This window comes from Qipengyuania sp. S6317L1 (assembly GCF_023015615.1).
Classification (GTDB): Bacteria; Pseudomonadota; Alphaproteobacteria; order Sphingomonadales; family Sphingomonadaceae; genus Erythrobacter.
Genome location: NZ_JALKAJ010000001.1, coordinates 165374 through 223044, shown reverse-complemented (window position 1 = coordinate 223044; position 57671 = coordinate 165374). Strand labels below are relative to the sequence as shown.

Annotated in this window: 46 protein-coding genes and 2 tRNA genes (2 of these 48 running past the window's edge); 17 read left to right on the top strand and 31 right to left on the bottom strand. The window is 59.1% G+C overall.

Annotation, left to right across the window (positions count from 1 at the left end):
• Both MWU38_RS01120 and MWU38_RS01115 read right to left on the bottom strand, forming a co-directional pair.
• Positions 1-88, bottom strand: partial view of a hypothetical protein gene (locus MWU38_RS01120; protein ID WP_247269989.1) — the 5' end (the start) only. The gene continues 1115 nt to the left of window position 1, outside the view; only the first 88 of its 1203 coding nucleotides appear in the window; it begins with the start codon at positions 86-88; its stop codon lies off the left edge, out of view.
• A 121-nt stretch (positions 89-209) separates the two neighbouring features.
• Positions 210-2843 (bottom strand): M14 family metallopeptidase, encoded by a 2634-nt coding sequence (locus MWU38_RS01115; RefSeq protein WP_247269988.1) that lies wholly within the window; start codon positions 2841-2843, stop codon positions 210-212.
• Positions 2844-3121: 278 nt separating this feature from the next.
• On the opposite strand from MWU38_RS01115, the gene MWU38_RS01110 reads away from it, so the two are divergent.
• On the top strand, positions 3122-6382 hold the full coding sequence (locus MWU38_RS01110; RefSeq protein ID WP_247269987.1) for a TonB-dependent receptor: 3261 nt from the start codon (positions 3122-3124) through the stop codon (positions 6380-6382).
• A gap of 79 nt (positions 6383-6461) precedes the next feature.
• Here the strand turns inward: MWU38_RS01110 and MWU38_RS01105 are convergent, their stop codons facing one another.
• From MWU38_RS01105 to MWU38_RS01085, 5 genes are all read right to left on the bottom strand, one after another.
• Positions 6462-7022, bottom strand: coding sequence for a VOC family protein (locus MWU38_RS01105; protein WP_247269986.1), 561 nt, complete (start codon positions 7020-7022; stop codon positions 6462-6464).
• Positions 7019-8152: a 4-hydroxyphenylpyruvate dioxygenase gene (gene hppD, locus MWU38_RS01100; protein WP_247269985.1), complete on the bottom strand. Its 1134-nt coding sequence runs from the start codon at positions 8150-8152 to the stop codon at positions 7019-7021. The genes MWU38_RS01105 and hppD overlap by 4 nt, the downstream gene beginning before the upstream one ends.
• A 174-nt stretch (positions 8153-8326) precedes the next feature.
• Positions 8327-9850, bottom strand: coding sequence for an acetyl-CoA acetyltransferase (locus MWU38_RS01095; RefSeq protein WP_247269984.1), 1524 nt, complete (start codon positions 9848-9850; stop codon positions 8327-8329).
• 55 nt (positions 9851-9905) lie between these two features.
• Positions 9906-11096, bottom strand: coding sequence for a hypothetical protein (locus tag MWU38_RS01090; protein WP_247269983.1), 1191 nt, complete (start codon positions 11094-11096; stop codon positions 9906-9908).
• 99 nt (positions 11097-11195) lie between these two features.
• Positions 11196-12464 carry an acetyl-CoA C-acetyltransferase gene (locus MWU38_RS01085; protein ID WP_247269982.1) on the bottom strand — a complete coding sequence of 423 codons (1269 nt, stop codon included), beginning with the start codon at positions 12462-12464 and terminating at the stop codon, positions 11196-11198.
• Between the two features lie 151 nt (positions 12465-12615).
• On the opposite strand from MWU38_RS01085, the gene MWU38_RS01080 reads away from it, so the two are divergent.
• Positions 12616-13377 carry a crotonase/enoyl-CoA hydratase family protein gene (locus tag MWU38_RS01080; RefSeq protein WP_247269981.1) on the top strand — a complete coding sequence of 254 codons (762 nt, stop codon included), beginning with the start codon at positions 12616-12618 and terminating at the stop codon, positions 13375-13377.
• Positions 13378-13443: 66 nt separating this feature from the next.
• The gene (locus MWU38_RS01075) at positions 13444-14607 is read left to right on the top strand and encodes an acyl-CoA dehydrogenase family protein (protein ID WP_247269980.1); all 1164 of its coding nucleotides are present in this window, start codon (positions 13444-13446) and stop codon (positions 14605-14607) included.
• A 241-nt stretch (positions 14608-14848) separates the two neighbouring features.
• Here MWU38_RS01075 and MWU38_RS01070 read toward each other — a convergent pair whose 3' ends face one another.
• Together MWU38_RS01070 and MWU38_RS01065 are read right to left on the bottom strand one after the other, a co-directional pair.
• Positions 14849-17407 carry a TonB-dependent receptor gene (locus MWU38_RS01070; RefSeq protein WP_247269979.1) on the bottom strand — a complete coding sequence of 853 codons (2559 nt, stop codon included), beginning with the start codon at positions 17405-17407 and terminating at the stop codon, positions 14849-14851.
• 225 nt (positions 17408-17632) lie between these two features.
• Positions 17633-19660, bottom strand: coding sequence for a TonB-dependent receptor (locus tag MWU38_RS01065; protein WP_247269978.1), 2028 nt, complete (start codon positions 19658-19660; stop codon positions 17633-17635).
• Positions 19661-19772: 112 nt separating this feature from the next.
• Between MWU38_RS01065 and MWU38_RS01060 the strand changes: the two genes are divergently transcribed.
• Genes MWU38_RS01060 through MWU38_RS01050 form a run of 3 tightly spaced genes read left to right on the top strand, consistent with a single transcriptional unit; the run spans position 19773 to position 22546 of the window.
• Positions 19773-21284, top strand: coding sequence for an NAD(P)/FAD-dependent oxidoreductase (locus tag MWU38_RS01060; RefSeq protein ID WP_247269977.1), 1512 nt, complete (start codon positions 19773-19775; stop codon positions 21282-21284).
• A 45-nt stretch (positions 21285-21329) separates the two neighbouring features.
• The gene (locus MWU38_RS01055) at positions 21330-22091 is read left to right on the top strand and encodes a molybdopterin-binding protein (protein WP_247269976.1); all 762 of its coding nucleotides are present in this window, start codon (positions 21330-21332) and stop codon (positions 22089-22091) included.
• A 50-nt stretch (positions 22092-22141) separates the two neighbouring features.
• Positions 22142-22546, top strand: coding sequence for a hypothetical protein (locus MWU38_RS01050; protein WP_247269975.1), 405 nt, complete (start codon positions 22142-22144; stop codon positions 22544-22546).
• A gap of 84 nt (positions 22547-22630) precedes the next feature.
• Here the strand turns inward: MWU38_RS01050 and rplA are convergent, their stop codons facing one another.
• Positions 22631-23323, bottom strand: coding sequence for a 50S ribosomal protein L1 (gene rplA / locus MWU38_RS01045; RefSeq protein WP_247269974.1), 693 nt, complete (start codon positions 23321-23323; stop codon positions 22631-22633).
• A gap of 4 nt (positions 23324-23327) precedes the next feature.
• Entirely contained in the window at positions 23328-23759 is a 432-nt protein-coding gene (gene rplK, locus MWU38_RS01040) for a 50S ribosomal protein L11 (protein WP_247269973.1), read from the bottom strand.
• Between the two features lie 157 nt (positions 23760-23916).
• On the opposite strand from rplK, the gene MWU38_RS01035 reads away from it, so the two are divergent.
• Positions 23917-25041 carry an aspartyl protease family protein gene (locus tag MWU38_RS01035; RefSeq protein WP_247269972.1) on the top strand — a complete coding sequence of 375 codons (1125 nt, stop codon included), beginning with the start codon at positions 23917-23919 and terminating at the stop codon, positions 25039-25041.
• On the opposite strand, the gene MWU38_RS01030 is transcribed toward MWU38_RS01035, so the two are convergent.
• The 4 genes from MWU38_RS01030 to secE are packed head-to-tail and all read right to left on the bottom strand — an operon-like array spanning position 25007 to position 26648.
• Positions 25007-25231 (bottom strand): hypothetical protein, encoded by a 225-nt coding sequence (locus MWU38_RS01030; protein WP_247269971.1) that lies wholly within the window; start codon positions 25229-25231, stop codon positions 25007-25009. The two genes, MWU38_RS01035 and MWU38_RS01030, sit on opposite strands and share 35 nt — an antisense overlap.
• A 39-nt stretch (positions 25232-25270) precedes the next feature.
• Positions 25271-25789, bottom strand: a complete 519-nt coding sequence (locus MWU38_RS01025) for a hypothetical protein (RefSeq protein WP_247269970.1) — start codon at positions 25787-25789, stop codon at positions 25271-25273.
• Positions 25790-25837: 48 nt separating this feature from the next.
• Positions 25838-26374, bottom strand: coding sequence for a transcription termination/antitermination protein NusG (nusG, locus tag MWU38_RS01020; protein WP_247269969.1), 537 nt, complete (start codon positions 26372-26374; stop codon positions 25838-25840).
• 49 nt (positions 26375-26423) lie between these two features.
• Positions 26424-26648, bottom strand: a complete 225-nt coding sequence (gene secE / locus MWU38_RS01015; protein ID WP_247269968.1) for a preprotein translocase subunit SecE — start codon at positions 26646-26648, stop codon at positions 26424-26426.
• 319 nt (positions 26649-26967) lie between these two features.
• Between secE and MWU38_RS01010 the strand changes: the two genes are divergently transcribed.
• Positions 26968-28485: an amino acid carrier protein gene (locus tag MWU38_RS01010; protein WP_247269967.1), complete on the top strand. Its 1518-nt coding sequence runs from the start codon at positions 26968-26970 to the stop codon at positions 28483-28485.
• 413 nt (positions 28486-28898) lie between these two features.
• On the opposite strand, the gene MWU38_RS01005 is transcribed toward MWU38_RS01010, so the two are convergent.
• Positions 28899-29345 (bottom strand): hypothetical protein, encoded by a 447-nt coding sequence (locus MWU38_RS01005; protein WP_247269966.1) that lies wholly within the window; start codon positions 29343-29345, stop codon positions 28899-28901.
• 128 nt (positions 29346-29473) lie between these two features.
• On the opposite strand from MWU38_RS01005, the gene MWU38_RS01000 reads away from it, so the two are divergent.
• Positions 29474-30724, top strand: a complete 1251-nt coding sequence (locus MWU38_RS01000; RefSeq protein ID WP_247269965.1) for a PQQ-dependent sugar dehydrogenase — start codon at positions 29474-29476, stop codon at positions 30722-30724.
• A gap of 19 nt (positions 30725-30743) precedes the next feature.
• Here MWU38_RS01000 and MWU38_RS00995 read toward each other — a convergent pair.
• Positions 30744-30819, bottom strand: a tRNA-Trp gene (locus tag MWU38_RS00995).
• 113 nt (positions 30820-30932) lie between these two features.
• Between MWU38_RS00995 and aat the strand changes: the two genes are divergently transcribed.
• Positions 30933-31724, top strand: a complete 792-nt coding sequence (gene aat, locus MWU38_RS00990; protein ID WP_247270037.1) for a leucyl/phenylalanyl-tRNA--protein transferase — start codon at positions 30933-30935, stop codon at positions 31722-31724.
• On the opposite strand, the gene MWU38_RS00985 is transcribed toward aat, so the two are convergent.
• The 4 genes from MWU38_RS00985 to MWU38_RS00970 form a co-directional block, all read right to left on the bottom strand.
• On the bottom strand, positions 31613-32194 hold the full coding sequence (locus tag MWU38_RS00985) for a DUF2155 domain-containing protein (protein ID WP_247269964.1): 582 nt from the start codon (positions 32192-32194) through the stop codon (positions 31613-31615). The genes aat and MWU38_RS00985 overlap by 112 nt on opposite strands.
• 17 nt (positions 32195-32211) lie before the next feature.
• Positions 32212-32631 (bottom strand): NADH:ubiquinone oxidoreductase subunit NDUFA12, encoded by a 420-nt coding sequence (locus MWU38_RS00980; protein WP_247269963.1) that lies wholly within the window; start codon positions 32629-32631, stop codon positions 32212-32214.
• A 175-nt stretch (positions 32632-32806) separates the two neighbouring features.
• Positions 32807-33322: a DUF192 domain-containing protein gene (locus tag MWU38_RS00975; RefSeq protein WP_247269962.1), complete on the bottom strand. Its 516-nt coding sequence runs from the start codon at positions 33320-33322 to the stop codon at positions 32807-32809.
• The gene (locus tag MWU38_RS00970; protein WP_348646854.1) at positions 33316-34017 is read right to left on the bottom strand and encodes a regulatory protein RecX; all 702 of its coding nucleotides are present in this window, start codon (positions 34015-34017) and stop codon (positions 33316-33318) included. The genes MWU38_RS00975 and MWU38_RS00970 overlap by 7 nt, the downstream gene beginning before the upstream one ends.
• Before the next feature lie 137 nt (positions 34018-34154).
• Between MWU38_RS00970 and MWU38_RS00965 the strand changes: the two genes are divergently transcribed.
• On the top strand, positions 34155-35906 hold the full coding sequence (locus MWU38_RS00965) for a fatty acyl-AMP ligase (protein ID WP_247269961.1): 1752 nt from the start codon (positions 34155-34157) through the stop codon (positions 35904-35906).
• Here MWU38_RS00965 and MWU38_RS00960 read toward each other — a convergent pair.
• Positions 35903-37525 carry a TIGR00341 family protein gene (locus MWU38_RS00960; RefSeq protein ID WP_247269960.1) on the bottom strand — a complete coding sequence of 541 codons (1623 nt, stop codon included), beginning with the start codon at positions 37523-37525 and terminating at the stop codon, positions 35903-35905. The genes MWU38_RS00965 and MWU38_RS00960 overlap by 4 nt on opposite strands.
• Before the next feature lie 221 nt (positions 37526-37746).
• Between MWU38_RS00960 and MWU38_RS00955 the strand changes: the two genes are divergently transcribed.
• From MWU38_RS00955 to MWU38_RS00935, 5 genes are all read left to right on the top strand, one after another.
• Positions 37747-38979, top strand: coding sequence for a toxic anion resistance protein (locus MWU38_RS00955; RefSeq protein WP_247269959.1), 1233 nt, complete (start codon positions 37747-37749; stop codon positions 38977-38979).
• Positions 38979-39788 carry a hypothetical protein gene (locus tag MWU38_RS00950; RefSeq protein ID WP_247269958.1) on the top strand — a complete coding sequence of 270 codons (810 nt, stop codon included), beginning with the start codon at positions 38979-38981 and terminating at the stop codon, positions 39786-39788. Before MWU38_RS00955 ends, MWU38_RS00950 begins: the two co-directional genes overlap by 1 nt.
• A 2-nt stretch (positions 39789-39790) precedes the next feature.
• A complete protein-coding gene (locus MWU38_RS00945) occupies positions 39791-40093 on the top strand; it encodes a polyhydroxyalkanoic acid system family protein (protein ID WP_247269957.1) in 303 nt (100 codons plus the stop codon).
• Positions 40094-40270: 177 nt separating this feature from the next.
• Positions 40271-40876 (top strand): biliverdin-producing heme oxygenase, encoded by a 606-nt coding sequence (locus MWU38_RS00940; RefSeq protein WP_247269956.1) that lies wholly within the window; start codon positions 40271-40273, stop codon positions 40874-40876.
• A 4-nt stretch (positions 40877-40880) separates the two neighbouring features.
• Complete coding sequence (locus MWU38_RS00935) at positions 40881-43472, top strand: HWE histidine kinase domain-containing protein (RefSeq protein ID WP_247269955.1); 2592 nt, start codon at positions 40881-40883, stop codon at positions 43470-43472.
• 20 nt (positions 43473-43492) lie between these two features.
• Here MWU38_RS00935 and MWU38_RS00930 read toward each other — a convergent pair whose 3' ends face one another.
• The 3 genes from MWU38_RS00930 to MWU38_RS00920 all read right to left on the bottom strand — a co-directional run bounded on the left by MWU38_RS00930 (position 43493) and on the right by MWU38_RS00920 (position 46233).
• Positions 43493-44308: a class I mannose-6-phosphate isomerase gene (locus MWU38_RS00930; protein ID WP_247269954.1), complete on the bottom strand. Its 816-nt coding sequence runs from the start codon at positions 44306-44308 to the stop codon at positions 43493-43495.
• The gene (locus MWU38_RS00925; protein ID WP_348646853.1) at positions 44308-45357 is read right to left on the bottom strand and encodes a sugar phosphate nucleotidyltransferase; all 1050 of its coding nucleotides are present in this window, start codon (positions 45355-45357) and stop codon (positions 44308-44310) included. Before MWU38_RS00925 ends, MWU38_RS00930 begins: the two co-directional genes overlap by 1 nt.
• Before the next feature lie 144 nt (positions 45358-45501).
• On the bottom strand, positions 45502-46233 hold the full coding sequence (locus tag MWU38_RS00920) for an energy transducer TonB (protein WP_247269953.1): 732 nt from the start codon (positions 46231-46233) through the stop codon (positions 45502-45504).
• Between the two features lie 117 nt (positions 46234-46350).
• Here MWU38_RS00920 and MWU38_RS00915 point away from each other — a divergent pair, with 117 nt between their 5' ends.
• Positions 46351-49575 carry an ATP-binding protein gene (locus MWU38_RS00915; protein WP_247269952.1) on the top strand — a complete coding sequence of 1075 codons (3225 nt, stop codon included), beginning with the start codon at positions 46351-46353 and terminating at the stop codon, positions 49573-49575.
• 88 nt (positions 49576-49663) lie between these two features.
• Here the strand turns inward: MWU38_RS00915 and MWU38_RS00910 are convergent, their stop codons facing one another.
• The 6 genes from MWU38_RS00910 to MWU38_RS00885 all read right to left on the bottom strand — a co-directional run.
• Entirely contained in the window at positions 49664-53209 is a 3546-nt protein-coding gene (locus tag MWU38_RS00910; protein ID WP_247269951.1) for a TonB-dependent receptor, read from the bottom strand.
• A 299-nt stretch (positions 53210-53508) separates the two neighbouring features.
• The gene (locus MWU38_RS00905; protein ID WP_247269950.1) at positions 53509-54453 is read right to left on the bottom strand and encodes a 2-oxoglutarate and iron-dependent oxygenase domain-containing protein; all 945 of its coding nucleotides are present in this window, start codon (positions 54451-54453) and stop codon (positions 53509-53511) included.
• Between the two features lie 48 nt (positions 54454-54501).
• The gene (locus MWU38_RS00900) at positions 54502-55746 is read right to left on the bottom strand and encodes a nucleoside transporter C-terminal domain-containing protein (protein WP_247270034.1); all 1245 of its coding nucleotides are present in this window, start codon (positions 55744-55746) and stop codon (positions 54502-54504) included.
• A 147-nt stretch (positions 55747-55893) separates the two neighbouring features.
• On the bottom strand, positions 55894-57048 hold the full coding sequence (locus tag MWU38_RS00895; protein WP_247269949.1) for a YeeE/YedE family protein: 1155 nt from the start codon (positions 57046-57048) through the stop codon (positions 55894-55896).
• Positions 57049-57066: 18 nt separating this feature from the next.
• Complete coding sequence (locus MWU38_RS00890) at positions 57067-57504, bottom strand: rhodanese-like domain-containing protein (protein WP_247269948.1); 438 nt, start codon at positions 57502-57504, stop codon at positions 57067-57069.
• A gap of 92 nt (positions 57505-57596) precedes the next feature.
• Positions 57597-57671: transfer RNA gene (locus MWU38_RS00885), tRNA-Lys, on the bottom strand; it runs 1 nt beyond the window's last position.

Below are 57671 nucleotides of genomic sequence, written 5' to 3'. Positions count from 1 at the left end.
TTTCCAGCAGCGGGACAATGATGTTTTCAAACCACCACGGGGTGATCACCGGCAGATAGAACAGAACCCGCATCGTCGCCCCTCGCATGCTTTGTGGCAAGGCTGCTGGATTGCAGACCTTGGTGCGTCACAAGGGTGCTAGGTCACGATGATGAGGATTGATTAACCTTAATCCCTCGGGAAAAACGCTAAGGAAAAACCCGCAGGTTTCAGCGCACCCGCGAGGGTGCGACCAGAACCGCATTGGCGATTAGCAGATCGAGACCGTCGAGATACGCTCTTGTCGAAGGATCATGGGCAAAGGCAATGGTCATTCCACGGCCCGTTCCTTGCGCCATCATATAAGGCTTGAAGGCGATCTGACGCCGGTTTTCGTCCCAGACATAGCCGCTTTCAATCAGCGAATCCGCTGCGGCGAACCGCAGCACGTTGCTACCGTTGGAGCGATCAAGCGGCGTAAACACAAGCGAACCGCTGGCAAGCACCACTGCGCCATCGTCATACCCGGCCGAGAGGAAATGCTCGGTGTCGGCAACGGTGTTGAGCAGCGCGCCGGGCAGCGTATCAGGCAAGGCCTCCTGATTGGCGATAAGCTTGCGGTACTCTTCTTCGCTTTCGATCACTTCGGCTTCGGTAAGTGATCCGGCTTCCACGCTTTCGTCCTTCGCGGAACGCCCCAGTGCAGCCTCACGCTCGACCGCAAGAAGCGCATCATCACCCGACGCAAAGGCCCGCACCGAATTGCCAACCGCCACCAGAACGCCGCCACCAGATACGAAGCTGCGCAGATTACTGATACCGCTCGACCCCATAGCGCCGCTCGGAGAGCCGTCGGGCACGATCACCACATCGTATTCGGAAAGGTCAGCCCGGCCAAAACGGTTGGTGCGGATCGGCACGACCGGCAGGCCAAGACGCTGTTCGATGACAAAGCGAAATGCTCCGGCGCTCAGCTGCGATACGCCTTCATCCCACGCGATTGCGATCTTGGGCACGGTCAGCCGGCGGAACGCAGAGCTTCCCAGATTGGGGCCGTCTTCGACCCAGCTATCGTCAATAGCGACGGTTTCTGCGCCTATTTCGGCCGCGAGTTCGCGCAGCCGCGCCAGTTTTTCAGGCGTGTTTCGAGCAACAGGAAAAAGCACCGTTCCACGCGGGAATGTCCGCCCGTTCTTGGTGAACGCCTCGTCGGTGGAACTCGCCTCGATCCCCTCGCGCAAGGCATGGGCCACCAATGTCGCCTGTCCGCTATCGCTCCATGGAACAGCGACAGCGTAGGCACCCGTGGCATCACCAACAGGTGCAATCACCTCATCTCCGGTCAGAAGACCGCCCCCGACAGCGCGGTTGCAGACATCAATCTTCACACCCGACATCGCCCCCAGGGACCATGCGGTCACATCGTAAAGCTCGTGATCCAGATCGATCGAGCGGCGTTTTTCCTGTTCGGTGATAAACTCGCGAGGGAGTTGCGTATCCTTGTCCAGAAGACTTCGCACCAACTTACCGGCGGGCTGCGCCTGTGGAACCGCAATATAACCTTGCGGATAGGAGCGGCCACATACGGTTACAGGACCCGATTGACGCACGACCTCAATACCTTGTGCAGCCAGCCTGCGACCCAGACGCTCGGCATTCCAACGGCGGCTCGCCAGATCAATGACGTAAGACCCGCTGCCTGATGCGCCGTTCGCATTGGCGCGGCGGTATCTTGCATAATCGCCAAGAAATCTGTCGGCGTTGCGCGCCACGGCTTCCGCTGTCGAAAGACTTGCGATGAAGTGATTGCGAACCGTGGTTCCATAGGGAAGCACTGTTCCATCGCGCCGGTCCCAGACAAGGCCGCGTGCGGAGCCTTGCTCATAAGTCATCCCGATCGCACCCTGATGCGCGTTCCAGGTGTCGCCATAGCCGGGATAGAACAGGTCGAAAATTTCGCGGGTGAAATAGGGTTCACCCAACGCATCAAAATTGCGCGCATTGTTGCGCCCGATGAGCTCGTACAGGCCAAGCTGTTCAGGCGTAATATTGGGGTTCACCGGATCTGCTGCTGGCGCGAAGAAATAGGTCTGATCGCCGCCCATCTCGTGAATGTCGGCAACCACCACCGGGTTCCACTCAAGCATCGCACTGACCTTGCCGCGCGTCTCCGGCTGGCTCAGCGTGAACCAGTCGCGGTTGAGGTCAAACATGTAGTGATTGACGCGCCCGCTGGGCCAGGTTTCATCATGTTCTGCTGCTTGCCTGTCACCGATAGGCGTCATGCCCAAGGCATTGCGAAAATGGCTGACGAAACGCGCGCGGCCATCAGGGTTCTGGACCGGGTCGAGCACGACGATCGTTTCAGACATGATTTGCCGGGTTCGCGGATCATCGGTCGCAGCCAGCAAATGATAGGCCATCATGATCGCTGCATCGGTCGAGGCGATTTCGTTGCCATGCACCGAATAGGCAAGCCAGGTTACCGGCAGGGCATCGCCATTGCTTGGCCGCCCCGCTGCCACATTGGCCATATCGGTCCGGATTGTATCGAGGCGCGCCATATTTTCAGGCGCGGTCAAAACCACATAGTGGAGCGGCCTGCCCTGCCAGCTCGTTGCATATTCGATCATGCGCGCGCGGTCCGGCGCGGCAGCGACCAGTGCCTCAAGATAGCGCACCGTCTCTTCAGGGCTGGTGATCCGCTCTCCGGGCTGGTGGCCAATCACCTCGGTCAGCGTCGGGAGCGAAGGGTCAAATTCAGCCTGCACATAGGACTGCGCAAACGCGCCGTCTGAAAAAGAAACCAATGCGAAGGCTGAAGCGACAAAAGCGGCAAAGCGCCGAACCGGATGAATAATCATTCCGACGGTCTTACCCAGAACCGGGCCAAGCGCAAGAGAGCCGATGGAAGCAGCAGCGCCACGTCCACTTTCAGCGATTATGTGTTCAATATGAAGGCAAGGTGTGTTTTTAGCGCAACATTTTTGCAAAATGTGACGCAAATGAGCCATTATGACATGACGTATTCTTGACACAAGTGGCCTGCGCATTGTCCACCTTAACCAACAACAACAAGGGACCCGCTATGAAACCTCTCAAAATCTCATCCTAGGCGCTGTGGCTTGCAGCGGCAAGCGCGATGCCTTTCGCCGCTTCCGCTCAGGAAGTTGCAGGCAATGCTGACGACGAAAACACGGACAACCGGATCGTCGTGACCGGCTCGCGCATTGCGACCGATGCGACCACTGCTTTGGCAAGCCCTGTTCAGGTCGTCACGGCCGAAGAATTCCGCGACACTGGCGAAGTCGACATCACCGAAGCGCTGCGTGATATTCCAGCGCTCCAAGGCGCTCTGCCGGCAACTCTCGATAGTGCGGACGGCGGCGATGTGACCGGTGCAAGTACTTTGAACCTTCGCCAATTGGGCACGGCGCGGACACTCGTCCTTCAAGATGGCCGCCGCCACGTGCCTGGCTTCGCGGGCACAGCGACGGTCGATGTGAGTTCGATCCCGCAAGCTCTGATCGGCAGCGTTGAAGTGCTGACCGGCGGCGCTTCGGCAATCTATGGTGCAGACGCTGTTTCCGGCGTTGTGAACTTCAAAACCCGCACTGGTCGTGATTTCGACGGCATCGAATATCGCGCTCAAACCGGCATCAGCGATGAAGGCGATGCGGAAGATTACTTCGTATCCGTCGCAGGCGGCGGCGAATTCTCTGACGGTCGAGGAAGCGCGGTTTTCGCTCTCGAATACTCGCACTCGACTTCGATCACGAACGGTGACCGTCCCGATATTGCAGGGCCCGGCTTTTCGTCATTCAACGGTTCGAATGATGCAGCAAACGCGTTCCTTGGCCTTGCCCCCGGCACGCGCAATGCGTTCTTCCCGAACCGAACCCTTCCGGTTTCGAGCCCTGGTTCGACGATCGGCTTGGCGCCAGGTTCGTTTAACGTGCCATTCTTCGCTCTCTTAGACACGCTCGATGCAACCGCGACCCCCGGGACCTTCGATCCATCGGTGGATGCGGTGCCAAACATCCCGGGAACCAACATTCCCGTGCTCCAGATTATTGATCCAGTGACCGGCGAACTGCGTGCTTTCAATCCAGGATTTGCCACCGGTGCCTTTAACGCAATCGGCGGCGACGGGATTGCTATTGGCGAGACTGCCCTTGGTCAGACCCTCATTCCAGAGATCACGCGTGTCGTGGCTGCTGCTGGGGTGGACTATGAAATCACCGAGGGGATCACATTCTTCGCCGATGCAAAGTTTGCTTATGCAGAGTCTTCCAGCATTAACGGCATTCCATTCTCGGACGATATTCCAATCGCTCTCGACAACCCGTTCCTGCCACAAGCGTTGATCGATCAGATTCCAATCGTGGACGCTCTGAGTGATGAAACACCGACGATTTTCGTTGCTCGTGACAATCTTGGCTCTGAAACCAATTCAGGTTCTGCGGTTGAGCGTTCGACCATCCGCGCAACCGGTGGTTTCCGCGGCGACATCACCGATACCGTGAAATTCGAGGTGTCTTACGCTTGGGGCCGCACCGAAGTCGACAGCATCGATGTCGGCTCGCGTCTGAATGACCGTTATTACACGGCTCTCGATGCCGTTGCTCTGACACAGGCTGATATCGACGCAGGTGTCGGTAACCTCAACGCCATTCGAGGCGGCCAGGACATCCAGATCGACGGTAGTTCTGCGCAAGTGGGCGATATCGTCTGCCGCGCTGAACTTACCGGCGAGCGTTCGCCAGCAGCTCTGTTCGTTGGTGCTCCACCACTTGACGAGGATGGCCTGACCCGTCCGGTGACTTTCCAAATCGGAGATGGCCGTTGTGCACCTCTCAACATCCTCGGCTCACAAGCGATCCAAGGTGCAGGCCGTGACTTTGCATTCGTTGATCTCACGGACCGCACGGTGATCGAGCAGCAGCAGTTCTTGGCTGTTGTATCAGGCGACACGAGCAACTTCTTTGAATTGCCAGGTGGCCCAATCGGTTTTGCAACCGGTTTCGAATATCGCCGTGACACATCGAACTTCGTCCCTGATTCCTTCAAGCGCATCGAAGGCAATGTTGTCGGCAACACCGCTGCGATTATCGATATCTCGCCCACCGATGGGCAAGGCATCTCCGTCAAAGAAGGCTTCGGCGAGCTTCGCTTCCCGCTTCTCGAAGGACTGCCCGGCATTGAGTATCTCGAGGTAACGGCGTCTGGCCGCTATTCCGATTACAATACCATCGGTACGACAAAGACCTATTCATTCGGCGGCACCTACAAGCCGGTGGACTGGTTCACGCTTCGTGGTACCTATTCGCGTGCCATCCGAGCACCGAACATTGGCGAATTGTTCGCACCGCAAGGCCCAGCCTTCATCGGCGTGGACGAGGACCCGTGTGATAATGACAACGTCAATGACGGTACGACAAACCGCCAGGCGAACTGCCTTAACTTCGTGGCAGACGGGTTCGATTCATCAGACTTCCTGACCGCGTTCGTGACCGGTACTACTGGTGGTAACCCGAACTTGATCGAGGAGACGTCGGACAGCTTCACGATTGGTGGTATCTTCGCACCGCGCGGCATCCTTGGCGGCGCGTTGGACAACCTCGTTGTCATTGCTGACTATTACGACATCGAGATCACCGACGCTATCGGGACCTTGTCGGGGGCCGATATCGCTGAAGCTTGTGTTGATCTGCCTTCGATTGACAACCAGTTTTGTGACAACATCCAACGCGATCCGAACAATGGTGGTGCGATTTCCGGATTTACGTCCGGCAACATCAACCTCTCGTCGCTGCGGGCACGCGGGGTCGACTTCGAAGCACGTTATACCTTCGATGCTCCATTTGGTGATGGCGACTACGGCACGTTCCGTTTGAGTGCTACGGGGACATATTTCCTCGAGCGTTCAACAGAAAGCGATCCGATCATTCAGCAAACGATTGAGTCAGAGGAAGATCCTCTCCAGCAACAATTGTTGATCGCAGACCAAGGTCTCAACAGCGACCTTCTGAATGTCATCGGTGTTCCAGACCTGATCATCAATTTCGGCATCAACTGGGATCTCGACCGCCTGAGCATCGGCTGGAACGGGCGTTACGTTGATTCGTCACTGCAACGGTCAAACTCGGCAAGCTTCGTTGCTGCGATCGAGGGTGACAGCGTGACTGTTACACAGAACGAGGGCCTGCTTGACCTATCACAGTTCAAGACGGGCAGCGCTTTGGAGCACAACATTAACGTAAGCTACGATGTTACCGACGACATCCAACTCTACGGTGGTGTAAACAACCTCACTGACCGCAAGCCATTCCTTGGCTCGCTCGTCCGTCCGGTTGGTCCGCGTGGTCGCTTCTTCTTCGTGGGTGTATCGGGCTCGTTCTAAGCCCTACCCGGAACACAAAAAAGGGGCGCGGAGATTTCGGTCTTCGCGCCCCTTTTTCTTTGTCCCGTCGGTAGTCGCCTCAGGCGTTGCCATGTTCCTTGCGGGCGATCTCGTGAAGCCAGTCGGCGTGGCGCGGGGCGGTCTTGGTCTTGCTCCATTCCTCGAGCATCACCGGTGCCACGCGCTTCAATTCCGCGTATTGCTCATCACTGCCGATATCAGCGGCCAGTTCGACGCGGTGGCCATTGGGGTCGAAGAAATAGATCGACTTGAAGATGCCGTGGTGCGTGGGGCCAAGGACGTCGACGCCTTCGCCCTCAATATGCGCCTTGGCGGCGAGAAGCTCTTCCTCAGAGCCCACCTTGAATGCAAAGTGCTGCACCCAGGCGGGCGTGTTTGCATCGCGGCCCATCTCGGGCTGGTTGGGGAGTTCGAAAAAGGCGAGGATGTTGCCGTTCCCCGCGTCTAGGAAGACGTGCATGTACGGATCATAGTCGCCGGTGGAAGGCACATGATCTTCGGCAAAAGCGGTCGTGTATTCCATGCCGAGCACGCGGGCATACCACTCAACGGTTTCCTTGGCGTCCTTGCACCGCAGAGCTGTGTGGTGAACGCCGCCCAGTTTCACGGGATGGGTCATTGGGCAGGTTCCTCTTCGGTGTTCAGCACACCGCGCGCGATCTGGTCGCGCTCGATGCTCTCGAACAGCGCCTTGAAGTTGCCCTCGCCAAAGCCGTCCTTGTAGTCGCCAACGCGCTGGATGAACTCGAAGAACACCGGGCCAATGCGCGGCTCTGCGAAGATCTGGAGCAGCAGGCGGGGCGAACCACCTTCAGTAGTGCCGTCAAGCAGGATGCCGCGCGATTTGAGCTCGCCTTCATCCTGACCGTGGCCGGGAAGACGTTCTGGCAGCATCTGGTAATATGTCTCTGGCGGCGCAGTCATGAAGGGCACGTCGAGCTCTTTAAGCTTGTCCCAAGCCGCCACGATATCGTCGCAGATGAGAGCGATGTGCTGGATGCCTTCGCCGTTGTATTCGCGAAGATACTCCTCGATCTGGCCCTTGCCGTTCTCACCCTCTTCGTTGAGCGGGATGCGGATCTTTCCGTCAGGCGCGGTCAGCGCCTTGGAAGTGAGGCCAGTGTATTCGCCCTTGATGTCGAAATAGCGGATTTCCTGGAAGTTGAAGAGCTTCTCATAGAAGTCGGCCCAATAGGCCATGCGCCCGCCGTAAACGTTGTGGGTGAGGTGATCGATCAGCTTGAAGCCGCAGCCTTCGGGGTGCTTGTCGATGCCGGGGAGATATTCAAAGTCGATGTCATAGATCGACAGACCCTCGCCATTGTCGTCGGCATAGCGGTCAACGAAGTAGAGGATCGACCCCCCGATGCCGCGAATTGCCGGAATGGAGAGCTCCATGGGGCCGGGAGCATTGGCAACCGGCTCTGCGCCTTGTTCGAGCACATGGGTATACGCCTTGGCCGCATCGCGCACGCGGAAGGCCATTCCGCAAGCGCCTGCGCCGTGTTCGCGCGCGAAGTACCAGGCGGCTGACTTTGGCTCATAATTCACCACCAAATTGATCCCGCCCTGACGCCACAAGGCTACATCTTTCGAGCGGTGGTTGGCGATGTGGGTAAAGCCCATGCTCTCAAACACCGGCTCCAGCATGCCCTTCTCGGGAGCCGAGAATTCGACGAACTCAAAGCCGTCGAGACCAGCGGGGTTTGCGAACAAGTCACCGGGGTGGAGGGGCTCTTGGAGGGTCATGTGCCAATACCTTTAGTTGATGAAACACTGCCGTAGCGCAGGAATCAACGAAATTTAGTTTCGTTTGAAACTATCTAGCGACAAAGGCACGATTTGTCAAAGGTGAGCGCCCTTCGCCCGCTCGTTGGAGCGGTTCAAGATCACGACAGTCCCTTGAGCGGGAGAGTGACAGGTTCAGGCGACGCGCCCGATATTGCGGCCACGCTCATCGCGGGTCACGCTCAGCCGGGCGCCGAAGGGGCTTCCCCCCTCAAACGCCGCGCGGGTCGGTTCGTGAGCCAGGTCCGCATTGCCAACCACCCGCTCGCCCGTGTCATTGCGCCCGATCCACACCGCATCTGCACCCTTTCTGGTGACGTTGATCGTGTAGCTTTCAACGCTCGCGCTATCGAACGGCTCGTGGCTGCGCGGGACACCGTTGTCGGCGTCGGGCAATTTGGCGACGCGCACCTGCGACCAGTCTGCTGGCTGGGTCGAATAGATGCCGGTCGCATATTTGCTCATCCAGCCACCGTTCGCACCCACCAGGGCAAACTTGCCCCTGTCGGCCCGCACGCGCCCGACCGCCTCGACGATGGCGTGGGCTGAATAATTGTTCCCCGCACCGCCAAAGAACGGCAATCCGCCCGTCAATGTCAGCCCGCGCGGGTCATCGACGCTCAGACCGAAATGGTCGATCTGGTTGAAGACGGGGATGGCAAAGCAGGAATAGAAATCGAGGAAGGCCATGTCCTCCATGCCCTTGCCCGCGATTTTCAGCGCCTGCTCGACGCTCGCAATCGACGCCGGGTTTGCGGACAGATCGGGGCGCTCGGACAGTTCCAGTTCGGTCGCCGAAGTCACGCCGTGAATATGCACCCACTTGTCTTGCCCAACACCCAATTCGCGCGCCTTTTTGGCGCTTGCGATAAGGATGGCGGCGGATTGGTTCACCTGATCGCGCGCCACGGTCATGCGGGCATACGGCTCGGCGACGATACGGTTGCGCTCGGTGATGCTCGCCAGTTCCTCGGCGCTGCGCTCTTTGGGAGCGGCCGCGTGGGGGTTTTTCGCCGCAACTTTCGTAAACGGCTCGAACAGCTCGCCGATTGTTTGGCGATACTCATCCAGCGAAAGCCCCAGCTTTGCCCGCCGCGCATTCTCGGCAATGGCGTAAAGCGGGATCGCGCCGGTTGCGCCATGCGCGAACAGCGCGGGCTCCATCAATCCATCGCTGCCATACCCCCTGTCTTCGAGGCTCCCTTCAACCTCCTCGGACCAATCGGGTTTCTCGCCCTTGGCCGCAAGCGCAAGCACGGTCGAGATCGCCTCTGCCCCGACGATGGCCGCACATTCGCTTTCGCCCGCAGCAATCGCCTCGGCGAATTCGCCGACAAGATACTGGTTATACTGGCCGCCCGTGGTCGAAAGGATCGCACGCTCGGGGTTCGCGCCCACGCGGCCCGCCATCGAGCGCGGGACATTGTTCGATCCGCCAAAAGGCGGTTCGCGGTCGGGCCGGGAGATTTCAAACGCCCGGATCGCGCCCACCGTGTCTATCGCTGGGGCAACCGGGTGCGCAGCGCCGCTGTCAGCAATCGCTGCCGCCAGCGCACGCCCGCCCAGATCCATATAGGACAACGCTTCATAGCCGGGCTCGCCCACGCGTTCGGAATACTGTCCTACCCCGATAATGACGGGTGTGTTGTCTGCGATCATTTGAGCCCTCTCACTTATCTCAAGTGCGAGGGTTTTAACCGCTCTGGATCGCCTGTCACTGGTCAATTGCGGAAGGTGCCATTGCCCAAAGATATCCGCGAACCAGATCTCCCATGTTGACCATCGCGCGGCGCTCGGAGCCATTCTTGATGAAGGGTTTAAGCGAGCCTTTGGTTGTCGGACGATAGGAAATGTAGAAGTTGGTGTTCTCGTCATTCTCTCTGAAGAACTTGTCGCGCTCGCTTTCGAACATCTCGAACTCGGCCTGATTTTCGCCGAAGAAATCGGGCTTCACGCCTTTGTTGGTGCGGCGCAGAGTGTAAAAACGGTTGCCTTCAACCGCAGACAATACAATCGAATCGTAGTCTCCATCCATGCGCGCCGCGATCAGGCGGTCTCTGGTAAAGTATAGTTTACCGTTCCCTCTCATGGTCGAGCCGACCCGCAGATGCGCAGAAGCGACCGCTTTCTTCTGATCGTAAGTCCGCCAGGCGGTCACTGCGGTGTAGTCTTCACCCAGAGGCCGTGAAATTGTGAAGCGGGAGCGCACCGCACCAATCCATGGATCTCTATCCGAACCTTGCGGAATGCCGAGCGATGCAAGCTGCGATGAGGCGGCCTCGCCTTGCAGAAGCCTCAAGTGCTGAAACGCTCTCAGCTTCGCAATCGCGGGTCGCATAGTCGAAGGATAATTGAAAGTTGGTTTTTTTGCGCATTCTCCCTCGATCATCGGCACGACATTGGCGGCGATGGCGCGGATTTGCTCGTTTTTCTTATCATCGAGGCTGTCGAGAGTGAGCGCAGAAACGGCGTCGAAATCCGCAGCGGTGACGGGGGAGACAGCGTCTCTAACGCATTCGGACGGATCGAGCGAAATGAGGCTCGTGCCGACCGTGAAGATCATTCCCATATCGCGCACGGAATCGACGCTTTGCCAGATTTCGGGAGCCGCGGTACGCGATGCGCATCCCTCGAACGCTTCGCGAGCGTCTTCCCTGATGGCTTCGGGATCGAAAGTATCGCCGATGGCCCGCTGCAACTGGGTTTGCAATTGCCTGACGAGAATATCGGCATAGAGCCGTGCGTCATCTTCGAGGACAAAGCAGCTTTCATTCGCGCCAAGCGCCTGTTGCGCGCGCGTGAAATTGCCCAACGCCTGGTCGATTTGCGACTGGGTTTGCGCCGCAGCCGGAGCAGCGAGACAAGTCGCCACGGCGACTAATGCGGTGACAGTAGCTTTGAACATGGCAAGCCTTCCCCTTGATCATTGGCTGGCCATGAGGGGTAGAGGCAGGGGGCGGCCCGGGGAAGTGACAAATGCTGTCAGCACTTCCCCGGAACACACCTAGTCTACGAAGTCGTCGACGCGCTCGATGATGATCGCAGGGGCCATACCGCCTGCTGCACACATGGTGACAAGGCCGCGTTTCTTGCCCTGACGTTCAAGCTCATCGACCATTGTCCCGATGAGGATCGAGCCGGTTGCGCCGATGGGGTGGCCCAAAGCAATCGAGCCGCCGTTGACGTTGACCTTGTCCCAGTCAAGATCGAGGTCTTTCACGAATTTGGCCGCCACAACTGCAAACGCTTCGTTGATCTCGAACAGGTCGATATCGTCGGTAGTAAGCCCTGCTTTCTCAAGCACCTTCTTCGCCGCTGGCACAGGTGCATTCAACATCAGCGTGGGATCATCGCCCATGTTCGCGGTCTGCACGATGCGCGCGCGCGGTTTGAGGCCATGCTTTTGCGCATATTCCTTGGACGCGATGAGGACAGCCGCCGCGCCATCGACAACGCCCGATGAATTGCCCGCGTGGTGGAAGTGCTGGATTTCAACATCCGGATACTTCTGGTTGATAAGACCGCGGAATGTGGTGCCGTTTGCATCAAGCGGCACGTCGGCAATCTTGGTGAAAGCAGGCTGAAGCTCTGCGAGCGATTCCTTCGTCGTGCCGGGGCGCGGATATTCTTCCTTGTCGAGAATGACATTGCCCTCATCATCGAGAACCGGAACGACGGATTTGTCAAAGCGCCCTTCGGCAATCGCGGTTGCAGCGCGCTCTTGTGAACGCACGCCTACCTCGTCCAGTTCTTCGCGGGTGAAGCCTTCGATTGTCGCGATCGCATCGCCACAAATGCCCTGGTGGCTTTGCGGGTGCTTGGCTTGAAGACGCTCGTTATAGCTGCCCATCATCGGCGGCTTGAGCCCTGCTTTCATCTTTTCCTGGCTCATGGCCGAGGTGAGGCTCATCATCTCTGTGCCACCTGCGACAACGCAATCTTCCATGCCGCTCATCACCTGCGCTGCGGCAAGGCTGACCGAGGTGATACCACCGCCGCAGAACCGGTCGAGCGTGGTGCCCGATGACGTGATGTCATAGCCTGCATCGAGCGCGGCCATCCGGCCAAGGTCGCCCGCCTGCATTCCGTCTTGCGTCGACACCGACCAGATCACATCGTCGACCGTCGAGGTGTCGAGATTGTTGCGTGTCGCAACCGCTTTCAGAACGGTCGCGGCCAGGTGTTGCGGGTGGGATGCGGCGAGCGCGCCCTTGCCCTGTTTGCCGATGCCGCGCGGGGTGCGCACTGCGTCAATGATGTATGCCTCTGCCATAGTCGTCTCTCTCTCATCCCTTGGGTTTTGTTATTTGCAAAAATTGCGGTTGACGGGTGCGTAAAGCGTCTGCACTCCTTACACAAGAATTGAGTTGCAATTTGAAATGCCAATCAAGGCATCACGAGATTTGCAAAGGGAGAGAGTACCTGTGAGCGAAGAAGTCCTTACCGAAGTCGACAATGGCGTGCTGATCGTGACGATCAACCGTCCCGAAGCCAAAAACGCCATGACCAAGGCCGCCTCCGAAGCGATTGCTGCGGCGATGGACCGCCTTGATGCAGAAGACGACCTTCGCGTTGGCATTCTGACGGGTGCTGGTGGCACGTTCTGTTCGGGCATGGACCTTAAAGGTTTCCTTCGCGGCGAGAGCCCGTCTGTCGAAGGCCGCGGCTTTGGCGGCGTGGTGCAGGCCCCGCCTGCAAAACCCCTGATTGCGGCTGTCGAAGGTTATGCACTTGCCGGCGGGCTTGAATTGATGATCGCCTGCGACCTTGTGGTTGCATCTTCGGCTGCCAAATTCGGCATCCCGGAGGCAAAGCGCGGCCTTGTCGCAGCAGCCGGCGGCGTCATGATGCTGCCCGACCAGATCCCTGAACGCATTGCGATGGAACTGGCACTGACCGGTGACTTCATCGATGCCGCCCGCGCCTATGAGCTGGGCCTGATCAACACCGTGACCGAAGGTTCGGCGCTTGACGGGGCAAAGGAACTCGCCGCCAAGATCGCAGCGAACGGCCCGCTCGCGGTGCGCGTCTCGAAGCAGATCATCAAGGAATCGCGCGGCTGGCCAATGGACGAGCGTTACGATCGCCAGGGCAAGCTCATCGCGCCGGTCTTCGTATCCGAGGACGCGCGCGAGGGCGCAGCCGCTTTTGCAGAGAAACGCGCGCCCAACTGGAAGGGTAAGTGATCTAAGGGAGCGCGTCTTTCAGGCGCGCCACCTCGTTACTCAATTGGGATTTTAGGAGAGAGAGACATGCCCGTCATTGACGTGCCACAGCCCGAATTCATGGAAGACGAAGAGATTGCGATCTTCGCCGATGCCGTGGGCAAATTTTATCAGCAACACGCACCCCAAAAACGCGTCCAGAAATGGCGCGACGATGGTCAGGTTGAACGCGAGTTCTGGAACGAGGCAGGCCAGGCCGGCCTTCTTGGCGTTTCGGTTCCGGAACAATACGGCGGCCACGGCGGCGACTTTCGCCACGATATGGTCGTCATTGACCAGCAATCGAAGCACGATGTCGATGGCTTTGCCGCGTCCCTGCACAACACCATCATCCTGCCCTACCTCGTCCGCCACGGCACCGAGGAGCAGAAGCAGAAATATCTGCCCAAACTCGTCACCGGCGAGCTGGTCAGCGCGATTGCCATGACCGAGCCGGGGGTCGGCTCCGACCTTCAGTCGATCACCACCACCGCATTGAAAGACGGCAATGGCTACCGCATCAACGGGGCCAAGACCTATATCTCGAATGGTCAGACCGCCGACTTCATCGTTGTTGTCGCCAAAACCGACCCGAACGAACGCGCCAAGGGCATCTCGCTGATGCTGCTCGAAACCGAGGGCGCAGAAGGGTTTGAACGCGGCAAGAAGCTCGACAAGATCGGGCTTGATGCTGCCGACACCTCCGAATTGTTCTTCGACAATGTGTTTGTGCCAGCTGAAAACGTGCTTGGCGGGGTTGAGGGCAAAGGCTTTTACCAGCTGATGGGCGAGCTTCCTCAAGAACGCCTCGTGATCGCCATGGGCGCGTGCACCGGCATCGAGAAAGCGCTCGACACAACAATCGACTATGTAAAAAGCCGCAAGGCGTTCGGGCAAACCATCTGGGATTTCCAGAACACGCAATTCGTGCTCGCCGACCTCAAGGCGCGCGGCACGGCGGCGCGGGTTTTCGTCAACGATTGCATCGCCAAGCTGCTCAAAGGCGAGCTTGACGTGGCGACCGCTTCGATGGCGAAATACTGGTGCACCGAGTTGCAAGGCGAGACGGTCGACAAATGCCTGCAACTGCACGGCGGCGCTGGTTACATCAATGAATACCCCATCGCCAAAATGTACCGCGACAGCCGCATCACGCGGATCTTTGGCGGTTCGAACGAAGTGATGAAAATGCTGATTGCGCGGTCGATGTAAGACCTCGCACATTCGTGAACAGATCAATGGCGCTGCGGGGAACCGTGGCGCCATTTTCTTTGCACCGGAACGAGCCCACGGGCGTCGCAAGGCCAAGCGGCCGCCCGCAGCGGGTCCGCAGCGTAGCGGAGGACATCTAGCGAGGAGTTCGCCCGGATGGGCGAACACAAACAAACCGCCACAAACAAAAAAGGCCGCCCGGTTGCCCGAGCGGCCTTTCCTTGTTTGCTTGTGCTCGCGCTTAGAACTTGGCGCGAACCACCACACCATAAGTCCGCGGCTGGAGCGAGAAGGCCGAACGTGAGTTCGCCGCACCACTACCTCGCAGCGTCGTGTTGAAGGTCACGCCGCGAACCACCTGATCGGTCAGGTTGTTGACGAAGCCCTCAATCGAATAGGCGCCATCACCAAACCGCAGACCCGCGCGCAAGTTGACGAAGGCTTTGCCGTCTTGCACGTCCGCAACGATAAGCGGCTGGGCAGCGACCGCCGCGTCAATGCCGACGGCTGCGATTTGTGCAGCTGACGGCGGGACGATACCCTGTGTTGATGTGCGCTGGTCGCCTTCCATCCGCAGTTGTCCGGAAAGGAAGAACTCGGTCGTATCATTAATCGGCTTTTCCCAAAGCCCGCCGATGATCCCGACAAAATCCGGCGCATTGGTGAGCGAGAAACCGCACAGCGACACCACCTGCGGAGCCGTCGAGTCGCCTGCGCAATCGTCGGGATATCCGGCATCCAGGATTGTGGCAGACGCCCTGAAGGTCAGTTCGCTGTTAGGACGAATAACGCTTTCAATCTCGACACCTTTGGACAGCGCGCGCGGCACGTTAAACGTGGCAAACGCGGTGCCCGTGAATTCGAGCACCTGGAAGTCGGTAAATTCCTGATGGAAGGCCGCGATGTTAAGCGTGACGGCATCGTCCAGCAGACGGCTTTTCAGACCGATTTCGTAGGCATCGACTTCTTCGGAATTGAAGACCGGGCTGGCTCCAAGCACGGCAGCGGTCGTGTCGAGGTTGATCCCCCCCGACTTATAGCCATGGGTGAAGCTGGCATAGACGTTGACCGGTGCAGCGAATTCATAGGCGACCTTGGCCGTCCAGATCAGCTCTTCATCATCGAATGTGTCCTGGAAGGTAACCGGCAGCGGGAACACACTCGCCTGCGGCAAATCTGCTGGCGAGAGGAAACCGAGGCAACCCAGCGCTGCAAGAGTAGAACCGGCACCCCCAAGCGGCGCGAGGCCACCTGTAAACAGGGCATCGAGGACCGCCGGACAGGTCGGATTATTGGCAGAAGTCTGTGTAAACCCGCCTGATTTGTCCTCCCACGAATACCGGGCACCCACCGTAAATTCGAGTCCATCGGCAACTTCAAGCGAGTTGTTCGTAAAGATCGAATAGCTTTCCGCGTCTTGCTGGAACCGGTTGGTGACACCGTTGCCACTGATATCCGAACCGGTGAAGGTCAGCAGAGGCGATGGCCCGGCAGCGCCGCCGAACAGCGCGCCAATGTTGGCATCATATTCGCTGCCCGCCACAAAAGTGACCGACTGATCGATCGTCTCATTCGAGTAGAAGCCGCCGATAAGATAATTGAGGCGACCGTCGAAGGCCTCACCCTGAACCCGCAGTTCGGCGGTGTAGGTTTCGATATCTGTTATTGCCGGACCGACATTGAAAATGTCGTTGGCGGTGAAATCTGAATCGTAATTCTCGTTCGATTCAAACTTTCGGTACGAACCGATGAAGATCAGGTCCGCGCTGTCAGAAATCGGAAATTCGATCTCGCCAGTCGTCCCGTAATTCTCGATCTTCGAAAACGGGGCGAAGTTTGCCGAAACGGTGCGATTGTCGAGGGCTTCTTCAAATCCTGCCTGGTCGAACGGGGTGGTTGCAACCGATGGCTGACCATTGCCGCCATTCAACCCGACGCCAAGACCGACCCCGGCATAGGCACCGGCTGTCACCAGAGGACTTTGGTAAAGCTCGATCGCGCCGCCAATGCTTGGCGTGCTGCGAGAATAATCCGCAAGAAGGCGCCCGCGAACCCCGCTTTCGCTTTCAAAGCCCAGTTGCCCGCGAACGAGCCACTGATCGGCGGTGTTTGTTTCACCGATCTGGTTGCCTGACGCATCGACCACATCGAGAAAGCCGTCGCGCTCACGGAACGCTCCGGTCAACCGGAGTGCAAGCGTGTCCTCCACAAGCGGGACGTTGACAGCCCCCTGAAGGCTGATTTCGTTGAAGCTGCCATATTGTGCGTTCACGAATCCGCCGAACGAATCGAGTTCGGGACGCTTTGTCACGATGTTGAGCGCACCAGCAGAGGTGTTGCGGCCAAACAGGGTGCCTTGCGGCCCACGCAGAACTTCCACCCGCTCAATGTCGACAAACTCGGAAAGCGCAACGCCGGGGCGCGATTGATAGGCGCCGTCGATGAAGATGCCGACCGCGCTTTCAAAGCCGATGTTGTTTGAGGTTGTGCCCACCCCGCGAACGCGAAGTACGACGGACCCGGACGAGGTTTGGGCCTGAGAGGAGCTGAAGCTCGGCGCAAGCGAAGTCACTTCCTGAATCCCGACGACATTCTGGTTTTCAAGTGCTTGCGGGGTAATTGCGGTCACCGCCAGCGGAATGTCCTGAATATCCTGTGCGCGCCGTGTCGCGGTCACGATGATAACGCCATCATCGGCTTCAGGTGCGGCGAGCGGCTCGCTGTCTTGAGCAAATGCCGGTACTGTAAATGAACTGCAGGCCATCAGGCCGGCGGCATAGGCCGCAAGCTTACGTGTCATATTTTCTCTCTCCACATCCGCCTGACCTTTGCGCCAGTACGGTTCCCTAATTCCGGAGACTATCAGCGGTTTTCCCGCTGCCAAGGGACCTAGGCGAGTTATCGCTGGTGTGGTGCAAATATGCCACATTTTACGCTGCAACGCAGCATTAATGCGGGTTTGCCGTAAGTGGCCTAATTTTGTTTCAGACGCCCGTTTTATTGGCTGTCATTTCTTCGGACCGCATCACAGATCGAGACGCACACCCAGCCACAGCGTCCGGGGCACGCCCAGATCAATCGCGCCGCCTGAATTGCGGGTGATGATGGTTTCATCAAACAGGTTTTCCGCGCGTGCGATGACCGAAATTCCATCTGTCACGCGAGCTTGCGCAAACAGGTTGAGCGTCGTGGCAGCGGGCAGAACATCGCTTTCCTGATCGTCCTCGAACTGGGCACCGACATGCCGCAGCGTGCCAGCAAGGCGCACCCCTTCGGCAGGTTCCCATGCCAGCGTTGCCGAGGCGGAAATTTTCGGCGTTTGCGGCGGGCGGTTGCCATCCAGCGCAAGCGAGGCCCCCTCCCCGTCAATTGTCGCGTCGGTATAGGCGAGCGAGGCATCAATGCTGAGACTGCCGAAACTGGCGGCGAGCCCTGCCTCGATCCCTTGCGCATCAATCGCTGGCAGGTTTTGCCGCTGGCGCAAGTTTGGCTCCAGCGTGACATTGGCAATCGCGTTTTTCACCCGGTTGTCGAACGCGGTAAGCGACACGAACACATCGCGCGACACGCTAAAATCCAGCCCCACTTCAAAGCCTTGAAGCCGCTCGTTCTCAAGGCTGGCATTGGCCTCGGTAACCACGGGAAAGACGACAAAGGGGCGGTAAAGCTCGTTGAGGGTTGGCAGACGCGTGCCGGTATAGGCCGCTGCCCTCACATCAATCCCGCGGGTTGCCACGATTGAGCCGCCCATGCGCCAGCTGACCGCCCAATCGCTGCGATCAGGGGCGATGATCTCGCTCACAATCGCGTTGCCGGCATCGCGCGCGCGGAAGAAACCGTCCTTGATTTCGGTATAGTCTGCGCGAAGCCCCCCGGTCAGAACCAGCGGGCCGATGGACCAGTCGTCTTCGACAAACAGGCCAAGGTTGCTGTTCACCCCCCCTGCGCGCCGGGTTTCGCGTAAAGCGCCGGTGAAGGCGCTGAACGCGTCTTCCTGAAGCTCGCCATCGGCGCGGCGGTAGTCCGCGCCCACGCGCAAATCGTGGCCCTCTGCCACAGGCGGGCGAAGTTCGAATTTTGCGCCAAGGCCGGTGGAAGGCGTGTCGCGTTGATCGAGCACCGGCACAAAGCGCGTCGAACTGATAATGATATTGTTGAAATTGCGCGCCTGGACATAGGCGAGCGCGTCGAATTCCCATTCGCCGCGGCCCACCACGCGAAGGCTCGCGTCCTGCCCCTGATGGTTCGAATCCGCACCTTCAAAACGCAGCGTGCGATCATCGCTGAACGCGCTTACGCGGGCTTGCAATTCGATATCGGAATTGAGCGGCGCCACGGCGCGAACGCCCAACTGCCAGCTGTCGAAGGCAGCGCGCGCGCTTGCCGGTACGCGTTGATCCTCGGGCGTTGTGAAAAACCCCTGCCCCCGGTCCCAGCGTCCGCTGACAACAGCAAAGCCTGCGCCAAGATTTTGCGACAGCACCGCGCTCGCCTCGGTCTCTTCGCGGTCATTGCCAAGCACGCTTGCCGAGAGTGTGCCGATTGTGCCCGGCCCTGCGCTCTCCAACTCGATCGTACCGGCAAGCGCACCTGCACCAAACGGGCCGGAGCCCCCGCCGCGTGTCACGCGGATGCTCGACAGCGTATCAGGCGAAATCGCGGATAGGGGTATATAACCAAAGAACGGATCGGCAATCGGCACTCCGTCCAGAAGCACCAGCGCCCGGCTCGTCGCATTGCCGCCAAGCGCGCGCAACGTCACCCCTTGCGCGGTCGGATTGGAGGATCGGCTGTCCGAACGGCGAAACTGCTGAAACCCCGCGACGTTTGACAGGACATCCTCAAGCCGTCCTGAACCGGTCGAAACAATTGCCTCGCGATCAATCGTGGTTGTCGAATACACGATTGTCGAAAGAGCAGGCTCGAGCCCCTCTCCGGTCACCACAATCTCGGTTGGAATTTCCGTTGGCTCTTCATCGTCTTGTGCATGAGCGGCAAAGGGAACGCTCAAAGCAAGCAGCGAAGCGGCTGTCAGCCTGAATGGGATCGTCATGGCGCGAGGCCCTAACCGCTTTCACCGATGAAGTCAGTTGCTATTTGCAATCAAGACTCGCTTTTGAGCAGCGCCTGTGCTTTTCTTTGCAGTAACCGGAGAGAGAAAACACATGCTAGCGACACCCCCAGACTTTGACGTCCTCATCGTTGGTGCAGGGATTTCAGGCATCGGCATGGCCGCCCATATGCAGATGAAAGCACCGGGCCACTCCTACGCCATCGTTGAACAGCGCGAGAATTTGGGCGGGACATGGGACCTGTTCCGCTATCCCGGCATCCGTTCCGACAGCGATATGCACACGCTCGGCTTTGATTTCGAACCATGGCGGCATGAAAAAAGCATCGCTGATGCGCCCGCCATTCTCGATTACCTCAACAAAATCGTCGATGACCGCGGCATCCGCGATAAAATCCGCTTTGGCCACAAGGTCATCAGCGCAAACTTTCGCGAAGACGAAGCGCGCTGGCACGTCGAGATGGAAAAGGCAGACGGCTCGCGCACGCATCTGACCGCCAACTTCCTTTATCTGGGCAGCGGCTATTACGACTATGACGAACCGCACGATGCAGGTTTTGAGCTGGGCGATTTCGAAGGGCAGGTGATCCACCCGCAATTCTGGCCCGAGGATCTTGATTACACCGGCAAGAAGGTCGTCGTGATCGGCTCTGGTGCGACGGCTGTGACGATTGTGCCGTCCATGTCGGACAAGGCCGAAAAGGTGACCATGCTCCAGCGCACGCCGACATGGATGTTTGCGCGCCCTGCAAAGGACGGGTTTGCCAATTTTATGCGCAAGATCCTGCCGGATACGCTCGCGTATAAAATCACGCGCTTCAAGAACATCAAGATGCAGGACCTTGCGTTCAAAACCGCGCGCAACAAGCCGGAACGGGTCAAGAAGGCGTTGTATAACGGCATCGAGAAAGCGCTTGGCCCGGGGTATGACAAGGATACCTTCACGCCTCCTTATAACCCGTGGGAGCAGCGCCTGTGCCTTGTGCCGGACGATGACCTGTTCGAAGCGATGAAATCGGGCAAGGCCGAGATTGTCACCGGGCACATCGACACATTCGAAAAGAACGGCATCCGCCTCAAATCGGGCGAGCTTGTGGAAGCCGATATCATCGTCACCGCCACCGGCCTGAAGCTCGCTATTGCAGGCAAGATCGCGGTCAGCGTCAATGATGAACCCGTCGATTTCTCGCAGCGCTATTATTACAAGGGCTGCATGTATTCCGACCTTCCCAATCTTGCGGTGGTGTTCGGTTACATCAATGCCAGCTGGACCCTGCGCGCCGACATCAACTCCGACTATGTATGCCGCCTCTTGCGCGAAATGCGCAGCCGGGGCGCGGATGTGGTCAATCCGGTCATGACACCCCGGATCAAGGCGAACATCGTCGATGAAAACATCTTCGGCGACTATTCCAGCGGCTATCTTGAGCGGGCAAAGGATATCAATCCCAAGAACGCGACCGAATATCCATGGCGCCTCAACCAGGAATATGTCCTCGATCGCAAGCGCATGGCAAGCGACCCGATAGACGATGGCATTCTGGTGTTTTCAAAGGCCGGTGCCAACGCAAGGCAAGCCGACGAGCAGCTTGAGGCGGCAGAGTGACGAAAGAGGCTTTGCGTTAAGGACAGTTTCGCTTACCTCACGCCTATGACCTCTGCTGAAAAAATCTGGACCGCTGGCCTCGTCATTATCGGTGACGAGATCCTGTCGGGCCGCACCCACGACAAGAATATCGGCCAGATCGCAACCTGGCTTCAGGTGCAGGGCATTCGCCTTGCCGAGGTGCGCGTCGTGGCCGATGAAGAGGACAAAATCGTCGAAGCGGTGAATGCTCTTCGCGCTGACAACGATTACCTTTTCACCACTGGCGGGATTGGCCCGACCCATGATGACATCACCGTAGATGCCATCGCCAAGGCTTTGGGCGTGGAGGTGGTGATCCACCCTGAAGCGCGCTCTATCCTCGAAGGGTATTATTCGGGCCGCGGCGGACTTAACGAAGGGCGTCTTCGCATGGCGCGGGTCCCCGACGGAGCCGAGCTTATCCGTAATGAAAAATCTGGCGCGCCCGGCATTCGCCACGGCAATATCTTCGTCATGGCAGGTGTGCCGCATATCGCAGCCGGAATGCTCGATGCGCTCACCGGACAGCTTGAAGGCGGCGCGCCGCTGATCTCGGAAACGATCGGATGCTGGACCGCCGAAAGCGAGATCGCAGGGCTGCTTCGCGAAGTCGAAGAGGCGCATGAAAACTGCCAGATCGGCTCCTACCCCTTCTTTCGCGAGGGGCGCGTGGGCGCGAATTTCGTGATCCGTTCAACCGATGCGGAAACGGTCAGGAGCGCGGTTGATACGCTCACCGACGGGCTTGCAACCAATGGCCTGGATTTCACGCCCGGCGGGATCTAGGCGCGGTATTCAGGCGAACCAAACGGGGCGCTGAACGAAGAGGGGGTCAAATGACTGTATTCAATAATTTGCCGGGCATACTGCTCCGGTATCGCCTGTGGGTTGGCCTGCTTGCCATCCTTATCTGCGCCGCCACCTGGACCGTCGACCTGCTCGATCTGGTCTATAACTGCCCCTATTGCAGGGCGCAGCGCACGGTGATCGGGCTGCTGGGGCTGCTCCTGCTTATGCCGAATTTGCGGTTTTGGCTGGTGCGCTATCTCTCTGCCGTTTTCGCGGTCTTTGGCCTTGGCGTTGCGACCACTCAGCACTTTGGCGGCTATGCCCGCATGAACAAGGGCGAGTTTGAGTGGGGCGAAATGTGGTTCATCAACCCGTGGCTTTTGTCGGGCGCTGCAATCTTCATCATCACCGGCCTTGTCCTGCTGATCTGGACAGACCGGACTGGCGACTAGGGCGCCGCGACAGGACAACGAAAAACGGGCCCGAAGCAGATCGCTTCGGGCCCGTTTTCGTATCTCTATCGAGAATAGGAGGGCTTACGCGCCCTCGACTTCGCCAAGGTCAACCTTGAGGCCGGGGCCCATGGTCGAGGTCAGCGAGACCTTCTTGACGTATTTGCCTTTGGCGCCCGATGGCTTGGCTTTCACAACCGCTTGGGTCAGCGCCTCAAAGTTGGCTTTGAGAGCAGCATCGTCGAACGACAGCTTGCCGATGCCCGAGTGGATGATGCCCATCTTCTCGACGCGGAATTCAACCTGGCCGCCCTTGGCGTCCTTCACGGCTTGTTCGACGTTCGGGGTAACCGTGCCGAGCTTGGGGTTTGGCATAAGGCCCTTTGGACCAAGCACTTTACCCAGACGACCGACAACGCCCATCATGTCAGGGGTTGCGATCACGCGGTCATAGTCGAGGTTGCCGTTCTGCATGTCTTCCATGAGATCTTCAGCACCAACCTTGTCGGCACCGGCAGCGGTCGCTTTTTCAGCGTTCTCGCCACGCGCAAACACGGCGACTTTGGCATCTTTACCTGTGCCCGATGGAAGCGACACCATGCCGCGAACCATTTGGTCGGCGTGACGCGGGTCAACGCCAAGGTTCATGGCAAGCTCAACGGTTTCGTCGAATTTCGCCTTGTGCTCGCGCAGTGTCGCGAGGGCTTCGTCCACGGTGTAGAGCTTTTCTGAATCGAGCTCTGCGCGGACCTTTTGTTGTTTCGTAAGTTTCGCCATGGGTTTAGCCCTCCACCACTTCGAGGCCCATCGCGCGTGCGGAGCCTTCGATGATTTTGACAGCAGAATCGATGTCGTTCGCGTTGAGATCCTTCATTTTGGTCTCAGCGATTTCAGCGAGCTGTGCGCGGGTGATTTTGCCAACCTTGTTCTTGTTCGGCTCACCGGAACCCGATTTGATCTTGGCTGCTTTCTTGAGCAGGTAAGATGCTGGCGGGGTTTTGGTGGTGAAGGTGAACGAGCGGTCAGCGTAAACCGTGATCGTGGTGGGAATCGGCGCGTTCTTCTCAAGGTCCTGCGTCGCAGCGTTGAACGCCTTACAGAATTCCATGATGTTCACACCGCGTTGACCCAGAGCAGGGCCGATGGGCGGTGACGGGTTTGCGGTACCAGCAGGCACCTGGAGCTTGATATAGCCCTCGATCTTCTTGGCCATGGGAGGCCTCCTTTTCTCACTGTTTCCCTGGCAATTTCCAGCCGGGGATCATGTTAAGCGGTCAAACAGCAGGCTCAAAAGCCAACCTCCCGCGCGGGAATCGCGTGTTTAGACGCGACGCGCCCACATAGCGTTTTGCAAGGGCGATGCAAGCAATTTGCGTGCCTCCCGCCCGCTGGTCGGCGCGTATCTGCCCGACTGTGCTATGATGGACAATACGATGAGAGACACCCGCTTGCCCAAAACGATCCTTACGCTGTGCATGGCATGGCTGATCGCCGGTGTGCCCGCGCTTGCTCAGGACAGCGCCCCCGAGGAAAACGGCGCGCAGCGATCAGGACGCCTCCCCGATCTGCCGCCTGCCGAATTTGACGAGAAGCTTAAGGTCGGCGGCGACGAGATCGAGGCGCAGCAAAGGCGCAGCCGCTTGACCGTCGAGGTTAATATCAATGGCACCGGCCCGCACAAATTCGTCGTCGACAGCGGCGCGGACACCTCTGTTATCGGGAGCAAGCTGGCGCGTGAACTCGCCTTGCCCGAGGGTGAGCCGGTCCTTCTTCACGCCATGACCGAAAGCGCGACCGTCGGGCGCGCGCTTGTCGATCGGCTCGATCTTGGGCCATCGACCATCCGCGATCTTGAGCTTCCCGTGCTTGAGGAAAGCGACATTGGCGGGGACGGCATGATCGGGCTTGATGCTCTGGTCGAATTGCGCCTGATGCTCGACTTTGACAAGCGGGTGATCACGGTTGAGGACCGATATGAGGAGCCAGCCGACTTTGGCAGGCACGAGATTGTCGTGACCGGACGATTGCGGCGTGGACAGCTGATCCTGACCAAGGTGAAGGCGCAAGGGCGGCGCGTCGATGCGATCATCGACACCGGAACCGAAGTCACCATCGGTAATATGGCGCTCAAGCAAGACCTGATCCGGCGCAGCAGGGGCAGCGGGCAGTCCTTCGACATTATCGGCGTCACCGGCGCGCGCGCCGAAGTCGAATTTGCGATCGTCAAGCGCCTCCAGCTTGGCCCGATCGTCTTCAACAATGTGCCGATTGCCTTTGCCGATGTGCCTCCGTTCGAGGTGTTCGGGATCAACGACAAGCCTTCCCTGCTTCTTGGCACGGATCTGATGGAGAAGTTTCGCCGCGTGTCGCTCGATTTTGAGGGGCGCAAGGTGCGCTTTCAGCTGAAAAAGTGCGAACCGCAGGTGACCCGGCTACGCACGCTCAGACACACATCGCGGATCAGGGCGCAGTCCGCGACCGCCTGCGAGCCTTGAGCGCGCGGCGTCTGTCCACTTCGAAGGCGGGCAATTTCATTCCCTTGGTGCGACCGGTGAGATGGTATTGGTGGCACAGCTCGCATTTGTATGCGCGCAATGGAACATCGGCGCGCTCGGCAACCGCTTCGGCGGCGGCGCGGCTGGCAAAGCGTTTCTTGCGCGTGCAGATGCCATAGGTGGTCTTCATCGCATCAATTACCCGGCACCAGCCTGACGATGCGCAGCCTCAATCGTGGAATTCCAGCTGGCTGCCGAAATAACGGAAATGTCCGTCAATCACCGGGCGAACATCGGCAAGTGTTGCATTGCCTCGCGCATATCCCTCGACCGAAAAGGTCACGGCCTTGTTGCTGGCAAGGGTGCACGACATGGTCACCACAACGCCGCCCGCAGTGGAAAAGGTGTAATGGACCGATTGGTAATTGAGCCGGTTCGGGTTCCATGGAATTCTCACATCGCCATAGAGGTCATAGACCTCGTTGGGCAAACGGCCCGCCCCTTCGCGTGACTGCATCAGCTCGGCAAGTTTTCTTGCGCATACGGGCCGGGCGATCCGGCCCGGATTGATGATGGTAAAACCGCCCATTTTGCCGGGCAGGGCCACTTCGCGCGTGTAAGGCGCGCTGATGGTGGCATCGCCGGTCTGCGCTAAAGCGCCGGACCACATGGCTGGTCCGCACAGCGTCGCAAACCCTGCAAAGGTAAGAATAACCGCCCGGCTAAGACGACAGGTAAGCTGCCACATTTCCGCGCTCCCTAGAAGGCCACATATGCCCTTCTAGGGAGGAATCGATTACTTGACCAGTTCGACCTGTTCGAAGTCGAGTTCAACCGGCGTTGCGCGGCCAAAGATCGAAACCGACACCTTGACCTTCGCCTTGTCGAAGTCGAGTTCCTCGACCACGCCGTTGAAGCTTGCAAACGGACCGTCGAGCACTTTGACGCTGTCGCCGATTTCATAATCGACGCTGATGTCTTGCTTGGGAGCCGCTTTCGCTTCTTCCACGCCGCCAAAGTAACGTGCAGCTTCGCGCTCGGAAATAGGCTGTGGCTTGTTGTTGTTGCCAAGGAAGCCCGTCACCTTGGGTGTATTCTTCACAAGGTGATAGATGTCATCGTTCATGCGCAGTTTTGCCAGCACATAGCCCGGCATGAACTTGCGCTCGACCTGAACCTTCTTGCCGCGCTTTACTTCGGTGATGGTTTCGGTCGGGACTTCGATTTCCTCGACGCCTTCGGTCAGGCCAAGACGCTCCGCTTCCGCGATGATCGCTTCTTTGACCTTGTTTTCAAAACCGGAATAGGCGTGGATGATATACCAGCGTGACATGAAGGATTATCCTTGAATTGAATCTTTTGCGCGGCGGTCAGGCCCCGGATTAGGCAAGCGTGAGAAGGAAGTTCACAACAGCGTTAAACAGGCTGTCGACGCCGAAGAAGAACAGCGCGAGCACCACCATGAAGATGAAAACGAAGATCGCGGTGCGCACCGTTTCTTCGCGAGTGGGCCACACCACCTTGCTGGTTTCGTTGCGGACCTGATTCACAAATTCAGGGATCGAGGTCTTGCGCTTTTTGTCCTGAGCCTTGGGTGCTTGGGCCATGAATTTCGTCTTTCGCTTCCAAAAATGGATCGCTTGAATGCGTGTGTCGGTATCCGGCTTTCAGGTAGGGTCCATCGCCGCCAGGAACAAGGTCTTGGGCTGGCTTTAGATTACTACCAATGTCGGAATTGAGTCGCGAATTACGGTGAAAAGCGGCTCTTGGCAAGTCGCCATTATATTTCGAAGCGATGCAAATGTGACCAAGCTGTCATTTACGCTGGCATATGCCCCGCTGCCCCTCTAGCGTGCCTGCTTTCCAATACGGGTTGATGGAAGCAACCCGCCTTCGCGAAGAAGCAAACTAAGGGGATAGCCACAAATGGCTGCAGACGTATCGGGCGCAGAAGCTTGGATCGCGCCAATTACCAATGTTTCGGATTTCATCTGGGGCGGCACATGGAACGGGGTCGAAGTGATCCCCTTCCCTCCAATGACAATCGCCCTTCTGGGCATTGGCCTTTGGATCATGGTCGGCCTCAAATTCTATCCCTTGCGCAAGCTCGGCAGCGCGTTTGCGGGCCTTTTTGCAGGGCGCAAAGGGTCCGGCGAAGGTGAAATCTCGCCCTTTGCCGCGCTTTCGACCGCGCTTTCGGGACAGGTGGGCACAGGCAACCTTGCAGGCGTCGCGACCGCGATTGCGCTTGGTGGCCCCGGCGCAATTTTCTGGATGTGGATCACCGCACTTTTCGGCATGGCACTCGCCTTTGCCGAAGGGTCGCTTGCCATCCGTTACCGCGAGACGACCAGCGACGGGGTCAAGCGCGGCGGACCGATGACCTATATCATCATGGGACTGGGGCCCAAGTGGACATGGCTTGCGGTTGTTTTCTGCGTCGGCACGCTGTTTTCCGCTCTGGTCACAGGCAACTCGATCCAGGCGAACGCAGTGGCTGATGGCCTTGGCGAATTGTTCGGGATCGAGGAATGGGTCGGCGGACTGATCGTCGCGATCGCGGTTTTCATCGTCATCATTGGCGGGATCAAATCCATCGGTAGCGTTGCCGAAAAGGTCATCCCCTTCATGGCGGGCGCTTACATCATCATCGCGGTTCTGGCGCTTATCCTGAACTTCTCGGAGATCCCGGCGACCTTCGGCCTTATCTTCTACGGCGCGTTCAATCCGCAATCGGCGGTGGGCGGCTTTGCAGGCGCAGCGATCATTATCGCGCTTCGGGCAGGTGTTGCGCGCGGCCTGTTTTCCAATGAGGCAGGGCAAGGTTCGACAGCCATCGCGCACGCGGTCGCCCAGACAAATGATCCTGAATCGCAAGGCCGCATGGCGATGCTCGGCACGTTCATCGATACGATCGTCATCTGCACCATGACCGCATTGGTTATCCTTTCGGTGCGCGGTGATTTCATGGCGGGGACCGAGGCGGTTTCCTATGCGTGGCAATCGGATCGTGTGGGTTTTGAAATGACCAGCGGCGCGTTTGCAGCCGCCTTCCCGACGCTTATCGCTGGGGTTCCCATCGGCACTCTGGTGACCAGCATCGTGCTTATCCTGTTCGTTTTCACCACGCTTCTTACGTGGTCGTATTACGGCGAGCGGGCGATCACTTTCCTTTATGACCGTATTCCCGGTTCCACCCGCGGCGGGGAGAAGATCCTGCACATCATCTGGCGGGTGCTGTGGTGCGTGGTGATCTTCCTGGCGGCGGCTCAACCGTCCGAATTGGTCTGGCGCCTTGGCGACATTTCCAACGCGGCAATGGCTCTGCCCAACCTGCTTGCACTGCTCCTGCTTTCGGGCGTGGTGTTCAAGCTGGCGCAGGGGTTCAAGGACGCAGGTCCCGACCACCATGTCGAGACTCCAGAAGAGCCAGAAGAATACTGATCGCTTGAGAAGGTAAGAGGGAATGGAGGCGCTTCACTCGCAGAAAAGCGCCTCCTGCCCCCATTTATGCCGCCCGTTTGCCCCCGGGGCGGTTGCGAACCCGGTCATAATCCATTGCACTTATGACCGGGCCCACATGCCGGACTTGCACCAAGTCCAAGCCAAAGGCCGTGAACTTGCGATCCGGAACGTGGGGGCGGCAGTCCTTACCCCCCAGTTCGAAACTGCCACACGGGTCAAGCGAGAGAGTGTCTCGGCCCTGCTTTCCGATGAAGCCCCATCGTCCCGAATCGCTAAGCTCGGGGCGAACAATGGCGGGCAAGAGCCGCCGGCTCTGTGCAAATTGCCACATACGTGAAATTACGTGACATTCTCGCGGTGTTGGTGGCGCGCCCTGCTGCTCAAGCCGCTGCTCAAGCCGCTGCTTTTGCGCGCCCCAGCAGGTTTGCGAAGATCCACCCGCCAATGCCGCCTGCGACCACCTGGGCGGTAAAGCCAAGCGCGGAGCGCGCGCCGCTGATCGGGATGGTCTGGAACTGGAGATACATCAGGCCAAGCACCACGCCGAGCGCGGCGGCCCCTGCGATGGGGTAAGCAACGCGCGCGAGGCCGGGCAAGAACCGCTTAACCACCGCCGCAATCCCGAAGCCCAGCAGCAGCGCGATCACGATAACCGCATAATAAAGCCACATGTTGGATACATCGAAAGCGGTCATGTTGAGCCTGTCACCAAAGCTGACGGGGACGTCGTGCGCGCCGATCACGAATTGCGCATTGGCAATGACCCCCACGACATAGGTTCCCAATGCCGCCACAAGCAATGCGGCAATCCAGCCGAGGGTCTTGAGAACAATGCGCACGTAAACTCTCCCTGATGCACCGGGACGTTAGAGGCTCCTCGCTCGCCAAGGCAAGTGTCCTAGACAATTGCGGGCGCCGGCGTGATAAGTGCGCGCGCAAGAACAAGACGATGAGAGGCCCCTGACCGATGCGCATTTTTTCAACGACACTGGCTTTGGCGGCAACCGCGATGATTGCCGCTTGCTCCAATCAGGGCGCCTCGGATACGGGTGAAAAGACCAGCGCGCTGGCAGGCCGCGTCGATGCAGCGCCGATCAATTACGAGGTTCAGACCCTCGCACAAGGCCTCGACCATCCGTGGTCGCTCGCCTTCCTTCCCGATGGCAATATGCTGGTGACCGAGCGAACGGGAACGCTGCTTCTGGTCAGCCCCGACGGATCGAAAGAGACGGTCAAGGAATTCACCGGAAGCTGGGAATTTCCGCGCGTCCACTTTGGCGATGGAATTCAGGCCGGGCTTTTCGATGTGGTGCTGCACCCCGATTTTGAAGAAAACCGTCAGATTTACATCTCCTATGCCGGAGACATGGCAGACGGGACCAACACCTTGCTCCTCACCCGCTTTACCTATTCCGATGGGGATTTGTCCGATGGCAAAATCCTGTTCGAAGCGTCCCCTTCGCGCATTCAGGGCAATCACTATGGCGCGCGCATTGCCTTCCTGCCTGATGGCACTTTGGTGATGCCGGTGGGCGATGCCTTCCACTTTCGCGAAGAAGCGCAGAGCCTCGACAACCATTTTGGCAAGATTGTGCGCCTGAATGATGACGGCAGCGTTCCTGCCGACAACCCTTTCGTCGGGCAAGAGGGCGCGCTTCCTGAAATCTGGTCATACGGCCACCGTAACCCGCAAGGTATTCTTGTCGCCGACGATGGCCGCCTGCTCGAAAACGAGCATGGCCCTGCTGGCGGAGACGAGGTCAACGAAATCAGGAAGGGCGCAAACTACGGCTGGCCCACGGTGACCTATGCGCTCGATTATTCGGGCGGACGGGTGTCGCCGTTCGAGGCGCTTGAGGGGACAGAGCAGCCGCTCACCCACTTCACGCCTTCCATCGCGCCCTCGGGCTTTGCGCAATATTCAGGCGACGCCTTCCCCGATTGGCAAGGCGACCTGTTCCTCTCTGCGCTCGCGCTGCGTCATGTGCGTCATATCGCAATGAACGAAGACGGCTCGCTTGGCGAACAGGCGGAGCTTTTCGGAGAGCTTGATGTGCGTTTTCGCGATGTGCGCGCGGGTCCTGATGGAATGCTCTATCTGCTGACCGAAGAGGAAGGCGAAGATGGTCGAGCAGCTGGCCGCATCCTGCGTATCGTGCCCAAAGGCTGGACAGAACCATTGGCGAGCGAGCCCGAAGCCGCTCAAACCGAAGACTAATCGCGTTTTTCAAGGAAAATGGCAGGGGCACAGAGACTCGAACTCTGGACCTTCGGTTTTGGAGACCGACGCTCTACCAACTGAGCTACGCCCCTACGCGAGAAAGCGCCTTTATAGCGGCAAAGCAGCTTAGGCAAGCATCGGTTTTGCCCATTTGGTCGAATCTGTGCTGACGCTGATCAAGGCGGGTGATAAGCGCAAAGGCACCATGCATTCGCCTCATCACTCGGATCAGCGGGCCATCATCCCGGTTGAAACCCTGCTGCTTGCCTATCGCAGCGGGATTTTCCCGATGGCGGACAACCGCGAGGATCAGGAGATTTTCTGGGTCGAACCGCGCGAACGCGCAATCATCCCTTTGGAAGGCCTGCACGTCTCCAAATCCTTGCGTAAAGTTCTGCGCGCAGACCGTTTCCACGTGACGATGAACCATGATTTTGAAGGTGTGATGCGCGCTTGCGCTGCGCCGCGCCCGGGCCATCCAGAAAGCTGGATCAGCGAGCGCATCGTAGACAGCTACACCAATCTGCACAAAGCCGGATACGCCCATTCGATCGAGTGCTGGCAGGCCGGTGACGATACGCCCCCTCGCCTTGTTGGCGGGCTTTATGGCGTTGCATTCGAACAGGTTTTTTGCGGTGAGAGTATGTTCAGCCTCGCCGATAATGCGAGCAAGGTCGCGCTGTGCTGGCTTGTCGCATGCCTCAGACGGGCCGGTTACACGCTGCTCGATTGCCAGTTCATGACAGACCACCTCGCCAGCATGGGCGCGGTGGAGATGCCGCAAAAGGCATATCTGAAGCTGGTCGAGCGCGCGCTCGGGCACACGAAAACGGGCTTGAGAGAGGCGTTTCAAAGCTTCGCCGATCCCCAAGCAGGGGACGCGGGTTATTCCTCGGACGATGCCTCAGATGCGGTTTCGGATGCCGGTTCGACTGCTGGCTCGATTGCAGGCTCTCCGGGAAAACGCATCGCGCAGTCCTTGACCCAGACATCATAGATCGGGTGTTCGACCACGTTGAGGCTGGGGTTCTCCTTGAACAGCCAGCCTGAAAACACGCGGGCATGGCCTTGCGCGCCGCGTTCGAGAACGTCCAATTGAACAAAAGCGCCCGTTTCCTGCGGGAATTCGTAAGGCGCGGTTCGCTCGCATGCCTCGAGCCGCACGATCACCGGCCCTTCTTCCACGCTTTCGCCCGGTTTGAGCTGGATATCCTTGGTCACATTGTTGCGTTTGTTGAGAAGCCCGATGGTCGCGATCCGCTCCGCCATGGGGGTGACGTCCTCGGACATCTGCGCCTCGGCGTCGGCGTCCTGCGCAATAGCGGCATCGCTTGCCACTTCGGCCAATTCCACCCGAGCGGGCTCCCCGTCCTCTTCGGCGCCGCCTGTCAGCGAACTGATCTGTTCACATCCCGCCAGCGCCAAGGCAGCGAGAGGGACAAAAGCAAGAGTGGCGAGGGGCTTCACGCAGGGGTGCCTTCGGATCAGCCTTCAGGCGCCCACGCTTCGTAATCGCCATCGGCCTTCGCGCGCTTGCCGCCGCGTTCGATCATCCCTTGCGGAAGATAGGCGTTCGGCGTCCCGGTCGCATTGGGCGTGTAATCGACTTCCCACACCTTGGCGGGGGGAAGATGGCTTTCCGGCACATCGTCAAACGCGCCATGCAGCCAGCCGTGCCATTCGGAAGGCACGCGGCTTGCATCATTGACGCCATCATAGATCACCCAACGGCGCTCTTTCTGCGTGTAAGAGCCTGTGTTGGGGCCATCCTTGCCTTTGGAACGGTAATATTTGTTGCCTTGCGCATCAGTGCCGACGTGCTCGCCGCCAACGCGCTTTGACCACCAGTGCGTACCCAGGGTCGCACCGTCCCACCAAGTGAAGATTTTGCCTAAGATTCCCATGGCAAGAGCCGTTAGCCGATTACGAGAGGCGCGCCAAGCCAGACCTTACGCTTAGTTTGTTTTTCGCACGCCCGTCCGGGCGGGCGTCCTCGCTATGCGGGCAGGCAAGCTGCCCCCGCTGCGGGCGGGCGCCTTGGTCCTCTTGGCGCCCTTGCGGTTTCTGGCGAAACCGTTCCTAAAGACCCGCATCCTCGGGAATCTCGAATTCCACCAGATCACCCGGCGCAATGCCCAGCTCCTCGGACAGGCCGCCGCGGATTTCAAACACCGCGATCGACATGCCGCGCGAGGTCACGCTTTCCAGTGAATAGGGCACGCCTGCCTCGATATTGGTGATCCGCTTGTTTGGACCGATAAAGATAATATCGAGCGGCAGAGGCGTATTCTTCATCCAGAAACTGCGAAACTGGGGCGAATAGGACGGGAACAGCATCCCTTCATCATCGCCCATTTCGTTGCGGAACATCATGCCTTTGGCTTGCTCTTCCTGACTGGCGGCAAGCTCTGTCGTAAACAGGTGGCGCGTATCGCCGCTGACGATGGTCACGTCGATCAGGCGCAACCCTGCCTCGGAATAGTCCGAGTTTTCAGCGACGGGCGCAGGCGCGGGGTTTGCTTCTTGCGCAGATGTTCCGTTTGGCGAACATGCGGCCAGGGCCAATCCCACCAATGCTGCGGCCAATCTCACCATCTATCGGGTTCCTCTTCTGCGTCCTCGGCCTCGATCAGCCATTCGTCGATTTCATCTTCATCTGGCGCATCCAGTATGAATGCGACATGTTCGTATTTGTGGCCCGCGCGAAGCATTGCGGCAACCTGTTTCTCGCGCCGCTTGCGGACCGTTTCGGCAGGCTCTTCGTCTTGAGGGGTAAGCCCGAAAGGCCCAAATCGCCGCTTCTTTGCAAGGAGCACGGCTGCGCGCCGCAAGGTCGCTTCGGAAGGTGCGGTTTCCTCTCTTGTGGTTTCATCCACACCTGCGGCCCATAGCGCCTGGCTCACCCGCCGCGCCCCATAACCCCTTGCGGTAAGGTCGCGTGTCCTGGACCTGGCGTAGGCTTCATCATCGACATAGCCGAGTTCGATCAAACGCTCGACCAGGCCTGCGACATCGGGCGTTTGCACGCGCCCATCGCCATCTTGCGCAACGCCTCTTTCCCGAAGCTTTCTAAGGAGATAGCCTTCAAGCTTCGCGCCCGTGGTGGCAAAGCGAGCGACATAGGAAAGCGCCAGATCACGTAAGGCTGTCTCGTCCAGAGGCCGCGCTTTCTTGCGCTTCTTTTCGACTTTGCCCCGCCGTTTCGCGCGCGCATCTTCGGGTGTCGCTTCACCCGGAACCGACGCATTTTCGCGACAGTTTGATGACGTTTTGCTTTCCTCGGCGCTCATTTCGCCTTATTCGTGCCACAGTCCTTTACAAATGAAAAAGAGAAAAGACCTGCCGCACAGTGTTCTGTGCGAGGGTCAACGGGATTAAATTTTTGCGCGAAGGGACACGCGCCCAAGATGACGGACTTGCAAACACTATGACCGACGCCGCTTTGACGCCCCCGCCGGCCCTCGTGGCAACGCCGAATGACTGTGAATTGCCACGGATCCGCGCCCAGTTCGCGACCTTCAACGATGCGATCGATTACGCCGCGAAAAGCGAAAAAGGCCTTAATTTTCACGATATGCGTGGCCGGCTTGAGCGGGTCTATCCCTATCGCGAGATGCGCGAAGATGCGCTCCAGATGGCCTATCGGCTCATTGCTTCGGGCATCAAACGCGAAGACCGCGTTGCCCTGATCGCGGAAACGGGACCCGATTTTGCGGCTCTGTTCTGTGCGTGCGTTTATGTCGGCGCATGGCCTGTTCCCCTGCCCCTGCCCACCTCGTTCGGCGGCAAGGAAAGCTATATCGACCAGCTTTCGGTGCAGTTGCAAAGCTCTGATCCGGTGGTGCTGATCTATCCCGAAGAGATCGGGGAGATGGCGGGCGCTGCAGCGGAACGTCAGGGGTGCAAGGGCACCAGCTGGCAGGATTTTGCAAAGCTTGACGCGCCCGAGGTCGAGCTTCCCAAGACCGGCCCGCAGGATATTTGTTATCTTCAATATTCCTCCGGCTCGACGCGTTTCCCCACCGGGGTCGCGGTGACGCATGAGGCGCTGCTGCACAATCTATACGGTCACTCGACCACGATGAACCTGGGCGAGAATGACCGCTGCGTCAGCTGGCTGCCGTGGTATCACGATATGGGCCTTGTGGGGTGCTTCCTTTCGCTTATCGCCAATCAGGTGTCGGGCGATTGCCTGAAACCTGATGCCTTTGCGCGCCGACCGCTCGCATGGCTCGACATGATCAGCGCCAACAAAGGCAACACACTCAGCTATTCGCCGACATTCGGTTATGACATTTGCGCACGCCGCATTTCGAGCCAGTCGAATGTGGCCGAACGCTTCGACCTTTCACGCTGGCGCGTTGCAGGGAACGGCGCGGACATGATCCGTCCGGATGTCATGCAAAGCTTCGTCAACGCCTTTGCGCCGGCCGGCTTCAAGGCGAGCGCCTTCACCCCGTCCTATGGCCTTGCCGAGGCTGTGCTAGCGGTTACCGTCATGCCGCCGGGCGAAGGGATCAAGGTCGAACTTGTCGAGGAAGAGCGGCTTTCGGGCACGCCGCGCGACATTTCGCGCCCTGCCCGCTACCGCGCGATTGTGAACTGCGGCAAGCCGCTGCCCGACATGGAAGTGCGCATCACCGGCGAAAGCGGAAAAGCGCGCACCGATCATCAGATCGGCAAGGTCTGGTGCCGCGGCCCATCGGTCATGCACTCTTATTTCCGCAACAAGGAAGCGACCGAGGATTGTCTCATTGACGGTTGGCTCGACACTGGCGACATGGGCTACACCGCCGATGGCTATCTGTTCATCGTGGGCCGCGCCAAGGACATGATCATTATCAATGGCAAGAACCATTGGCCGCAGGATATCGAGTGGGCTGTCGAGCAACTGCCCGGCTTTAACCACGGCGACATTGCCGCCTTCTCGCTCGAAACCGAAAATGGCGAAGAAGCGCCTGCGGTGCTGGTCCATTGCCGCGTGTCCGATCCGGTCGAGCGGGTCAAACTGCGCGAGGAAATCGCGGACAAGGTGCGCTCGGTCACGGGTATGAGCTGCGTTGTCGAGCTGGTCCCGCCACGCACATTGCCGCGCACAAGTTCAGGCAAGCTCAGCCGCGCCAAGGCGAAAAAACTCTATCTCGCCGGCGAGATCGTCCCGATTGAGATGGCGGCCTAGGGCTCGCCCCAAACGGCTCGCAAGGGTCCGAAGCCTGGCTCGATCCGCGCGTTCACACCGCTCTCTTTCAACGCCTCGGCGGCCTGTGTCGCCTCGACCTCCCGTCCGGAAAGCACCACGGGCAGCCCGGTGCGTTTGGCGGCCCATTCGATCAATGCGAGCGCTTTCTGCCCCTCTTGATCGGGGCCCTCCTCGCCGAAGGAAACGGTGCGGGGCAAATCGCCCATTGGCGGCAGCACTTCGATCACCCAATCCGGTTCGGTAGCGGCAATTCGCATCTCCAGCGCGCGGTAGGAGGCAAGGCTGGCGCCCTCCAGTTCGAGCGCTCTTACCGTTGCCCGTTTGCGGCCAGTGTCGACGGTCACTTCGCTATCCGGCACGCCGGCAATCAGCGCGAGACGACCCGCCAGGGCATTGGCGCGAGCAGAAGCTGCTGCCTGCTCCTCGCGCGCGCGCGCTGCGGCAAGTGCTGCCTCGTCGGTGTCCCTCGCGCTCGACCCGGTTTCGACCTGCGCCAAGGTCATATTGACGCTGCGGCCAAGGCGTCCTTCGAGCGCCTTGGTGATGTCTCCTTCCGCATCCTCGCGAAAATCGGGGCTGAACATGGTGGCGGTCACGCCGATCAGCTCTTCGGTAAAGGAAATGTCGAGCTCTGCCAGACGGCCCGAGCCTTCAAATTCTTCCGTGATCTCCTCGCGCACAATGCGCTGGGCGTTGGCTTCCCATGCGATCGTGCGCAGCGACAGGCCAAGCGGCACCGCTAGCGCCAGAAAGACCACAACGATCATGGTGTTCTGGAACTGCGACTGGCGCTGGCTGAGGCTGCCGCGAAAACCGTAGATCTTGGAAAGACCCCAAGCGGTGAGCGCGATGGTCACAAGGTTGGTCACGAACAGCAAAAGCGCGCCGGAAAAGACCGTCCAGTTGAAGGTCGCAAAGCCGAAGCCCACAACAGCCAGAGGCGGCATCAGGGCGGTCGCGATTGCCACGCCGACGATAGCATTGGCGCGCCCCCTGATCATGGCATAGGCGCCTGCAAGCCCTGAAAACAGCGCCACAAGCAAGTCGAACAAATTGGGCTGCGTGCGCGCGGCGATCTCTGGCGTTATCGTTGTGATTGGCGACACGAACACGATGATCGAGCACAAGAGAACCGCGCCAAAACTCCCCCAAAAGAGCGACATGGTCGACTGCTTGAGCCATTGATAATCGGTAATGCCAAGCGCAAAGCCGAGGCCCATGATCGGCCCCATCAAGGGCGAGAGAAGCATTGCGCCGATCACAACGGCGGTCGAGGATTGAAGGAGGCCGATGACCGCGATCCCGGCGCTCATTGCGGTCATGAACAGATAATGCTCTGACATGAGGCAATCATCGCGGCGTTTGGCGATGACATCCTCGTGGTCGACCTGGCCGATGACATCATCGCGCCACCATCCCCGGAAGGTCGCAAGTACGCGCATCAGGCCATAGCGGCTTTGCGTCGCGGCTTTCACTGCTTCTTTCGGGCTGTCGACTTTGCCCCATACAGCCGAAGGGTCGCGTTCTTCGCGCCCGGGCTCAGCCGTCGTGCTTTTTTCCGGATAATTGTCAGCCGGATAGTTGTCTGATTGTGACAATGCGGTTTCCTTTGACGCCGCTTTTACGACCATTCGCGGACAAACAAAAGCTGCAAAAGCATACAGGTGCGAGTGCAAAAGCATGGACGAGGGCGCAAGAAACGGGCAGGTTTGAAAGTGATCCTGAGCGCAAGCTTGAACAACGTGTTTTAGATCACTAATACAGTAGGGAAGAGGCACGAGGCCTCATATATCCGTATAGGGAGCATCGATTTCCTGCCATGAGCAAAGAAGCAACGCCAGACATCAACATTTCCGCGCCGACGAAAACCGCGACGGATTTCGAGCTCACCCCGCCCGATCCCGTGCCACAGGTCGCACCCGAGAGGGCGGCCGGGCTGGTGCCGGTATCAACCGAGCAGAAATCGGCGCTTGAAACCAAGGCGGATGCGTTTGTCGATGATCTGATCTCGGTCGATGCCAATTCGCCGGAATTTGGCGCGAAGGTCGATCAGATCACCCGCATGGGTCAGGAACAGATCCGCGCCGCTGCCGCGCACTCCAACCGCTTCCTCGACCGCCCTGTGCGCGCGATGGACGCCGATAGCGGGGTGGGCAGCGATTTGGCCGAACTGCGTCGCACGGTCGAAGACCTTGATCCGGGCAAGAAGAACAAATTGCTGGAACCGCGCCGCCTGTTCGGGATCATCCCGTTTGGCAACAAGCTCAAGAATTACTTCGATAGCTACACCAGCAGTCAGGGGCACATTCAGGCGATCCTCGAGCGGCTCGAATCGGGCAAGAAAGAGCTCCACATGGACAATGCCGCGATCGACACCGAGCGCGCGAAATTGTGGGAGGCGATGGGCGAGCTGGAGCAGATGATCCATATCGCCAAGACGCTCGATGCAAAGCTTGAGGCAAAGGCGCTTGAGCTTGATGCAAGCGACCCCGAAAAAGCCAAGGCTCTGCGCGAAAGTGCGCTGTTCTATGTGCGCCAGCGCACGCAGGATTTGCTCACGCAAATGGCGGTGAGCGTGCAAGGCTATCTCGCGCTTGATCTGGTCAAGAAAAACAATGTCGAGCTTGTCAAAGGCGTTGACCGCGCCAGCACCACGACCGTGGGCGCGCTTCGCACCGCTGTGACCGTGGCGCAGGCGATGACCAATCAGAAACTCGTTCTGGGGCAGATTACCTCGCTCAACCAGACGACGAGCGACATCATCGATTCCACCAGCACACTGCTGCGTGAACAGACCGCCCAAATCCATGAGCAAGCTGCGGCCAGCACCATTCCGCTCGAAACACTGCAACGCGCGTTCCAGAACATCTATGACACGATGGATGAAGTTGACGACTTCAAGGTGCGCGCTCTTGATAGCATGAAGCAGACCGTCAACGTCCTCACCGATGAGGTCGAGAAATCAAAGGGTTACATCGCCCGCGCCGAAGGACAGGCTCAGGCGCAAGCCAAGGTCGCGAGCGAACCCTCGTTGTTGTCGCTGGATAGCTAATGGCAGACACCACCAGCGAATCTGATCGGATCATGCACGCGGCAAGCCAGTCGCTAGACGCCAATCGCCACGGCGGGGTGCACCGGCGCGCAGCCTCGATTGGAAAGGGTTCGGCCAATGCGAAATTGAAGACGTGGGCGAAGCGCGGCGGCTATTTCGCGCTCGCAGTCTTTGCGATCATGACAGCGGCCTCGATCATTGGCGTTGTGCTCAATGGCATTGGCTTTGTTGGTGTGATGGCCGTCGCAATGGCGATCATGTGCGCGGCGGTGTTCTTCTCGCAATTTCCCAAGGTGAAAATCCCCAAGCGCTCTGAACTCAAACAGGGCAACCCCAAGCAGATGGTTGCGCGGGTTGAACTGTGGCTTGAAAGCCAGCGCGCTAGCCTGCCGCCAATGGCAGCGGCCTTGGTCGAGAAGATGGGCGGACAATTGGACGCACTCGGCGCTCAGCTTGAGACAATGGACGAAGCGCACCCCGCTATGTCCGAAGTGCGCGAGCTGGTGGGTGACTACATCCCTGAGACGATCGACAATTACCGCAAAATCCCAGAGCATTTGCGTTCAGAAGAGCATGCAGGCGGCACGGCTGATGCAAGGCTGATCGAGAGCCTTACCAAAATCTCCGGCGAGCTTGACCGGGTCACGCGGCGTCTGGCCGAAGGGGCGATGGACGATCTGGCGGTCAAATCGCGCTATCTCGACTACCGCTTTGGCAGCGATGATTTGCTCCAAGATGCATCAGGGATGCCCGACACCGGCGTACCGCTTCCAGATTTCGCCCCTGCCACCAAAGAACTGAAGAGCTAGCAATGCGCGTCTCGCTCCCCCACTCGCTTGGCCGCGAAGAAGTGCGCCGCCGGATGCACGCCCACGCCCACGAAATCGGCAGCTATTTCCCGCCCGGAATGGCCACGGTCGAAACCGAATGGCCCAACGAAGACCGGATGGACCTTTTCATCACCGCCGCCGGACAGCAGATCGAAGGCGGGATTGATGTGGGCGATGACACTGTCACTATCGAAATGGACCTGCCCGCGATGCTCGGCTTCCTGCGCGGCACATTGGAGCGCGCCGTCAAAAAACACGGCGGCAGGTTGCTCGAAAAGAAGTAGAACCCCACTCGCGCAACACACGCAACTTCCCACAACTATTCAAATGCACTGACAATTAGTGGGTGCATTCTCGCGCAATATCGCCCAACGATTAATGCGCCTGCTTCGCGCACGCCCCCTTGTAACATTGCATCGACGCTATTTGTGTCTATTTTGAGTGACGACTTGGATAGCGAAATGAAAACAACCCTGGCACCGGACCGCAGCGAAGAGCGGTTGCCGCGAACCTTGCGCCTGCAATTGCGCGAGGCGACGGCCGCCCTTCACGACCGGCTCGATACCGCCATGCGTCCGCCCGAAGACTGGCGTTCTCGCGGCGACTATATCCGGTTTCTCACCGCCCAATACGAGGCCCGCGTGCCCATTGAGGAATGGTTTGGCAAAGTCGCGCCCGCCGCCCTGACGCCGCCCGAGCAATCGCCCCTTCTGGCGCAGGATTTGGAAGCCTTGGGTGCTGAAATTCCGGTGCAGCGGTTCGAATTCGCGCTTGCCGATCAAGGCACACCGGGCTTGATCGGCGCAGCGTGGGTGCTGGCTGGCTCTTCACTGGGTAACCGCGCGATGCTGCACGATATGCGCCGCGCCCTGCCCGATAATGACCGCTGGCCCGCCGCCTTTCTGGGCGACACCGCCATGACCGAATTCTGGCAAGCGCTGCGCCCTCGCATCGAAGAGCCTTGCGCGTTTCAGGATGAAGAGATCGCGGCGCGCGCTGCGGCCTGCATTTTTGACCATTTTCTTACCGTCGCACGGATGACGCGGCCAAAAGTGGGGACGAGATAACACAATGAACTTCCAGACCCTCCCCCATGAATTGACCGAATGCGACCGCGAGGCGATCCACCAGATCGGCTACGTGCAAGGCTTCGGCGCGCTTATCGCGGTCGATTTTGATTGGAAAATAAGTCATTTCAGCGCCAATGCCGCCTCGGTTCTCGAAACTGACAGTGACAGTGACAGGGCCATTGCCGCCGGCCAGCCATTGAGCGATCACTTTGCCAGCGCAGCGATAGATACCCTTCGTGAACGCCTGCACCGGATCAAGGAAGATGACGCGGTCGAGCGTGTCTTTGGACTCAAATTGACCACGGGCGATACGCTCTACGATTGTGTCATCCACCCGTCTGGCAAACACGCGATCATCGAATTCGAACCCCATTTGCAAGGTGATGCCCAGGATCATCTGACCGCGATTGCGCCGATGACAGATGCGATCTCGAGCGCGCGCGATGTCGATACCTTGTGCCAGTCGACCGCGAAACTTGTGCGCGGTCTTCTGGGATATGACCGGGTCATGATCTACCGCTTCCACCGCGATTACAGCGGCGAAGTGGTGGCGGAGGACAAGGTGGACGAGCTGGAAAGCTTCGTTGGCCTCAGATATCCCGCCACTGACATTCCGATGCAGGCGCGCGATTTGTTCAAGCGCAACCGCTTTCGCATCATCGCCGATGTGGATGCCCAGAATGCTCCGATTAAACCAGCGCCCGGCCCGGACAGCGAACCGCTCGACCTGTCGCTGAGCGTTCTGCGCGCCTCTTCCGAAATCCACATCCGATATCTCAAGAACATGGGTGTTGGCGCGTCGCTGACGATTGCGATTGTGCGCGCAGGACAGCTTTGGGGGCTTATCTCGTGCCATCACCGCACGCCTAAGATGATCCCTTTCACCCAGCGCACCGTTGCCGAAGTGTTGAGCCAGATCTTCTCGCTCATGCTCGACCGGCTTCTGGTGGAGCGGTCAGAAAAATTGCGGGTGCGCTCGCTTGCGCTGCACGAACAACTGATGCGGCGGTTTGCCGACGGGATCTCCTTTGTCGAAGACCTCGATATGTTCGAAAGCGTGGTGCGCGAACTCATCGCACATGACGGCGCTTCCGTGTTGATCCGCGACCAATATCGCGCGCGCGGCTGCGCTCCTGACGAGACGCAATTCAAGGCATTGCTGCCTGGCCTTAGCGTGATGCATGATAGCAGCGTCCTGGCGACCAATAACTTGTCGAAGCGTATCAAGGCGGCAGAAGGCATAGCCGATACCGTCGCAGGCGCACTGGTCTTGCCAATCTCGCGCAGCCCGCGCGATTACCTCGTGCTGTGGCGCAAGCCGCTCACCCGGACCGTGCTGTGGGGCGGCAATCCGGCCAAGGCGGTCACAGCCGGCACCGACCGTCTGGAGCCGCGCAGCAGCTTCAAGGCATGGGCCGAGACGGTTGAGGATTTGAGCGAGGAATGGAGCGACGACGAGATCACCATCGCCGAGAGCCTTCGCTCCACCCTTCTTGAGGTGATCTTGCGCATGACCGATGAGGTCGCACAGGAACGCCAGCGCGCGCAGGAAAAACAGGATCTGCTGATCGCGGAGCTCAACCACCGGGTGCGCAATATCCTGAACCTCATCCGCGCGCTTGTTTCGCAATCGGGCAAAGATGCCACCAGCGTCAGCAATTTTGCCTCGATCATCGGCGGGCGGATCGCGGCTCTTGCAAGTGCGCACGACAATATCACGCGCCAGAACTGGGCGCCTGCGCCAGTCGCCGCGCTGTTCGAAACCGAGCTTGAGGCTTATACCGCTGGCAAGAATGACCGGCTGCACCTGACCGGCGACGATGCCTTTATCCAGCCGGAGGCCTACACCGTTCTTGCGCTTGTCGTGCACGAACTGGTCACAAACTCGATCAAATATGGCAGCCTTTGCGACAGCCGGGGCACGATCAATGTCGAGGTGTCGAAGGCATCGAACGGTGATTTGCTCATCAATTGGGCCGAGGTCGGCGGACCGCCTGTTCAACCGCCCGGGCGCAAGGGTTTTGGCTCGACCATCATTTCGCGCGCAATACCCTACGATCTTCGCGGTGAGGCGGAGATGAATTTCAATCTCTCTGGTGTCGAGGCAAAGTTCCGAATTCCGGCCCGCTTTGTCGCACCCCCGGAGCGGGCGATGCCTACCGGTGACGGCGCGCTATCGGGTGAGGATGCCCCGATCCAGCCGAAGGCCACGCGCACCCTGCCCGAGGATGTTCTGATCGTTGAGGACAATATGATCATCGCGCTCGATACCGAAGACAGCCTGATCGAAATGGGTGTTGCTTCGGTGCGGGTGGAAAACACCGTCAACGGTGCGCTGAAAGCGATTGAGGAGCGAGAGCCCGATTTCGCGATTGTGGACTATAACCTTGGTTCTGAATCGAGCCGCCCCGTCGCGCAGGAATTGGCCGCCCGAGGGGTCCGCTTTGTGCTCGCAACGGGCTATTCGGAATTGTCCAGCGACCTTGAGGCCCTTGGGGCCTCTGGCCTCATCAGGAAACCTTATGGAACGGCGGAACTCGAACACGCCTTGCTGGGCGAAGCCAATGACGACGGGTTGGAGATGAGCGCCTGAGATCGGGCCAGCGCAAAGGCCTAGACCGACCGCGTTAGCAAGGTCACCTTCGCTTCGCTGAAATCGAGCGCGTCGAGGCCGGGTGTGATCACGCATTCGCCTTCGCGGGCGATTGCATCGCTGTTTACCGCTTTCACCCGACCATCAAGCGGCAGCGCCATCACCGCGCCCGGATAGGCGGCTATGACAGCCGCATCGGGCCTCCCCTCAACCCGGTCGAGGCGAAACTTTGCTCCGTCGATCAATGTCGGCTGGCGTTCTTGCACGGTGCCTTGCGACGAAGCGGGAAAAGGCGTGCCGAGCGCCACATCGAGCGCGCGATCAAGGTGAAGTTCGCGCGCGCGGCCATAGTCGTAAAGACGAAAAGTCGTATCGCTGTTCTGCTGGATCTCGACGAGCGACAGGCCCGGTCCAATCGCGTGAACAGTACCCGGTTTCAGGTGGAAGATATCGCCCGGTTTGACCTCGCGCCAAGTGAGCAGCTGTTCGATGGTGCCATCGCGCGCCGCGCGTCCCATCTCCTCTGGTGTGATGGGTTCATCAAATCCGATTGCGAGCCGCGCACCGGGCTCTGCATCAACAACGAGCCAGCACTCCTCCTTGCTGTGTTCGCCTTCGCGCGCGGTGTCCTCGCCCGGATGCACCTGAACCGAAAGCTTTTCGCTGGTGAAGAGATATTTGACGAGCAGATCGCTTTGCTCAGGGGGCGGCTCGAACCAGATCTCGCCGATGCGTTTGCCTTCGGGCGCTGAAAACGGCGCGGGCAGATGGTCGCGGCCCCAGACCTTTTCGACCATACGCTTTTCCAGTTTGCGCACAGGAAACTGCGTGCCCATTACTGGTTGACCGCGCCGGGCAGCTTCCCGACTTTTTGCGCGCCATCGCGCGTGGTGACCAGCACTTCATCGCCTGTGACCACGATGCACACATCCTCAAGGCCCACGGCCGAGATGCGCGGGCCATCGCTCATCGCGAGAACCCCGTTGCAATCGATAAGGTCGGCGCGGCCTTTCACGACATTCGCGCCCTTCTTTTCGCTCTCTGGGCCATGCTCCTGCTGCGCCAGAGCATCCTGCAAGGCGGCCCAACTGCCAATATCGGACCAGCCCATATCGGCAGGGACCATGGCGGCATTGGGCGTGTTTTCCATCACCGCATAGTCGACCGAATCCCCCTCGATTGCGGCAAACTCCGGAGCTGACGGGTGGATGATTGCGCCGTCGGTTTTGGCGCCTGCTACAGACGCTCTGACCGCATTGGCCATCGCCGGACGATACTGCGCCAGAGCGTCGAGGTAAGCGCCCGCCCGGAAAGCGAAAATCCCTCCGTTCCAGCTGTATTCGCCGGTCGCCAGATAGCTTTTCGCGCGCTCGAAATCGGGTTTCTCAACGAATTGGGCAATCGCAAATCCGCCCTCAAGCGCCTCGCCACGCCGGATATAGCCATAGCCGGTTTCGGGCCGGTCGGCGGTGATGCCGAAGGCGGTGAGATAATCTTTTGCGGCCAGGGCCCCCGCAGCCGCCGCAGCCTCGCGAAAAGCCGCAGGGTCGGCGATATAGTGATCGCTCGGGCACACCAGCATGATTGCATCAGGTTCGAGCACAGCTGCTGCAAGCGCGATCGCAGGCGCGGTGTTTTTCGCTGCTGGCTCAATGATCAGGCGATAGGATGCTGTGCACATTTGCTCGGTGATCAAGGCTTCATGAGCCTCGCCTGCGACGATGACAGGGTCTGCAAACCGCGCATCATCCGCCACCCGCGAACACGCCTGTTCGAACAGGCTTGTGTCACCGACAAGAGGTAGGAACGGTTTGGGTCTGGCTTTAACGCTCATCGGCCAAAGGCGTGTGCCGCTGCCGCCGCATAATATGATGGGATGGATCACGAGCGCACTAATCCTTAGCTTTCGGCCCTTGGTCTGGGGCCATTCTTCGGCATTTCTGCCCTTCTTCCAGCCCTTTCGCAAAAGCTATGCACCCGATTGCGAAGCAGAACAACTGACCACGTATTCTCACGTAATATCGTGGTCTTAGCGTTCACGAAAATCAACCCGATAGCCATAGCGAGCGGCCACCGGTTCGCCGTCCTGACGCCGCGCCGGGTTGAAGCGAATTTTTTCCATCACCAATCCGCACACCAGCGAGGTCGTCGCCGCATCCGCGCTGGTGCGCGCGACCGAGCAATTGGTCGCACGGCCATCGCGCTGCACCGTAAAGACAACGGTGACCGAGGTGCCATATCGCGCCGAACGCCCGCCTTCTGGCGCCGGAAAATCGCGCCTTGGGTCAAGCGAACCCGATCGCACGCTGGGCTTGACGGCGACACCATTGCCCTGCCCGCCGCCCTGATTGCCGCTGCCTGTCCCAAGGCCCTCGCCCTCGCGCCCGGTGCCATCGCCGGCATCGGTTGCGCCCGAGGTGTCGGCTGTGCCGGTCGAAGAGGCGCGCGGGCGCGGCTCGGGCCGGGTTTCAGTTCGCGATGGCGGAGCGGTCACCGGCTCGGGCACGGCCTGCTTGCCTGCATTCCCGCTTGCTCCTTCATCGGGTTCGGGCTCAGTTTCGGGGTCCGGTTCGTCGTCGGGTGTCGTGACCGTCACGGTAAGAACGCGGCCCACCTCTTCCTGAACGCTGGCGGTAAAGTCAGGCGCGAGCAGGCTTGCAAGGCCATAAAGCGCGGCGACGTGGAACAGGGCAATTGCCAAAAGCCAGTGCCACCGCAGTTCTCTGGGTTTTCCCTGATAGCGTGATTTGGCCTTGATCATTGATTCTCTGCGAGGGGTAAAATTGGTTTCGCGAACGAGCCACAAAACCAGCTTCGAGGATGCACAGGAGCTAACGCTAGCACGCTAGCAACTCCACACCTCTTTGAGCGATAAGCGATGGAGCGCAGCATAGATAGCGCAGCAAACACGTCTGGCAAAGCATATGCCTTTGATGCCGAAGATTATCTCGGGAACGGCACGTCCGCGCGCACGCGGAGCCGCATCGAGCCGCTGCCGCGCACTTTGGGTGTATCAACCCAACCATCGAGCGGCTTTTCGCATCCATTTTCGAAAATGGATCTGCGCACATTGTTCGGAGCGCATGCCGACATTCGCAGTTGGGCCTACGGGATCGCGACGGGTCTGGCTTATTTCTGCGCCGGTTTCTGGTGTCTGGCACTTGCCCGTTTTGATGCAGCGCTCGCCAGCATCTGGGTCCCCAACGCCTTAGCAGTGTCGGTCCTGTTCATTGCCTGCCTGCGCAATGAATTGCCTTTGATCCTGGCTATTGGTCTTGGCAGCCTGGCAGCCAATGTGCTGTCGGGCACGGCTGTCCCGACAGCGTTTGTGTTCTCTATCGCCAACCTGGCCAACGTCCTGATCGCGGCCTGGCTGGTCCGCAGGGTATGCGGCGCAGTGCCCGACCTCACCGACCTCTCGCATCTGGGGCATTTTCTGCAGTATGCCGGGGTTGTTGCCCCTATTGCAGGCGCCTTGATTGCGGCACCCGCGCTGGGTCCAGGCCTTGATGCAGTCTTGAGCGGCATGACTGCGTGGTTTGTCGCCGAAACCATGGGCGCGATCCTGATCGTGCCCGCCGTTCTGCTTGTCTCCAGAGCTTGGAGGACGCCAGCGGCCGTCACGCCGAAAAAGCTGCTTGAGGGTGCAAGCCTGGCTGCGTTCGGGCTGGTTGCAGTCACTATTGATCTGACCAACAACAATTATTCCCTCATGTTTCTGGTGCCTCCGATCACCTTGATGCTGGCGATCCGGCTCGGCGCTCTGGGCACCGCTCTTTTTGTCCCCGGCATCGCCATCGTCGCAGGGGTTACGAGCTACACCGGGGTGGGGCCAACCGCCACGGCGGGGCTTGATGAGAGTATAAAACTGCACCTCCTCCAAGCCTTTATTGCCGCGAACTTCCTTACCGGCCTGCCGGTTGCCGCCATTTTCGCAGGGCGCGAACGCCTGACCGAAGAATTGCGCAAGGGGCGACGTGAACTGGCCGTTCTGACCGAAGGGATCACAGATGCCGTTCTGTTCATCGATCATCGCCGGGTGTGCACCTACGCCTCACCCTCGGTTCTCGATGTTTTGAACCGCTCGCCTGAAGAGATTGTCGGAACACGGGTGGATCAACGGGCACACGAAGACGCGCGTGACGATATCAAAAACGTATTCGACTTGTTGTATAGCGGGCGAAGCGAAAAGGAACGCCTGACCTATCGCCGCCTGCTGGATGACGATAACGGCAACCCCGTTTTCATCGAGGCCGAATGCGCAGTCGTGAAAGACGCGGCCAGCGACAGGCCAAGAGGCATTGTCGTTTCCGCGCGCGATGTGACAAAGCGTGTCGAGCTTGAACTTCTGCTCACGAGAGCGCGCAAGTCCGCTGAGAAAGCCGCTCGCGCGAAAAGCGAGTTCCTGGCAAATATGAGCCATGAAATCCGCACGCCCATGAACGGGGTTCTGGGCTTTGCGGAGTTGTTACGCGAAGGCGAATTGAGCGAGGAGAACCGTCGCCATGCCGATATGATCGTCCAATCGGGTCGATCAATGATGATGCTTCTGAACGATATTCTCGATCTGTCGAAGATCGAGGCGGGACAGGTGTGCACCGCCAAGGAACCGGTGGATGTGTTCGCCACAATATCAGAGTGCGTGGCGCTTTATCGCCCGTCCGCGGAAAAGGCGGGATTAACGCTCGAGTTCTCGATTTCAGAAGCTTCCGACGCGCTTGCCAAGGCGGGCGTTGCGCAAAGGTTAAATCCCTGGATCAAGACAGATGGGCTGCGACTGCGACAGATTGCGCTCAATCTCATCGGCAATGCGATCAAGTTCACCGAAGAAGGCAAAGTTCGCATCGGCGTGAACGGCGATGAGGAGAACATAAGCATTAGCGTGACCGACACAGGTATCGGCATCAACCCGGCGCGTCTCAAGACGATATTCGCCCCCTTCACGCAAGGCGAAAGCGACACTGCACGCCGGTTCGGCGGGACCGGGCTTGGCCTGACGATCAGCAGGCAATTGGCCGAGCTTTTGGGCGGCACAATCGAAGTGGAGAGCGAGGCAGGTGTGGGCTCGCGCTTCACATTGACCCTTCCGGCAACCTACACACAGGCGCCGGTTCCAGAGACAGTGGAGGAGGACAGGGAGTTCGAACCCTCTATGCTGCCACAGCAGGCGAGCATTTTGCTGGTGGAGGATCACGATGTGAACCGGATGCTTGTCACCGAAATGCTTGAGCGGTGCGGACAAAGCGTTGCGAATGCGCATGACGGGAACGAGGGCATTGCGATGGTGATCGATTCCATCGTGCGGGGCAAACCCTATGATCTTGTGCTGATGGATATTCAGATGCCCGGCTGCGACGGCTATGCCGCGACACGTGCGATCCGGGCCGAGGGAATTACTCCGGACGAGCTCCCGATCATCGCGCTCACCGCAAACGCTTTTCAAGAGGATTTGGCAGCGGCGCGCGATGCTGGGATGCAAGGCCATCTTGCAAAGCCACTGGTGTTTGCCGATCTTGCCCGAACGCTTCAACGCTGGCTGCCCACGCGCATCATCGCCGATGGCGAAGACGAGGACAATCAAGCTTTGCGCTCGACGGATTACGAGAGCGACAAGGCGGATGATTGCCATGGCGAGGCAGAGGGTGACGAGGATTGTGTCACCACCCGGATCGTCGACATATCGCGCGATCCGGCCTCGCGCTCGCCCAAGATCGGCGAGAGACTTTTACTTCGGCCCACGACCGCCGACGGCACCGCGCGCTACGGCCCGGACATCGCGCCAGCGCCGCGTTCGCCTGCGCTTTTGCGACGCTGGGAAAAACGGCGCAGGGAAGCGGTTGAAGCGGTGCGAGAGGCGCTTGAAAGCGGCGCATTGTCCGCGCAGGGGGGCTCACAGGAGGAATGCGACAAGCTTGCCGCGATCGTCCACAAGCTGGCCGGGACTGCGGCGCTGTTTGGCGAAGCCGAGCTTGGCGATCAGGCCGCTGCCCTTGAGCAGGCTTTGCGGATGAAACTGCCCACCGATGTGCGTGAGACGCTCGCTTTTGAGCTGTTGAGCGTGGCGGATGATCCGGCCGACACTGTCGCCCGAATCGCAAACTAGACAGCGCAACCTGCCAGCCACACAAAAAAGCGGCGGAAGGTCGAAAGACCTCCCGCCGCTCTTGTTCGCTTGGTGCGAGGGTTACGAATTAGAATTCGTAACGAACGCCGAGCTGGATACGCCATGCCGATGGGTTGATGGCGATGAAGTTCTGATCGTCCGGAGCAAAACCACCGATCGCGTAACGGCCTTGGCTGTCAACTGCGTCAGGGCGCAGGGTGTCAGGGCGATCGTTTGGATCGTTGGGATCGTCAACAAAGTCCGGATCAGCGATGCTGATGCCGGCATCCGCAACCGAGACGAGGCCGTTGAAGCCGCCGCGCGAACGAAGGATGTTCGCACCGCTGTCGAGCAGGTTGAGGAAGTTTGCAATGTCAGCGAACACTTCGATGCGGTCTTGCTTGATGCCGGTCAGGCTGCCGATGAACGGCAGTTCCTGGCTGACGCGCAGGTCCATGTCATAGTGCCAGTCATTGCGGCAGGTGTTACGACCGATCGTTTGACCCGGTTCAAAGTCACAACCCGATGCAGCGACATAGTCGATTGTGTCCTGAATAGCTTCTGCCTGAGCGGCCTGAAGAGCAGCAACTTGCGTTTCAGTGAAGCCTTGGCCGGAGAAGTCGGTCAGGTTTGGATCGTCGATGCCGGTTGGCACGTAGAGCAGCGCGTTGTCGCTACCCGACGAGCTGTCGGCGAAGACGCCGCCGCCATCGAAGGTCAGGCTGTATGGACGGCCTTCACGAGCACGGAAGAAGATACCGAAGCTTGTGTCGTAACCCTCGAAGAACTCTTCGCGGAAGTTGGCGGCAACGGTGAAGTTGTGACGCGTTTCCGTGGTTGCGGTCGATACGGCCGGATCCTGACGATCAAACGCCGCAGTAACGTCGAACGACGAGGTAGCCGTCGAAGACTGGTTGTTACGTGCGTTGTTTGAATCGGTGAAGGCATAGCCGAACTGAAGGCGGGTCGAGCCATTCTGGGTGAAGACACCGCCATCGAACTGCTTGCTGATTACAGCAGAGACCGAGTGCGAATCGCCATCACGACCATTGGTCAGCTGGATGTTGTCATCACGGCCAGTGTTGAAGCACTCTGGCGTCACACCGGTGTATACCGGAGGCGTTCCGCCAGTGCCCTGCAGCACTGCATTACAACCCGCAGCCGTCGCATCGATAGCAGCGAGAATTGGACGACCGTCCGCGGTGAAACCATTGAGGCCATTACGAACATCAGGTGTCTGCGACAGATCGACGAAGTTCAGCGAGTTGTTGAACTGCGAGTAGATGTAGTCGAGTTGCAGGTTCCAGTTGCTGAAGAAGCCGGTTTCGGCCCCGAAAGTGGTCTGGAACGCGACGCTTGCACGCGCCACAGTCGGAACGTCGAAGTCGGGGTCGGTTGACTGAACGTCAGCAAGACCTGCTTCAGCGTCGGCTGCACCGCCGTCAATCGCACATTGCGGGAAGCCAATGAAGCCATTGTCGCCGACAACGTCGAATTGACCTGTTGCGCCATCGACCGGAATGTCGCCCGCACCACAGTCGAAACGGGTTGTGCCAAGCGCGCTAGAGAAGCCGTTGTTCGAGAACGCGTTCGAGTAATACACAACCGGGTCGCCGCCCGAGAAGATGCCGACACCGCCGGTGATACGGCTGTCAGAGAAGAACCCATCGTTGAAGAATTCATAGGTCGCCGACAGACGTGGGAGCAGAACCGGATCAATCGAGCTGAACGATGTCGTGTTGGCAAAGCCATAACGATCGAAGAAGTTCTGGTTGTAGCGGGGTGTGTCACCGTCATAGATCTGGACACGCAGACCAGCATTGATCGAAAGCTGATCGGTCGCTTGCCAGTCGTCCTGAGCGTAGAACGAGTAGATGCGGCGGCTGAAGGTTGCAGCTGCGTTGTTGATGTCGCCGCCTACACCTGCGTTGATGTCACCGCCAAGCGCGGAGCCATCGGCAACTTCGTCTGCGTTCGGGAACAGCTCTGTGCCAGGTGACAGCAGACCTTCTTCGAAGTCAGCGAAGTTCTGGAAGTAAAGCGAACCGGTTGCGTTGATCGCGAACAGGTTGAACACTTCCAGATCGTTGACCTCTGCACCCAGCTTGAAGAAGTGACCGTCGCCAGCATCGATGTTCATCTGGAAACGGGCCTGGGTGATCGTCTGATCGAGCTGGTTAGCCGAACGGAAGATGCCAGGGCCGGTGCTGAGGATACCGGATTGAGTGGTGCGACCATCAACCGGAAGAACGCCAACAACCAGACGCGGGGTGGGGTTTTCGGCCTGTGCTTCGCCAAAGCCCACTGGACCTTGAACGTCGCCCACTTCCGAACGGCTCACACGAAGCTCGGTCGAGATCGCGTCGGTCCAGTCAGAATAGAGACGAACCGAATAGTAGTCGGAAGTCGTGCCTTCATCTTCGAACGAGTTGAAGCCGGTGATGTTCTGGCCGCCAAAGTCGCTTTCGATGTTGGTTTCTTCAAGACGCTGATACGTTGCTTCGAGACGGTGATCATCGTTGATGATCGCGTCGAGACGGGCAAAGTAACGCTTGTTGCCTTCTGGCAGAGCGGTTGGGTAACCGCCGATGTCCTGGCCGTACACATCGCGGGCAATGCGAGCGAACTCGTCGAACTGCTCTTGGGTTACGAAGTTGGCTTCGTTGGTGAAGCCGCCGCCGTTTGGACCAAAGTTGTTGCCGCCGGTAAGGTCAGCTTCTTCGTAACCGACCGAGAAGAACAGGCGATCAGGGATGATCGGGCCGGAAAGCGTCGCGCCGTAGCGCTTTTCTTCGTTCGCGGTGAGCGGACGGCCATCGATGTTATCTGCGAACAGGCCGCCATCGAAGTAGGTGTAAAAGGCAGAGCCGCTGAATTCGTTGGAACCTGCTTTGGTCACAACGTTGATGAGACAGCCGGTGAACTCTGAATATTCAACGTCGAACGGCGCGAATTCAACCGACAGCTGGTCGACAACGTCGAACGGAAGCGGAAGCGAGTTACGCGCTGCGAAAGGCGTACCGTTCAGACCGAAGGTGTCCGATTGAACGATGCCGTCAACGGTGAAGGTGTTGGTGCGGTCGTTACCGCCAAGGCAGGAGATACGATCAACGTCGTTGTTCTGCTCGAGGCTGACGCGCGGGTCGATGCGGATGATGTCGCGAATGTCGCGGGTGATCGAAGGGAAAGCTTCGAGCGTTTGCGTGTCGAATGCAGCGCCTGGACCAACAGCAACCTGGGTCACCTGAGCGCGTGCGCCCGTCACCACGATGGTGTTGCCGGCGTTTTCCGAGCTCAGGGCAAAGTCAAAGCCGGTGTTGCCCGAAATGCTGAGCTGAACGCCTTCAACCGTCTGACCTTCGAAACCGGGAGCGGTCACGGTGACGGTGTATGGGCCGCCTGGCTGAAGCGACTGAACGCGGAAGTTACCTTGCGAACCGGTCGAAAGCGTGCTCGCCTGATTGGTGCGGGTGTCGGTAACAGTGACGGTAGCAGCGGCAACAGGATTGCCCGCTTCGTCGGTGACGGTGCCTTCGACACCGGAGGTAATTTGCTGCGCGTGTGCTGGCGCTGCAATGGTTGCAGCAGCGCTAAGGCTTACGACGCTGGCTGCCAAAAGATACTTTAACTTCATGAGAGGATGCCCCTTATCACTTCCTGGGAACGGATACTGGAGGCGGCCTATGGGGCCACTGCGTGGCGCAATGGGGACGTTTTTATGACAGGTCTATGACGGTAGGCTTTGGGCGTCGGGATAAACTTGCCGCAGCGCAGCATAAAACAGCCCGAAAACCGCAGAAATCCGCGCAGTTTCGGGCTGTGTTGCACCGATGCCACTAGGCCAAGGATTTTGTTTTTTGATTTTGCACCGCGCAAAATGCACGCAAAATGAACGAATCAGGCGCTCAAACGCGCGCCTGTCGGGCCGGAAAGTTACGCCAGATTGATTTCGCGCAGACGCTGCAGGAGAAAGTCATGGCTGCTGATCGCAGGCTCTACTTTCGCGCCATCCTTTTGCGCGCAAGTCTCCAGCGGCTCGATCACGTAATCGGGCCGGAAATGCAGGAAGAACGGCATCGAATAACGCGACCTTTGCGCGCCTGCCCCTTTCGGGTTCACAACGCGGTGCGTGGTCGAAACCAGTGTCCCTGCGGTCAGGCGTTCAAGCATGTCGCCCACATTGATGACGAGCGAGCCTTCTTCGGCATAGACAGGGTGCCATTCGCCCGACCTGGTGAGCAGCTCCAGCCCTGCTTCCTCCGCGCCGAGCAAAAGGGTGATGGTGTTGATATCACCGTGCGCGGCCGCACGGATCGCGCCTTCGGGAGCGTCCGGACCGAGCGGCGGATAATGCAAAAGGCGCATCACCGAGTTTCCGTCCTCAACCGTCCGGGCAAAGAAATCCCGCTCAAGCCCCAGGTGCAGCGCAATCGCTTCGAGCACGCGCAGGCCCGTTTTTTCAAACGCGGCATAAAGCTCGCTGAAGGTCGCCTCGAACTCAGCAATTTCCGATGGCCAGACATTGGGCGCCATGTATTCGGCAAGCGCGTGATCTTGCGGAAGCTCGCGGCCGACGTGCCAGAATTCCTTGAGATCGAAGATATCGGCATCCTTGGCCTTTTCCGTGCCGAACGGCGTATAACCGCGCGCACCGCCGCCGCCTTCGATCTTGTACGCTTTCTTGACGTCGTCAGGCAGCGCAAAGAATGCCTTTGAAACCTCTTCCGCCTTGTCGATCAGGCCTTGGGGAATGCCGTGGTCGCGCACCACTGCAAAACCGTATTCGGCAAAGCTGCGGCCAAGCTCGTCAGCGATGCCAGCCAGAGGCTTTGCAAGGGAAACGGAAGCAATGTCGGCGCGTGTATCTGTATCGGTCATGACGCCCACTTAATGTGGCTCGCGCGCTTGTGCCAGAGGGTTCGCCCGTCAAAAGGGCAAAAACAGGCTTGCGAGCGCGGCGCTCATCAGGTTTGCAAGGCTGCCCGCGGCAAGCGCTTTCAAGCCCAGCTTTGCAATTACAGGACGTTGGTTCGGGGCAAGGCCGCCCGTCACCGCCATCTGGATCGCGATGGATGAGAAATTGGCAAAGCCGCAAAGCGCAAAGGTGACGATCGAACGGCTGCGCTCGGTCAATCCCTCGACCGCGCCAAGCTCGATGAAGGCGACAAATTCGTTCAACACGATCTTGGTACCGAACAGTCCGCCTGCGATCTGCGCCTGCTCCCAATCGGAAATACCGATGAGGAACATGACCGGCGCAAAGACATAGCCGAGCAATTGCTGGAAGGTCACATCGGGAAAGCCGAACCATCCGCCAATCCCGCCCAGAATACCATTGGCAAGCGCCACCAGAGCAACAAACACCATGACCATCGCGCCAACGGCCACGGCCAGTTTCACACCGGTGGTTGTCCCTTGCGCGGCCGCCTCGATGATATTGGCAGGGGCCTCGCCCTCTTCGAAGGTTTCAGAGACGGTGACGGTCTCCATCAGCTTGTCGTGTTCGGCCGCTTCTTCGGGGTCGTCGGGCATGATGATCTTCGCCATCAGGATGCCGCCGGGCGCCGACATAAAGGCGGCTGCGAGCAGGTATGGCACCGCTTCATCCCCAAGGAAGGACGCGTAGGCGGCAAGGATGGTCCCTGCAACGCCCGCCATGCCAACGCACATCAGCGTGAACAGGCGCGAGGGCGGAAGCGCTGCGAGATAGGGGCGCACCACAAGCGGACTTTCGGATTGGCCGACAAATATGTTAGCGGCGCTTCCCAAAGCCTCGACCTTGCTGATCCCCGTGACCCAGCCGATCGCCCCGCCAAGCCAGCGCACCAGCCGCTGCATCACGCCAAGGTAATAGAGGATTGATACGAGCGCCGCGAAGAACACGATCACCGGAAGCGCCGCGATAAGGAAGGTGTTGGCAAACGGATTGTCGCCCATCGGCCCGAACAGGGTTTCAATCCCGCTGACCGAATAGCCAAGCAGAGCAATCACGCCGTTCGACAGGAACTGGATCGCCACCACGCCGAAATCGGTGCGCAGCACGAGTAGCGCCATCAATGCCTGAAGCGCGAAGGCGGCCCCGACAACGCGCAAATTGATGCGGCGTTTGCCCGAGGACAATAGAAAAGCGATTGTAAGAATAGCAATGATGCCAAAGACGCTCATCAGCATCGAGCTTGCGGTTGCGCTCAAAAGATCCCTCACGTGGGGAGAGCCCCTGGCGATTGTCGCGCCGTGGCCTGCCCCTTATCTGCCCGGTTGAAATTCGTGTTGGCATCAGCAGGTGGCAGCTTGCGCCGGATCGCGCAAGAGGGCGCGCTAGACGACGAAGCCCTTGCCTGTGCGCAATTTAAGCGCGGCTGCGCTACCGATAAGCGCTGCGACCATCCAGAGAAGACCGTGCGCGCTTCCCGAGACAGAGCCACCGAGATATGCGCCGATGTTGCAACCATAGGCGATCCTTGCCCCGTAGCCCATGCAAAGACCGCCGAGGATTGCCGTGCCCATGTCTCCGGGTGACAGGCGCAATTGCGGCTTGAACCGGCCCGCAAAGCTTGCCGCCAGCATGGCCCCGCCGATAATCCCGAAATTCATCACCGATGTCGCATCGGTAAGGACGCTCCGCGAAAGCCAGCCTTGCCGTCTTTGCCAATATGGCCAACTTGCGACATCCACTCCGCCAAGGCTCGCAATCTTCGCGCCCCAAAGCGTAAAGGCAGAGGTGATCCCCCAGGGCCTTCCCAGCAGGACCAGCGTCGCGACACTGACCAGTGCGATCGCGCCCGCGCCCAGCCACAAGGACCATGGGCCTAGCAGGATCGAACCTGTCTCGCGCCCGGCTTGCAGCTTGCCATGAAGGCGAATTTCGCGCCTGCGTGAGTATATCCAAATCGCGCCGATCAGGGCGGCAAGCACGAGCAGCCCCGCAACCGCGCCAAACTCCTGCACGAGGCCGAAGCTGCGTACTGCGGGAAGGCTTCGCCACCATGGCACATGAAGCGTTGCAAAGATCGAACCTGCGACAAACGCGCTCAGGGTGAAAACCATCCGCGTGCTGCCGCCGCCAAAGGTGAAGAGCGTGCCAGAGCCGCAGCCGCCGGCAAACATCATTCCGAAGCCGAACATGAAAGCGCCGACGACGACCCCGACACTCAATGGCGCGACCGAACCGCGCACCGACAGGCCAAGGGCCTCCCCATGGCCGATCAGCGGGAAAGCGACGAGCGCAACAAGCCCGATCAGCACCAGCTGCATCCGAAGGCCATGGCCCAAACCCTCGGCCAGAAACGCGCGCCAATGGGCGGTAAAACCAAAAGCGGCATGATAAAGCGCAAAACCTGCAAGAAGGCCGATTGCGCTCGCTCCTGTAAGCTTTGCACCGGCGGTCAGCCATACGCTTATAAGAAGCGCTGTTACCCCTGTTGCGACCGCGAGCAGCTTTCGCCAGTCGGGGTCTTCGCGCACCGCTTCCACGCCCCGGAACCTTGCGAATTACTCGCCCGCGCTCATTGCGGTCCAGCCGTCGTAGCCATCGGTCATATGAGCAATATTCTCAAAGCCTTGCCGCTCCATTTCGGCCAAAGCCTTTGCACTGCGATTGCCCGATTTGCAGTGCAGGAGATAGGGCTCGCTTTTATCGAGCTTGGCGATTTCGGCTTCAAAATCGTCTGACAGAAAATTGATGTTGGTCGCGCCCTCAATATGGCCCGCGGCAAATTCTTCCGGCGTGCGCACGTCGATAACTTGGGGCGCATCATTGCTCTCGAGAAGCGTCTTCGCCTCGCTCACGCTAATATCGCGCGAGGCGGGAGATTGGGCAGCGACAGGCTCATCCGTCTCGGCAGGCTCCACCGTTTCAGCAGAGCAGCCCGCGACGGCCAGAACCAGCGCGGCACAAAGAAGCGAACGGGTGGGAGCATGGCGTTGCATTAGTGCTGTAATCCTCAACTTGGGAAAATCAGCCACCAACATAGCGCAGCCTTGCGGCGTTTCACAACGCAATGCGCAAACAAGGGAAAAGGTGGTGAGCCCTGCTGGGTTCGAACCAGCGACCTACTGATTAAAAGTCAGTTGCTCTACCGACTGAGCTAAGGGCC

Coding starts and splice junctions, on each gene's coding strand:
- MWU38_RS00940 (WP_247269956.1), top strand. CDS start 40,271: ATGAAAACAACCCTGGCACCGGACCGCAGCGAAGAGCGGTTGCCGCGA.
- nusG (WP_247269969.1), bottom strand. CDS start 26,374: ATGTCACGCTGGTATATCATCCACGCCTATTCCGGTTTTGAAAACAAG.
- MWU38_RS00935 (WP_247269955.1), top strand. CDS start 40,881: ATGAACTTCCAGACCCTCCCCCATGAATTGACCGAATGCGACCGCGAG.
- hppD (WP_247269985.1), bottom strand. CDS start 8,152: ATGACCCTCCAAGAGCCCCTCCACCCCGGTGACTTGTTCGCAAACCCC.
- MWU38_RS01110 (WP_247269987.1), top strand. CDS start 3,122: ATGCCTTTCGCCGCTTCCGCTCAGGAAGTTGCAGGCAATGCTGACGAC.
- MWU38_RS01085 (WP_247269982.1), bottom strand. CDS start 12,464: ATGGCAGAGGCATACATCATTGACGCAGTGCGCACCCCGCGCGGCATC.
- MWU38_RS00945 (WP_247269957.1), top strand. CDS start 39,791: ATGCGCGTCTCGCTCCCCCACTCGCTTGGCCGCGAAGAAGTGCGCCGC.
- MWU38_RS00900 (WP_247270034.1), bottom strand. CDS start 55,746: ATGCTGATGAGCGTCTTTGGCATCATTGCTATTCTTACAATCGCTTTT.
- MWU38_RS01115 (WP_247269988.1), bottom strand. CDS start 2,843: ATGATTATTCATCCGGTTCGGCGCTTTGCCGCTTTTGTCGCTTCAGCC.
- MWU38_RS00905 (WP_247269950.1), bottom strand. CDS start 54,453: ATGACCGATACAGATACACGCGCCGACATTGCTTCCGTTTCCCTTGCA.
- rplA (WP_247269974.1), bottom strand. CDS start 23,323: ATGGCGAAACTTACGAAACAACAAAAGGTCCGCGCAGAGCTCGATTCA.
- MWU38_RS00955 (WP_247269959.1), top strand. CDS start 37,747: ATGAGCAAAGAAGCAACGCCAGACATCAACATTTCCGCGCCGACGAAA.
- MWU38_RS01010 (WP_247269967.1), top strand. CDS start 26,968: ATGGCTGCAGACGTATCGGGCGCAGAAGCTTGGATCGCGCCAATTACC.
- MWU38_RS01025 (WP_247269970.1), bottom strand. CDS start 25,789: ATGTGGCAGCTTACCTGTCGTCTTAGCCGGGCGGTTATTCTTACCTTT.
- MWU38_RS00910 (WP_247269951.1), bottom strand. CDS start 53,209: ATGAAGTTAAAGTATCTTTTGGCAGCCAGCGTCGTAAGCCTTAGCGCT.
- MWU38_RS01070 (WP_247269979.1), bottom strand. CDS start 17,407: ATGACACGTAAGCTTGCGGCCTATGCCGCCGGCCTGATGGCCTGCAGT.
- MWU38_RS00920 (WP_247269953.1), bottom strand. CDS start 46,233: ATGATCAAGGCCAAATCACGCTATCAGGGAAAACCCAGAGAACTGCGG.
- MWU38_RS01030 (WP_247269971.1), bottom strand. CDS start 25,231: ATGAAGACCACCTATGGCATCTGCACGCGCAAGAAACGCTTTGCCAGC.
- MWU38_RS00965 (WP_247269961.1), top strand. CDS start 34,155: ATGACCGACGCCGCTTTGACGCCCCCGCCGGCCCTCGTGGCAACGCCG.
- MWU38_RS01105 (WP_247269986.1), bottom strand. CDS start 7,022: ATGACCCATCCCGTGAAACTGGGCGGCGTTCACCACACAGCTCTGCGG.
- MWU38_RS01065 (WP_247269978.1), bottom strand. CDS start 19,660: ATGACGATCCCATTCAGGCTGACAGCCGCTTCGCTGCTTGCTTTGAGC.
- MWU38_RS00915 (WP_247269952.1), top strand. CDS start 46,351: ATGGAGCGCAGCATAGATAGCGCAGCAAACACGTCTGGCAAAGCATAT.
- MWU38_RS00980 (WP_247269963.1), bottom strand. CDS start 32,631: ATGGGAATCTTAGGCAAAATCTTCACTTGGTGGGACGGTGCGACCCTG.
- MWU38_RS00975 (WP_247269962.1), bottom strand. CDS start 33,322: ATGGTGAGATTGGCCGCAGCATTGGTGGGATTGGCCCTGGCCGCATGT.
- MWU38_RS01060 (WP_247269977.1), top strand. CDS start 19,773: ATGCTAGCGACACCCCCAGACTTTGACGTCCTCATCGTTGGTGCAGGG.
- MWU38_RS01095 (WP_247269984.1), bottom strand. CDS start 9,850: ATGATCGCAGACAACACACCCGTCATTATCGGGGTAGGACAGTATTCC.
- MWU38_RS01050 (WP_247269975.1), top strand. CDS start 22,142: ATGACTGTATTCAATAATTTGCCGGGCATACTGCTCCGGTATCGCCTG.
- MWU38_RS01075 (WP_247269980.1), top strand. CDS start 13,444: ATGCCCGTCATTGACGTGCCACAGCCCGAATTCATGGAAGACGAAGAG.
- rplK (WP_247269973.1), bottom strand. CDS start 23,759: ATGGCCAAGAAGATCGAGGGCTATATCAAGCTCCAGGTGCCTGCTGGT.
- MWU38_RS01055 (WP_247269976.1), top strand. CDS start 21,330: ATGACCTCTGCTGAAAAAATCTGGACCGCTGGCCTCGTCATTATCGGT.
- MWU38_RS00970 (WP_348646854.1), bottom strand. CDS start 34,017: ATGAGCGCCGAGGAAAGCAAAACGTCATCAAACTGTCGCGAAAATGCG.
- MWU38_RS01090 (WP_247269983.1), bottom strand. CDS start 11,096: ATGTTCAAAGCTACTGTCACCGCATTAGTCGCCGTGGCGACTTGTCTC.
- MWU38_RS00950 (WP_247269958.1), top strand. CDS start 38,979: ATGGCAGACACCACCAGCGAATCTGATCGGATCATGCACGCGGCAAGC.
- aat (WP_247270037.1), top strand. CDS start 30,933: ATGCATTCGCCTCATCACTCGGATCAGCGGGCCATCATCCCGGTTGAA.
- secE (WP_247269968.1), bottom strand. CDS start 26,648: ATGGCCCAAGCACCCAAGGCTCAGGACAAAAAGCGCAAGACCTCGATC.
- MWU38_RS00890 (WP_247269948.1), bottom strand. CDS start 57,504: ATGCAACGCCATGCTCCCACCCGTTCGCTTCTTTGTGCCGCGCTGGTT.
- MWU38_RS01000 (WP_247269965.1), top strand. CDS start 29,474: ATGCGCATTTTTTCAACGACACTGGCTTTGGCGGCAACCGCGATGATT.
- MWU38_RS00930 (WP_247269954.1), bottom strand. CDS start 44,308: ATGGGCACGCAGTTTCCTGTGCGCAAACTGGAAAAGCGTATGGTCGAA.